This is a genomic window from Halomonas sp. AOP43-D1-4 (genome assembly GCF_052446175.1).
Taxonomy (GTDB): Bacteria; Pseudomonadota; Gammaproteobacteria; order Pseudomonadales; family Halomonadaceae; genus Vreelandella; species Vreelandella citrativorans.
The window spans coordinates 1-57671 of record NZ_JBQSVY010000015.1; the positions used below are offsets into that span (position 1 = coordinate 1).

The 57671-nt window shown below is 51.6% G+C and carries 43 protein-coding genes and 8 pseudogenes (1 of these 51 running past the window's edge); 39 read left to right on the forward strand and 12 right to left on the reverse strand.

Features of this window, described 5'->3' with window-relative positions:
• Positions 1 to 23: 23 nt before the first annotated feature.
• Positions 24 to 613, forward strand: a pseudogene (locus ACT3RQ_RS14980) (fructosamine kinase family protein); the annotation flags it as partial.
• A 467-nt stretch (positions 614 to 1080) separates the two neighbouring features.
• Entirely contained in the window at positions 1081 to 1326 is a 246-nt protein-coding gene (locus tag ACT3RQ_RS14985) for an AAA family ATPase (RefSeq protein ID WP_226912223.1), read from the forward strand.
• Positions 1327 to 1333: 7 nt separating this feature from the next.
• Here ACT3RQ_RS14985 and ACT3RQ_RS14990 read toward each other — a convergent pair.
• A pseudogene (locus ACT3RQ_RS14990) lies at positions 1334 to 1483 on the reverse strand (transposase); the annotation flags it as partial.
• A gap of 1364 nt (positions 1484 to 2847) precedes the next feature.
• On the opposite strand from ACT3RQ_RS14990, the gene mobI (ACT3RQ_RS14995) reads away from it, so the two are divergent.
• Positions 2848 to 3282 carry a conjugative transfer protein MobI(A/C) gene (mobI, locus tag ACT3RQ_RS14995; protein WP_226912224.1) on the forward strand — a complete coding sequence of 145 codons (435 nt, stop codon included), beginning with the start codon at positions 2848 to 2850 and terminating at the stop codon, positions 3280 to 3282.
• Here mobI (ACT3RQ_RS14995) and ACT3RQ_RS15000 read toward each other — a convergent pair.
• Positions 3268 to 3474: a hypothetical protein gene (locus tag ACT3RQ_RS15000; protein ID WP_193057314.1), complete on the reverse strand. Its 207-nt coding sequence runs from the start codon at positions 3472 to 3474 to the stop codon at positions 3268 to 3270. The two genes, mobI (ACT3RQ_RS14995) and ACT3RQ_RS15000, sit on opposite strands and share 15 nt — an antisense overlap.
• A gap of 171 nt (positions 3475 to 3645) precedes the next feature.
• Here ACT3RQ_RS15000 and ACT3RQ_RS15005 point away from each other — a divergent pair.
• From ACT3RQ_RS15005 to ACT3RQ_RS15025, 5 genes are all read left to right on the forward strand, one after another.
• Positions 3646 to 4733 (forward strand): IS3 family transposase gene (locus ACT3RQ_RS15005; RefSeq protein ID WP_192536156.1). Its coding sequence is split into 2 segments (ribosomal slippage): positions 3646 to 3901 and positions 3901 to 4733, totalling 1089 coding nucleotides; the frame shifts between segments, so codons are not numbered across the junction.
• Positions 4734 to 5346: 613 nt separating this feature from the next.
• Positions 5347 to 5652 (forward strand): hypothetical protein, encoded by a 306-nt coding sequence (locus ACT3RQ_RS15010; protein WP_192536157.1) that lies wholly within the window; start codon positions 5347 to 5349, stop codon positions 5650 to 5652.
• Positions 5653 to 5716: 64 nt separating this feature from the next.
• Positions 5717 to 5908, forward strand: a complete 192-nt coding sequence (locus ACT3RQ_RS15015) for a zinc ribbon domain-containing protein (RefSeq protein WP_225734488.1) — start codon at positions 5717 to 5719, stop codon at positions 5906 to 5908.
• Between the two features lie 303 nt (positions 5909 to 6211).
• Positions 6212 to 6772, forward strand: a complete 561-nt coding sequence (locus tag ACT3RQ_RS15020; RefSeq protein WP_192536158.1) for a hypothetical protein — start codon at positions 6212 to 6214, stop codon at positions 6770 to 6772.
• A gap of 22 nt (positions 6773 to 6794) precedes the next feature.
• On the forward strand, positions 6795 to 7916 hold the full coding sequence (locus ACT3RQ_RS15025) for an IS5 family transposase (protein WP_192536159.1): 1122 nt from the start codon (positions 6795 to 6797) through the stop codon (positions 7914 to 7916).
• A gap of 121 nt (positions 7917 to 8037) precedes the next feature.
• On the opposite strand, the pseudogene ACT3RQ_RS15030 reads toward ACT3RQ_RS15025, so the two are convergent.
• From ACT3RQ_RS15030 to ACT3RQ_RS15050, 5 genes and pseudogenes are all read right to left on the reverse strand, one after another.
• Positions 8038 to 8318 (reverse strand): annotated as a pseudogene (locus ACT3RQ_RS15030) (integrase core domain-containing protein); the annotation flags it as partial.
• A 16-nt stretch (positions 8319 to 8334) separates the two neighbouring features.
• A pseudogene (locus ACT3RQ_RS15035) lies at positions 8335 to 9396 on the reverse strand (IS110 family transposase).
• 293 nt (positions 9397 to 9689) lie between these two features.
• Positions 9690 to 10550: pseudogene (locus tag ACT3RQ_RS15040) on the reverse strand (IS3 family transposase); the annotation flags it as partial.
• Positions 10551 to 10626: 76 nt separating this feature from the next.
• Positions 10627 to 11352, reverse strand: coding sequence for a hypothetical protein (locus ACT3RQ_RS15045; protein ID WP_193057315.1), 726 nt, complete (start codon positions 11350 to 11352; stop codon positions 10627 to 10629).
• Positions 11353 to 11358: 6 nt separating this feature from the next.
• Positions 11359 to 12369 (reverse strand): ParM/StbA family protein, encoded by a 1011-nt coding sequence (locus ACT3RQ_RS15050; RefSeq protein ID WP_192536164.1) that lies wholly within the window; start codon positions 12367 to 12369, stop codon positions 11359 to 11361.
• 346 nt (positions 12370 to 12715) lie between these two features.
• On the opposite strand from ACT3RQ_RS15050, the gene mobI (ACT3RQ_RS15055) reads away from it, so the two are divergent.
• The 13 genes from mobI (ACT3RQ_RS15055) to ACT3RQ_RS15115 all read left to right on the forward strand — a co-directional run bounded on the left by mobI (ACT3RQ_RS15055) (position 12716) and on the right by ACT3RQ_RS15115 (position 20050).
• Positions 12716 to 13279: a conjugative transfer protein MobI(A/C) gene (mobI, locus tag ACT3RQ_RS15055; RefSeq protein ID WP_192536165.1), complete on the forward strand. Its 564-nt coding sequence runs from the start codon at positions 12716 to 12718 to the stop codon at positions 13277 to 13279.
• Between the two features lie 378 nt (positions 13280 to 13657).
• A complete protein-coding gene (locus ACT3RQ_RS15060) occupies positions 13658 to 14179 on the forward strand; it encodes a hypothetical protein (RefSeq protein WP_192536166.1) in 522 nt (173 codons plus the stop codon).
• 10 nt (positions 14180 to 14189) lie between these two features.
• Positions 14190 to 14636, forward strand: coding sequence for a hypothetical protein (locus tag ACT3RQ_RS15065; protein WP_193057316.1), 447 nt, complete (start codon positions 14190 to 14192; stop codon positions 14634 to 14636).
• 72 nt (positions 14637 to 14708) lie between these two features.
• Positions 14709 to 15104, forward strand: a complete 396-nt coding sequence (locus ACT3RQ_RS15070) for a hypothetical protein (RefSeq protein WP_192536168.1) — start codon at positions 14709 to 14711, stop codon at positions 15102 to 15104.
• Between the two features lie 140 nt (positions 15105 to 15244).
• Positions 15245 to 16144 carry a DsbA family protein gene (locus tag ACT3RQ_RS15075; RefSeq protein WP_192536169.1) on the forward strand — a complete coding sequence of 300 codons (900 nt, stop codon included), beginning with the start codon at positions 15245 to 15247 and terminating at the stop codon, positions 16142 to 16144.
• A gap of 2 nt (positions 16145 to 16146) precedes the next feature.
• On the forward strand, positions 16147 to 16392 hold the full coding sequence (locus ACT3RQ_RS15080; RefSeq protein ID WP_192536170.1) for a hypothetical protein: 246 nt from the start codon (positions 16147 to 16149) through the stop codon (positions 16390 to 16392).
• 749 nt (positions 16393 to 17141) lie between these two features.
• Positions 17142 to 17726, forward strand: coding sequence for a M48 family metalloprotease (locus ACT3RQ_RS15085; protein WP_301398651.1), 585 nt, complete (start codon positions 17142 to 17144; stop codon positions 17724 to 17726).
• A gap of 60 nt (positions 17727 to 17786) precedes the next feature.
• Positions 17787 to 18104 (forward strand): M48 family metalloprotease, encoded by a 318-nt coding sequence (locus ACT3RQ_RS15090; RefSeq protein ID WP_193057317.1) that lies wholly within the window; start codon positions 17787 to 17789, stop codon positions 18102 to 18104.
• A 227-nt stretch (positions 18105 to 18331) separates the two neighbouring features.
• On the forward strand, positions 18332 to 18517 hold the full coding sequence (locus ACT3RQ_RS15095; RefSeq protein ID WP_319643865.1) for a helix-turn-helix domain-containing protein: 186 nt from the start codon (positions 18332 to 18334) through the stop codon (positions 18515 to 18517).
• A 35-nt stretch (positions 18518 to 18552) separates the two neighbouring features.
• Positions 18553 to 18747 (forward strand): hypothetical protein, encoded by a 195-nt coding sequence (locus ACT3RQ_RS15100; RefSeq protein ID WP_318781683.1) that lies wholly within the window; start codon positions 18553 to 18555, stop codon positions 18745 to 18747.
• Entirely contained in the window at positions 18744 to 19202 is a 459-nt protein-coding gene (locus ACT3RQ_RS15105) for an RNA-guided endonuclease InsQ/TnpB family protein (RefSeq protein ID WP_318781684.1), read from the forward strand. Before ACT3RQ_RS15100 ends, ACT3RQ_RS15105 begins: the two co-directional genes overlap by 4 nt.
• Before the next feature lie 2 nt (positions 19203 to 19204).
• Positions 19205 to 19318 carry a hypothetical protein gene (locus tag ACT3RQ_RS15110; RefSeq protein ID WP_318781689.1) on the forward strand — a complete coding sequence of 38 codons (114 nt, stop codon included), beginning with the start codon at positions 19205 to 19207 and terminating at the stop codon, positions 19316 to 19318.
• 459 nt (positions 19319 to 19777) lie between these two features.
• Positions 19778 to 20050: a hypothetical protein gene (locus ACT3RQ_RS15115; protein ID WP_192536174.1), complete on the forward strand. Its 273-nt coding sequence runs from the start codon at positions 19778 to 19780 to the stop codon at positions 20048 to 20050.
• 213 nt (positions 20051 to 20263) lie between these two features.
• On the opposite strand, the gene ACT3RQ_RS15120 is transcribed toward ACT3RQ_RS15115, so the two are convergent.
• Positions 20264 to 20470, reverse strand: a complete 207-nt coding sequence (locus ACT3RQ_RS15120) for an antirestriction protein ArdR (RefSeq protein WP_192536175.1) — start codon at positions 20468 to 20470, stop codon at positions 20264 to 20266.
• Between the two features lie 256 nt (positions 20471 to 20726).
• Between ACT3RQ_RS15120 and parA the strand changes: the two genes are divergently transcribed.
• The 9 genes and pseudogenes from parA to ACT3RQ_RS15165 form a co-directional block, all read left to right on the forward strand.
• The gene (parA, locus tag ACT3RQ_RS15125; protein WP_192536176.1) at positions 20727 to 21356 is read left to right on the forward strand and encodes a ParA family partition ATPase; all 630 of its coding nucleotides are present in this window, start codon (positions 20727 to 20729) and stop codon (positions 21354 to 21356) included.
• 82 nt (positions 21357 to 21438) lie between these two features.
• A complete protein-coding gene (locus tag ACT3RQ_RS15130) occupies positions 21439 to 21666 on the forward strand; it encodes a plasmid partition protein ParG (protein WP_192536177.1) in 228 nt (75 codons plus the stop codon).
• Positions 21667 to 21750: 84 nt separating this feature from the next.
• A complete protein-coding gene (locus ACT3RQ_RS15135) occupies positions 21751 to 22254 on the forward strand; it encodes a Fic family protein (RefSeq protein ID WP_263974037.1) in 504 nt (167 codons plus the stop codon).
• Positions 22244 to 22513, forward strand: coding sequence for a Fic family protein (locus ACT3RQ_RS15140; RefSeq protein ID WP_318781686.1), 270 nt, complete (start codon positions 22244 to 22246; stop codon positions 22511 to 22513). Before ACT3RQ_RS15135 ends, ACT3RQ_RS15140 begins: the two co-directional genes overlap by 11 nt.
• A gap of 196 nt (positions 22514 to 22709) precedes the next feature.
• Entirely contained in the window at positions 22710 to 22916 is a 207-nt protein-coding gene (locus ACT3RQ_RS15145) for a hypothetical protein (protein ID WP_193057318.1), read from the forward strand.
• Positions 22917 to 23304: 388 nt separating this feature from the next.
• A complete protein-coding gene (locus ACT3RQ_RS15150) occupies positions 23305 to 23661 on the forward strand; it encodes a ComEA family DNA-binding protein (RefSeq protein WP_192536179.1) in 357 nt (118 codons plus the stop codon).
• 660 nt (positions 23662 to 24321) lie between these two features.
• Positions 24322 to 25599 (forward strand): hypothetical protein, encoded by a 1278-nt coding sequence (locus ACT3RQ_RS15155; RefSeq protein ID WP_192536180.1) that lies wholly within the window; start codon positions 24322 to 24324, stop codon positions 25597 to 25599.
• 12 nt (positions 25600 to 25611) lie between these two features.
• Positions 25612 to 25740 carry a hypothetical protein gene (locus ACT3RQ_RS15160; protein WP_263974040.1) on the forward strand — a complete coding sequence of 43 codons (129 nt, stop codon included), beginning with the start codon at positions 25612 to 25614 and terminating at the stop codon, positions 25738 to 25740.
• 5 nt (positions 25741 to 25745) lie between these two features.
• Positions 25746 to 26441 (forward strand): annotated as a pseudogene (locus ACT3RQ_RS15165) (IS3 family transposase); the annotation flags it as partial.
• A 294-nt stretch (positions 26442 to 26735) separates the two neighbouring features.
• On the opposite strand, the gene ACT3RQ_RS15170 reads toward ACT3RQ_RS15165, so the two are convergent.
• Together ACT3RQ_RS15170 and ACT3RQ_RS15175 are read right to left on the reverse strand one after the other, a co-directional pair.
• On the reverse strand, positions 26736 to 27017 hold the full coding sequence (locus tag ACT3RQ_RS15170) for a hypothetical protein (RefSeq protein WP_192536182.1): 282 nt from the start codon (positions 27015 to 27017) through the stop codon (positions 26736 to 26738).
• 402 nt (positions 27018 to 27419) lie between these two features.
• Positions 27420 to 28439 (reverse strand): annotated as a pseudogene (locus tag ACT3RQ_RS15175) (IS110 family transposase).
• 346 nt (positions 28440 to 28785) lie between these two features.
• On the opposite strand from ACT3RQ_RS15175, the gene ACT3RQ_RS15180 reads away from it, so the two are divergent.
• The 7 genes and pseudogenes from ACT3RQ_RS15180 to ACT3RQ_RS15210 all read left to right on the forward strand — a co-directional run bounded on the left by ACT3RQ_RS15180 (position 28786) and on the right by ACT3RQ_RS15210 (position 49981).
• Positions 28786 to 31803: a type I polyketide synthase gene (locus tag ACT3RQ_RS15180; protein ID WP_193057319.1), complete on the forward strand. Its 3018-nt coding sequence runs from the start codon at positions 28786 to 28788 to the stop codon at positions 31801 to 31803.
• Between the two features lie 94 nt (positions 31804 to 31897).
• Positions 31898 to 42778: a non-ribosomal peptide synthetase gene (locus ACT3RQ_RS15185; RefSeq protein ID WP_192536188.1), complete on the forward strand. Its 10881-nt coding sequence runs from the start codon at positions 31898 to 31900 to the stop codon at positions 42776 to 42778.
• Positions 42779 to 42827: 49 nt separating this feature from the next.
• Positions 42828 to 44411, forward strand: a complete 1584-nt coding sequence (locus ACT3RQ_RS15190; RefSeq protein ID WP_192536189.1) for an aminotransferase class V-fold PLP-dependent enzyme — start codon at positions 42828 to 42830, stop codon at positions 44409 to 44411.
• A complete protein-coding gene (locus ACT3RQ_RS15195) occupies positions 44398 to 47430 on the forward strand; it encodes a type I polyketide synthase (protein WP_192536190.1) in 3033 nt (1010 codons plus the stop codon). The genes ACT3RQ_RS15190 and ACT3RQ_RS15195 overlap by 14 nt, the downstream gene beginning before the upstream one ends.
• Positions 47431 to 47450: 20 nt before the next feature.
• Positions 47451 to 48692, forward strand: a complete 1242-nt coding sequence (locus ACT3RQ_RS15200) for an MFS transporter (protein WP_192536191.1) — start codon at positions 47451 to 47453, stop codon at positions 48690 to 48692.
• Positions 48693 to 48791: 99 nt separating this feature from the next.
• Positions 48792 to 48930: pseudogene (locus ACT3RQ_RS15205) on the forward strand (helix-turn-helix domain-containing protein); the annotation flags it as partial.
• Positions 48931 to 49462: 532 nt separating this feature from the next.
• Positions 49463 to 49981, forward strand: coding sequence for a 4'-phosphopantetheinyl transferase family protein (locus ACT3RQ_RS15210; RefSeq protein WP_192536193.1), 519 nt, complete (start codon positions 49463 to 49465; stop codon positions 49979 to 49981).
• Here the strand turns inward: ACT3RQ_RS15210 and ACT3RQ_RS15215 are convergent.
• A complete protein-coding gene (locus ACT3RQ_RS15215) occupies positions 49936 to 51654 on the reverse strand; it encodes an alpha/beta fold hydrolase (RefSeq protein ID WP_193057363.1) in 1719 nt (572 codons plus the stop codon). The genes ACT3RQ_RS15210 and ACT3RQ_RS15215 overlap by 46 nt on opposite strands.
• Entirely contained in the window at positions 51635 to 54784 is a 3150-nt protein-coding gene (locus ACT3RQ_RS15220) for an AMP-binding protein (RefSeq protein ID WP_192536195.1), read from the reverse strand. The genes ACT3RQ_RS15215 and ACT3RQ_RS15220 overlap by 20 nt, the downstream gene beginning before the upstream one ends.
• A gap of 279 nt (positions 54785 to 55063) precedes the next feature.
• On the opposite strand from ACT3RQ_RS15220, the gene ACT3RQ_RS15225 reads away from it, so the two are divergent.
• On the forward strand, positions 55064 to 56500 hold the full coding sequence (locus ACT3RQ_RS15225; protein ID WP_192536196.1) for an MATE family efflux transporter: 1437 nt from the start codon (positions 55064 to 55066) through the stop codon (positions 56498 to 56500).
• Positions 56501 to 56528: 28 nt separating this feature from the next.
• A protein-coding gene (locus ACT3RQ_RS15230; RefSeq protein ID WP_192536197.1) for a TonB-dependent receptor crosses the window boundary here: on the forward strand, positions 56529 to 57671 show its 5' portion. It continues 1044 nt past the right edge of the window; only the first 1143 of its 2187 coding nucleotides appear in the window; the start codon lies at positions 56529 to 56531; the stop codon falls past the right edge of the window.

A 57671-nucleotide genomic window follows, 5' to 3' on the forward strand; every position in this document is an offset into this window, starting at 1 on the left:
CGGTGATTGCCTAGCAGGGAGAATGGCTGGTGATGGAGGCGTTGGAAACAATACCGCACCGCCATAGTGATAAGTCAGCACTGGGTGAGGGACTGCGTAAGCTGCATGAGATGACAGGGGACGAGCACGGCTGGTTCCGAGATAACGCCTGTGGGAAAACACCCTAGCCAAGGATGGCCGCGCTTTTCAGCGAGAGCGGCGTTTGTTACCGCTCATCAACGCCTGTTGTTCTAAAGGGCTGTTAAACAACGGTTTACGTCACCGCCTTGAAGCGTTAGCCCATGGGGTAGAACGCTGGCTGCCGGATGTTTCGCCGACTTTGGTGCATGGTGATTTGTGGTCGGGCAATGTGCTGTTCACGCCCCAAGGCCCCGCGATCATTGCCCCTGTGGTTTACTGCCACTTCCCTGAGGTGGATCTGGCGATGTTGACCCTATTCGGCTCGCCCAGTACTGCTTTCTTTGAGGCGTACTAGAATGGCAATGCACCTGATGAGTGGCCAAGCCGAGAGGCGCTTTTTCAGCTTTACCCGCTACGGAATCATTTGCTTTTGTTTGGAGGCAGCTACCGACCTGCCATAGAGCGTGTGTTAGCAAGACTGAAAGCTTATTGAGCGGAGTGCTGGCAACTGGTTCGTCGCTATTCACGCCCTTTATTCATTGGTACTGAAAAGTCAGTGGCGGTGATTTTTCAGCTTACGAAACACTGCATACGCACCTGCGCAGATAGTCCCAATCATGATGAACAGGATTGGAGAGATACCCAAAAAGAACTGCATGTTATTGCTCATAGTGAATTGCCTCTGACGTGGAGTAGGAATGCGGTTTAGTTTTGGGTAATCAGCGTAGCACTTGACTCCCCTCCCTTCAGTGCTGTCGCGCTTCAGAATCAGAGCCCTCAGGCTGTTACTTTAGCACTAATGGTTTAAGCAGCAACATCAACGCCGCAATCAATATCCGTAAGCTAATAGCAGAAAGCCGCATAAGCAGTCACCTGCCTATGCGGTGGCACAAGCGGCAAGCCAAAGTGACTTAAACGCGGTGTGAGCTGAGAAGATATCTTTCTACTCGAGAGGTCAGCATGGCAACCGATCCACACCTCAGGCTTCCGATAGGTATCCAAACCTTCTCGACAATCCGCGAGGGAGGTTACTACTATGTCGACAAGACACCGGTGATCGAGCGCTTGGTCTCCCAGAACAAGTTCTACTTCCTGTCTCGCCCGCGGCGCTTCGGCAAGAGCCTGCTGCTCGACACCCTGCGCTGCTTGTTCGAAGGCCGTCAATCGTTGTTCGAGAGATTATACCTCCATGATCGCTGGGGCTGACAGAGGGGGGTACGCTCATGCCACCAAACTTGCTACGCCATAGATAGTAACTGGCTTCTGAGAAACCGTGCCGACGGCAGAGCTCCTTGATGGGCAGCCCCGCTTCGGCTTCGCCAAGGAACCCAATGATCTGTTCTTCGCTGAAACGCTTCTTCATGTCCAATCTCCTTACGCATAGGATCGGACTCTAAAGTGTAGCGCTACTCAATCTGGGGGTGACGTCGTCTATACCAAGCTTTAAAGCGGAAAAAAGCAAACGAATGATTATTCCTTTAAGCGCCCCTAATTAAAGCATTACTACGGAATTTAAAATTATAAATCACATGTTTTTTAGAGAATATATACATCTAAAACAAATCTCCTTTTAATTATATGACCTAAAAAAGCGTCTCCTTTTAAAAACTCTATGGAAAGTAACGATAAAACATTTAGCACTTACTAGGACTAGGCTTAACCCCTTATATCAACAAGGCCAAAAAACTCTCAATGCATAAAATTATAAAAATATAAAACGTATCTTTTTCAAGTTAGCATTAGCCCCGATCAGCATCACTTTCTATACAGAGTCCTATCAAGGATAAAAACTGATGAAGATCGCCTAAAATAACTTCTTAGGATAAATGACATGTTGGTAATTTTTATTTATTCTACTATCTACGAAGACAACCCATTTGATAATATTTTAAGAACGTCTAACCATTACTTTAAATTTTACATCTTTTCTACTCAGCGCTTCTCTAATGATAGTCCGGCAACTTCATCTACTGTTCTTAAAGATGCACCCCGACCAAGATATAAAATATAACTATAAAAACAAGAAAATTACTAACATAGAACTAAATAGGCTAAAAAAAGATTCAATCCTTCTTTACCGTTAGTTATAAAAACAAGATTTATCATTCTAGTAAAATTACAAAAAATCGTACGCATGATAAAATAATATTTTGGATGGAATTACAAATTATTAGCATTCGATTTATATTAAAAAAACACAGAAATACTTAAAAAAATATTAATCTGAACAAATCTTACTACACGAATTTAAAACTGTCATAAATCAACATTTTATTACGAATAATAAGTCGCTTGTCGTAGCCCCGTAGTGAGAACTGGTTTTAAACCGCTCTACCTTTTATACTGGTCTACAAACCTAAACTTACTACCTGTAAATCAATTGGTTTTAAAATATAAACTTGTTTGGTGTAAACCAAAATTGGTCTACAAAAGTGAATTTGTCATTCGTAAACCAATAGAAAAATAACTATTGATCTACGACTACTAACTTTCCGCTTTTTGAGAAAACCTACAGACATCAACTTCATTTTTGTAAACCAATATCTAGAAGTCTCAAAAAAATTGCTATCTTCCTTATTGACCTATGATCATCAACTTCTATATTGTAGACCAAATTTTGGTTTACAAAATTGTAGACCAATATATAATTATTGGTTTACTAGGGTACGTAGGTTATCTATGGATATTATAAAATCTGCTGAGAAAACACATTCGGAATTGTACAGCATGCGCGATTCACTAGCGGCTGAGCTAGATCGCATACGCAATCATGCTCAAATAATTTGTGATTTGCATTGGGAGAATGTCCGAGAAGAAGCAGGTCGACGTGCGCCACGCTTTATAACTCGCATACGTGTCACAACAGGATCGCTTCAATGCCAGTGGCTGCGAGCCGGTGGCAAGCCACCTTCTGAGCCAGGGGGTAGAATTATGGCGACACTGGTGCCAAAGGGTACTAGCCGCTTCAATCCACGATACAAACAATCCGCATTTAATTCGGCCGAACCGTGGGAACGTGAAATAATAGATGAAACAGAAATCAACTATGCAATGTTGCGGGAGCGCTACATGGCCATATCTAAAATTAAAAATGATTTAGATAAAACTATAGGTTTAACTAAAAAGAGTTTTGAGCGTATAGGTTTTCTATGGGATCAATAGCGAGAAATAATTCCATTGCGTATGGAATTGCCGTGCATTCGCGATTTCATCAATTCTGTGCAATGCACCAAACCATGCCACTTTTTTCCGGACCCAGCTCGCTGCCACTGCTGTTTGTTGTGCTTTCTTGAGGTGTCCGGGATATTCAACCAGAACAGTATTAAACAAATCGACGATGTTTTGCTGTTCCATATTATTTAAAAACTTCCGTAGGAATATCAATTCATTATGAGTAATCTCTAAATGAAGAATCTAGACACACAGGAATACAGTACTGGTTATTAGAGTGCTACGGTAATCCCCCCGAAAACTAATCGCGTTGATAAGTGGAATTTTGTAACCTGAAAAAACAGGAGATTTCACATGCGCAAATCACGTTTTACTGACAGCCAGATCATGGCGATTTTGAAGCAGGCTGAGTCTGGTTTGCCTGTCCCTGAACTGTGTCGCGAGCACGGCATGAGCAGCGCCTCATTTTATAAATGGCGCTCCAAGTACGGTGGTATGGACACGTCCATGATGAAGCGCCTCAAGGAGTTGGAAGACGAGAACCAGCGCCTCAAGAAGATGTATGCCGAAGAGCGGTTGAAGGCAGAGTTGCGCCAGGAAGCCCTCGAGGGAAAGTGGTAAAGCCATCTCAACGCCGCGAGATGGCAAAGAATGTCGTTGAGGCCGGTTGCTGCAGTATTCGGCTGGCCTGTCAGGTTTTCGGGATCAGTGAAACCTGTTACCGCTATCAGGCGAAGCTGAGCCATGAGAACGCTGTTATCGCTGACTGGCTGGTGCACCTGACCCACAATCAGCGTAACTGGGGCTTTGGACTGTGTTACTTGTATCTGCGCAACGTGAAAGGCTTTCGCTGGAACCATAAGCGCATCTACCGAATTTACCGGGCATTGGAGCTGAACTTACGCATCAAGCCAAAAAAACGATTGGTGCGTGACAAGCCAGCGCCATTGGTCGTATCCGCTGCTCTAAACGACTGTTGGTCGATGGACTTCATGCATGATCAGTTGGCCGATGGCCGAACGTATCGGTTGTTCAACGTGATCGATGATTACAACCGGGAAGGCCTGATCATCGATGCTGACTTCTCTCTGCCAGCAGAGCGCGTGATACGCTCCTTAAACCAGTTGATCGAATGGCGTGGTCGGCCCAAGGCCATTCGATGCGACAACGGCCCGGAATACATCAGTGGCAAACTAACCCGTTGGGCGAAGCAAAACGGCATTGAGCTGCTGTACATTCAACCTGGCAAGCCACAGCAGAATGCCTACATCGAACGCTACAACCGAACAGTCCGTTATGATTGGCTGAGCCATTATCTGTTCGACTCAATCGCTGAAGTACAGGATTTTGCCACACGCTGGCTCTGGACGTACAACCACGAGCGACCGAACATGGCATTGGGTGGGATAACACCGAAACAGAAGGTGGCCATGGCTGCCTAACCAACTCTACTTATCGCCCCGGTTATAAATGGGGGGATTACCCTACAATATCAATAACCGGTGTATTTTACAAACGTTCTTTTTTCATTAGTTGGATTTAACGGCATCAGTGATAATCAGCATATTGAAATCAAATTTCTATGCACTGCAATTAGGCAAAGAATCTCTTTTAGTAGCGTAGCGTGGCTTTTATTAATTTCTTTTTTTCCGCAGTAATGCACTTTTTTACTTATATTTTATTTGCTAACCACTTATTGTCGATTTTAAATTTCAAAAATAAACCGTAACGGTATTAATTATTGCAGTAAGTGTAGGGGCAGTTTCTATCATCGGTTTAGAGGCGTTTACATATTCTTCGATCATCCAGAAAAATCAGGCACTCGACAATGTGAACCAAACCCTCCTGGCGCGGGCAGAACAGCAAGGAATTCCCAACGCCAACGCTGATCTGAACAAGCTCGGTAGAACGTGCGCTATAAGCTGGCGATGCAGGTGCGTGAGGCCGAAGAGTGCAGAACGCGGGGTCCCTCCCTAAATTCTCGCCCGTGTATCCCTCGGTGGCTGGCAGCATTTCGAACGGCAAGGGCTGTATTAGCAAGATAGGAGAACAACGATGCAATGTTCATGCGGCGCAAGCGCTGATCTAAGCACACAAGTTAACCAGAAATGCGATGCAGAGCTTCGCTACTGCGCCTGCGAAAAGTGCGGGACCATCAGCGAAGCGGTACTGGTGTTACACGGGCACGATGTGTGCTGGGACGTGACAGGGGATGCCGTGGCAAGGCGTTGGTTCAGTACGCTCACGCCAGAGAGTGCCGAAGAGCTATTTCAGTCGGTGACAGCGCTACAAAACGTCCTGCTGGGTGATAGCGACGACGACTCAGGCGATCTGCACACCCAATTCAGCTTTACTTTTTGAAAGTAAAAGCCGCATGCTGGCCAACCACATTGTCGATGCCAGCTGAAGCAGGCGAATCGAAAATCTGGCATACAAGGCAAGGGCGGAGGGTAAGCAGCTGGTCAACATTGATCAGGAGTTTTCCATCTCGAAAACCTACGTGAGCTGTGGGCATAAGGTTGAGAAAATGCCTATCGACACTAGTCGCAGGGATTGCCCTTGCTATGGTAACCGAGGTGTTGATCGAAACCTCGATGCCGCCCGCAATATCTTATAAGCAAGCACCGCGATGTTAGCTTGTGCCAAGAGTTTAAATATCATACCGAGGAGCACTCGAAAATATCCGCCTGTGGAGTTTGAATAAAATCGGCAATGCCAAGGCATTGAAGGCAACTGACAACGAAGCAGGAACCAGGAAGGTAACAACCAGGGAATCCCCCACTATCATCTCTAATTTCGTGGTCGGGGCATGCCAAATCCGCCACTGTACCACTTAAGCCGTACTAATTAAATTTTGGTAATCGCATTGCTGAGTTAACATATTGGTATGACTTGGGCTCATTACCTCAGTACTAGAGAAATGAAGAAAACGTTCACCCTCGCATCTTCATTAACAGCCCTCACCTTCTTAGCGGGCTGTGCTGGCATACCCAGCGTACCTATGGGGGATCCTAATTACAGCGAAAGCAACAGCCGAGCCTACAACCTCGCTATGGTGGGTGGTCTACATGAAGCACGGGATACAAAGCAAGGTGAAGACGAATACAGCTCGATGATGAGCGACCTATCGAGTGATGCTGGCACGGCGCGATCGCTCTCAAGCTCTGCTGGTTTTGGTTTATCAGGTGGAGCGTCACTGGGGCTTGGCCTAGCGTCGGCGCTGCTATCTGGCCCTGGCATGATGCAACTTGATAGGGCGTTTGCATTTGTCCCAACTAGTGAAGCCAATAGCCCTGAACATGCAACTGAAGTTATTCGCAATCGCTTCTATGAGGCTGTACAAAGCTTGACCGACAATAGCAACTTCCTCATGTACTATAAAGAAAGTGACAAAAATATCCATTACTCTCGCCAGCACAATCTTTTCGCCATTGCCTTAGAGGGTGTTTACATAAAGTACTATAATGATCGTTGTTACTAACTCTGAATCTGGAGCAGCTATCATGGTACGCCGCAAGAAGGTTCAGCCTGAGCACTATCCGATCCTATGTGAGATTGTCACCGACAAACCGATGGCAACGCTCGTTGAAATTCGCGATTCGTTTACTGCCAAGACCGGTATCTCATTGTATATCGAAACCTTAAGGATGGCGCTTAAGGAGGCGGGCATCACCCGGCATAAGGGAGTTCCCGAGAAATCTGGTGATCAACGTGATCAGCCACCCGAGGTAGAATCACCTCCTCGTTACGGCTATCAGGATCGTCACCGACAGCAGGCACCAGAACAGCGCTACCCAAGCTGCCTGACCGATGCAGAATGGGCATTGATTGCGGATATCTTCGATACCGATGGTCATCGTGGCAAGCCGCCTAGTTACCCCCGACGCTTACTGGTCGATGCTTGCTGTTATGTGGTTCGTAGTGGTTGTTCGTGGCGGATGTTGCCTCAAGACTTTCCACCTTGGCAAAACGTGTACCGCACCTTTCGGCGCTGGAGCGAGCAGGGCAAATTTGAGCAAATGAACGACCGATTGCGCGCTCAATGGCGAGAGCGTGAAGGGCGTGACAAGATGCCAAGCGCTGCTGTACTTGACGCCCAATCAACACGTCATTCTCCCCAAGGCGGGGCCAGCGGCTATGATGCTGGCAAGAAGGTCAAAGGCCGGAAACGACACGTTCTTGTTGATACGCTAGGCCTTGTGTTGGCGGTGAGTGTGACGGCAGCAAGTGTGCAAGACCGCGATGGGGCGCACCCTGTTATGGCCAATGGAATCGAAAAGTATTCTGGGATATCAACAGTTTTTGTTGATAGTGGTTATGCAGGACGCTGTGCGCAGACGATCAACCAGCAGCATGGTGTTGAGGTAGAGGTCGTGCGTCATCCTGGCAATACTAATGTTGGCTGGTGGAAGACGCCCAACCAGCAAGACCTTTTCACAAAGCAACCGGATGCCAAGGGATTTACTATCCTGCCGAAAAGATGGGTCGTAGAACGTACCCATGCATGGATCGAAAAGGCACGCCGACTGGTAATGCACCATGATCGAAGTATTCAGGTATCCGAAGCTTGGGTGTGGCTGGCGGCAAGCCGACAATTACTCAACCGATTAACTCACCCGTCCTGATATTTAGTAAACACCCTCTTAGTGAATAAAGAGTTAGCCCGATTCCAGCAGAACAGCCCCCTGGCAAAGATCTTTGTGTGTAGTGGTCAACTAATACCGGACATTAATTAAATTTTTGAATTCAGGATTTAAGGTTTTTCTCAGCCACCACGGGAGGCAGGCCATCGTTAAACGAGTGAGGGCGCTGCTGGTTGTAGTAACCCATCAGATAGCTACTAACGTCTTTCTTGGCCTCAGGTAGATTTCGATATCCCCACGCCGGTATCCACTCTGATTTCAGGCTCCGGAACAGCCTTTCCGTCGGCGAGTGTCCCAGCAGTTGCCACGTCGGCTCATGCTTTGTTTCATTCTATAGCGCCAAAGTCGTTGGCGGAACTTGCGGCTTGCATATTGACTGCCCTGGACGCCCTTCTAAGTGTCAAGTGGCGATTTGCGTCTGATTGATATCCCGATGACGGCTACGCAGCACATAATAGAGCTCATAGCGTTTCAGGCATCGGATGGCTTCCAGCTTGGAGTGGCCCTCTCCCACCCGCCATGCCTGCGTATCGGCATCCAGACGTAGCCGCCTGATGGCGATGATATACAGCGCACTATTGGCAGCGCGATCGCCACCCCGGTTGAGCCGGTGCCGCTGCGTCTTACCTGACGAGGCAGGAATAGGACTAATGCCACAAAGCGCCGCAAAGCTGGCTTCTGAGCCAAGGCGGTCCGGATTATCGCCTGCCATGATCAGTAGCTGTGGGGCCGTCTCGTAGCCTACTGCTGTTCGAGACACCAACTTTGGTGCCAGCTCATCGACGATAGCTTTGATCATGACCTACAAATCGGCAAGCTCGTCGTGCAGTTCCAGGTAGCGGCGTGCGAGGGATTTTAGGGCGATGCGGTAAGCCATCGTGACATCCCGGTACCCGTTCAAATCGGGACGCCATGCCGCCAGCGTCCGAAGCAACTGTATTCGCGCCATGTTCCTCGACAGATCGCGCAGCTCCCCTGGTGCCGAGACCACTTGAGTCTGGATCATCTGGAGGGCCACACGGCGAGCCGCGACCGCAGTTTTTCGGCAAACCTTCTGGACACGTAAGGACTCGATCATTCCGACACGTGTCTTCGGGGTGACAGTGCGAATACCCACATAGGCCGCATGAGCGGCATTCTCTGCATCGATTGCGTCATCCTTGCCGCGCTTGCGCCGTACGGTCTTATCGAGTGTCGTGACTTCCAAGATAGTGATGCCTGTGCGCTGTCAGTAGCGCAGCAGGCCGGCTCCATAGGTACCGGTGCATTCGATTCCCACCCGGCTGAGATCGCCGAAGGAGCACATCCAGGTCAGCATAGTCTTGTAGCCATGCCGGGTGGTAGGAAAGCTGGTGGTGCCAAGCACACGGTCATGGACATCCACGACGGCGGCTACATGCAGCTCTTTGTGGGTATCAACACCGCCGATAATGAAGGAGCGATCACTGGGTTGCTGACTCATAGTGGATCTCCAAGCTATTGATTCAGGATGGCTTCACCGAGTTCGATAGCCTGGACACGACAGTAATAAGGCAGGCGGTCAGGCCCTTCTTGAGTCACATGCTTCGACGAGGCGAAACCTCGCCGCCAGTGCTCCTGGATCACCGACAGGTCCAAGGAAAGACACACTAGCCGGGTCGATCAGAATGTGGGTCAGGAGACCCAAGAGCCCTCACGGCACCAGGTCCTCAGAATAGATCGATTACTATAAGTGCCGGATCAACCCAGAAACACCTGGCACCTTGTAGTCTTACTATCGGAATGGAACATGACGCTCTTAGGCTGACCACGTTGTTCCCAAGCATGATCCAGCGCTTTCACAACAAAATCTGCATCCGGGCTGCACGACATGGCCCAGCCAACAACACGACAAGCATAAAGATCCAACACAACGGCCAGATAGCTCCAACGCTGGCCACTCCAGATATAAGGGATGTCACCAGACCTGATTGGGCTGGTCTGGTGTAAATTTGCGGCCAAGATGATTCGCAATATCAGGTCGCCCAACAGTCGCCTGCTTGTCAGCAGGAGGGTCTGACTGCTTGCAGATCAACCCCATTTCGCTCATCAAACACCGAACCTTGAAACGGCCGATGGTGACGCCCTCTTCGCCGAGCAACCCGTTGATTGAGCTGCTGCCAGCTGAGCGGCGACTCTTTTTGAAAAGGCGGCTTACCTGAGCTTTTAAGGCCAGACGCTCAACATCCACGCGGTGCCACTGCTGGCGGTATTCGTAGTAACTGGAGCGGCTAATATCAAACGCATTACAGACCATTTCAACAGGCATTTGCTCACTCAACTGGTCTATCAGCGCGTACGATTCATATCGTCCGACATCAAGAGAGCGATGGTCTTTTTTCGGATGGTTTTTTCCATCTCAAGACGTTTGCAGCGAGCCTCAAGCTACTGAATACGCTGCTGTTCTGGGGTTAACGCTTTGCCCTTAGGCGTTATTCCTTGACGCTCGTCCGCAAGCTGGTGAACCCAGCGTCGGAGGGCGCTTTCACCGACACCCAACGAGCTACAAGCTTGGTGATAGCTGTAGCCTTGATCCAGTACCAGCCTGGCAGCTTCTTGCTTAAATTCAGGCGAAAAAGTACGTCGTTTCTTGGTCATCAGACACCTCGCTTTTGGTGGCCATATTACCACCTACGTTGGTGTCCGGTTTTATTGAACCACTACAGGTTGGTGACTACATTCTGATTTTGCCGATGGCACTGGACTTTTTAGGCGTGTTATCCCGCTTATCGTCTGCTACTGACGGCTCTGTTGAGGCATCCGCCTCCACACTTGTATCTGCTTCTCCTTTTTGGGTTCCCATCTCAACCTCACCTTCCTCTTTTATGCTTGCCATACCAGGATCAACGGGCTCTTTGACGATAGCGTGTGCCTGCGGGTTTTGTGATGGGCGGGTCGACAGCCCTTGATTATCAGCATGGCGAGCCAAGCGTGAAATATCGTTGAGTAATGCCCCCGCCGACGCAAGGGCTTTTACCCGACTGGAAACATTACCGTTTGGAATGGCTGCCAGGTCGCGGTACAACTCGGGATAATTGTAGAAATTGACGGTCAATTTTAGCGGCATGGAAGATTCTGTCTCGTCTCCGTCGCTATCCTCCACGTCATCACTGACGATACTGCTATAGTGCCTTTCGGCGAGTGAATGCAATCGCTCACTGTCAACGGCAATGCCCCCCATTTCCCGCATCAAGCAGCATAGGTTAGCGAGATTGCGCAGACGCTCCGCACGGTATTTATTAGGGACGGACATGAGTTCTCTGTACAGATCACCATCGCGGCGGCGGTACAGCATGATGTTGATGACAAGCGGCTGTGATTGCTGAAAGTCGTGCATCACGGATTCTCCAATGATTATAAAGCTGGCGGTAATCAGTGCTACCACCAGCTGTAATGCCAATAAACGCTATCGTGCGGCCCAGCCGTGATAGCCCCGAGCGATGGACAGCACCGGATCAGAGGGCTGGATAATCTCGCAATGTGAGAAAATTCGCCGTGCTTCAGGTTCAAAAAATGCCCCACCGCCCCCTGCAACCACAACAGTATCAAGTACCGTATTTCGCATACTACCCGCAATTTCGCTTATAGCAGCCTGAGAGATTTCCAATGCGCTTTTTTGGATGTAAGGTTGGATGTCTATTTTCTGTCCTGCATAGCGTACTATATGCGAATTTGCGCGTATTAAACTTTCAATTTTTTCAGACTTGAGGCTCTTACCTGGTGCCGCTCCGTAGTCTGCGCTGACCAATTCAGCCACTCTATCAATAATCCGAGACGTTGCTAAAAGGGTTGTACCGGACAACTCAGCATTTAACTCCCCTTCTTCAAAAACTACAAAGTCAGTGCTATAAAAGCCAGGGTCAATGATGATAACACTACCTTCTGTTAATGCTTCTACGGTATCTTGATCGTCGTTACTTTCAGCGTAGTGAATAGCATCTAAAAATGCACCGCCTGGTTGTGGAATGACCTCAACTTCATCCACGGTTACGGTTCTCTTTTTAGCAACTTGATGCTCCCCTGCCATCATCTTTTTAATATCGTTTTTTAATTCTTCGTTCTGCCAATGCGTGACCGGCAACCCCGTCACTAAGCGATCTACCTGGCGATCATTTGTATATAATAACGCAGCATGGAAAAGTGCCTTATACTGCGTCGTTTTAATGTAGTTTTCCGTTATATCGCGTGAGCTACCCAACACTTTACCTGGTGCAATACCAGCGGCATATTCAACGCCATCTACCATAACAATGGTGGTATCAACATCACCGCCGGTAATGCCTTTAATCTGCCGATTGAATTGATCGAGGCGCGACACCCCTACAGGAAAGACGGACTCCTGATGCCCTTCATCGCCGCCTGAGTAAACCAGCTTGGTGTTGCTATAGCCGATATCCAGCCCTACGTTCGTACCCATTCAGACCTCCACGTTTCACTGTTAAACAGCTAAACCGAAGCGCAAGTCACTTCGCCTTAGAGAGTTTATTTCAAACTTTAAGGTTTGTAAAAATCAGTATTGCATCCATTGAGAAATGCTTCAACCCTCTCATTACCTTTTCAATTCCCACCAGTACTGGGGGAAGGTGGCAAATTTTTATCACTTCCCCCCAGTTGGGGGGAGAATTAAAAAAATTTGGCTATTTTTCCTATTTTCTGTTTCACCTCCCACCAGTAAGTAATACCCTGTGGGGAGCGAGGGTTTCCCCCAGGGTAATTTCATGGGGAGCGTCTGTTAGATATTGAGGCTTTGGAGGGCTATCTGGATGTCAGAATATGGTGGTAGCAACAGTTCAGGTAATTATTCGCTTGACCATTTGCATACGCTGCTTGCTGTGAACGACGAGGCAGAAGCCGAGCGTTCGGGTATTGATTTGGCTGAAGTATCTGCCGCGCTGTCGGATGCAGCCGATGGAATGCTTGAAGAAATTGAGCGGTCGATTTATCTGGCAGCCTTGGACTCACGCACGATGGCTGACTTATTTTGGGAAGAAAAAATGGAGCGCTTTGCAGCAGGTGATCCAGGTAAGCTCGGTATCCGTGTTCGCGTTAATCGAGGAACCTTGGAAGTCGTCTATTTCCGTGATGCGTTTGTTCGGAACTCTGACTCGATGCGCAAAGGTAAAACTTACTACGCTAAACATATTAAACGGTCTGGTAAGCATCATTATAACGCCCGAGACTTTAATGGGGCTGAAAGTTGGGAGCGAGAATTAGTTGCGGCGCACGAAAAAGACCATGCCAAAAATCGAAAAATTTTTTATGAGTTATCAAAAGCGCGAACAGCGCTGAAGGAGATCAAGAAGGTAGTTGAATCGCATAGAAAGTAGATAGCCTAATAAGTTATTTATTCATGACTCAAACACCTCTGCTTGTGAAATTTCTCTTTTTAAACCATGCCGCCGAATAATTTGATAATATTTGTTAGGCTTATCCTCTTTCATATTAAAGTGGTCTTAATTTCGTGTGCAGGCATACACAGAATACCGTCACAATGCTTTCCTTTTAAAAGAAAAATTGCAAAAGGCATTTATAAGCCATTATTCCACATAACAAACCAAAAGGTTTATAGAGCACGTTATGGTTCATGTAATCCTTGAAGGCGGAAGGAAGCTAATTCACTAGAAATCCGCCCCTCAGCGTCTTGGTCGGTTTTTCGGGGTGCGTAGAATCCAACGGACACCCGACATCGAGACAAGGAGGGCATTGTGCTCACATTAGTAACCAGCGATAAATCTGAAAACGCATTGTCACGGCTTGAGGATGAGCAGCAGATATTGGCTGACGATATCGCTATGGCATTTTTCAACCTGACGCCCGACATCACTGAAGATGCCGACTGTGGCGACGTTGCGCACGAAGCAGCAGCATTCTTTGCTGACGCCGGTATGCCCAAGGAGCTGTTCTTTGGTGAGCTACATACCAACGAAACGGGCGAAAACGTGATCATCGTGCCGCATTACTGGCTGGAGGTGCCGCTGCAAACGACGCGGATTATTGTCGATCTGACACTGCCTTTCTGGCTGACTGATCCTGTTGCCGACACGACGGATTTCGACATTCCAACCGTTCTCATCAAGCGCCTGAGCGAGGAGCGAGGACGAAAATACATTGGTGAGCGAATCGAGTTTCCCGATCTTGTTGGTGAAGCCGATAGCTCAGCTATTGCGTTGTATCCGCAGTGCCGATTTTGCGATGGCCTTGTTCGTCATTACCATCGCCTAAAGTAAGGGTTTCGAGATGGAGACACAGGTTCGAAAGAGACACCTGCTTGCGTTTCTGGATCGGTACGGCGTTGATTCTCCTGCATTGCAGTACGCGATCTCGCTTCTTTTGGACGCCCAGAAGCATATCCCTGCGGTGTCCGATTCTCCGTCCATAGAAAGTGTTGCGCTATTTGGCTTGGACGACGACGAATGGGAAGACGCGGTGCGAGCTGCCCGTCTTCAGCGCAAACTGGATGAGCTGTCTTCGCAGTTTCCGCTTATGCTGCTCTCGGATTCGGTTGTCGATGCCGATAGTGGTCGGATACAGCTTTGGGGCCGCCAGGTGATACGCCCATCGGTGCTAGAAGATCAGCTGGGTATGTCTATCGCCACATCCGATTGGCAGATCGTGATGGATGCCTTGCAACTGCTCCCGTCTTCCTGGTCGATGGTTCTGGAAATTTCTCGGGGGACGGCTTAATTTCGCACCGGCTTGGTCAAGCGCAAAAGTTGGTTAAGCTACTAGGTAAATCAACGTAACGAGGAAAATCTCATGAGCCGTCAAAACCGTTCTTTGCGCTGTTCACTGAAAGCTGTGTCACTTTTGCCTCACCGTCTAGTGCGTGCATACCTTGTTGACGACACGCCACATGGGAAGTATCGCCAGGCTTTTTCGGTGCAGGGTATTGTGTCTCTTTCCCCGATTATCGGCCTTTTTGTTTTCTTTTTCTGGCGGGCATTTGCGGGTGTCGGTATCGAATGGATCATGCCGTCGATTCTTGCTCTGGCAGTTGGCGGGGTCTTGATGGCCATCTCTACGGCTGGAAGATATATCAAGGAGGGAAGGATGCGGCGTTTCATCGGCTTGCAGCTATACGCCCTTTTCTGCTGGCTCCTGACGGCCTCTGTCGTGTTTTCTACCCCCTACCTGCTACCTTGGACTGCCTGATCCCACGCAGGCTCTCATAAAGGCTTACCCCCTTCTTGGGGGGTTTTTGTTTTTGCCTAGAAATCCGGTGTTCCGCTGGCCTGCCTGATCGTTTCCTGCGCGTACTCTGCCAGGGTACTTTTCATTCCAGAGGGATATTCATGTCAAAATCTACATCTTCGGCCACAGACGATCGTCGCGCGATGCACCTTGCGTTTGGCGGTATTATCGGCAGCGGATTTCTGGCAACACTTGCATTCGGTTTGCTGCTGAACGCCCAGACTGAAACGGCTAATCAACTCCAACAGACCAATGCAAAACTGTCTGACCTTGCCGATGCCATCAACACTTCCTCTGGACAGCAAACGCGCAATACTGATCTGGTGGCCGCTGTTGATCAGGTGATGCAGCAGCGAGCGCAGGCCGAGCAAGAGGCACAGCGCCAGGCATTGCTAGAGGGGTATGACAATGCCCCTACCGATTTGGAAGACGATACGCCCTGGACATACGGGGATGTTGACGCTCGCTTCACGCTGTACACCTATTCCGATCCCAACTGCCCGTACTGCCGTCAGTTTCACAGTACCCCTAAGCAACTTGTTGATAGCAGTCAGGGCGTGATGAAGGCTCAGTACCATCACATGACGATCATGGATGCCAACTCGACCACCCAAGCATTGGCGAGTGAATGCGCAGGCCGTCTTGGTGATAATCAGCATTTCTGGGCGCTTAGCGACTATATCTACGAGAATCATCAGGTGCGCGAAGCGGGTTTGCTCGATGTGGCTGAAACGATGGGTTTTGATCGTTCAGCGTTTCGTCAGTGTATGCAAAGCAGCGATGTACAACGCCATGTGGCTGATCTTGGGCGTGAAGCACAATCAAAAGGTGTTACGGGTACGCCGACATCGTTTTTGATCGACAACGAAACGGGTAAGGAAGTCCGTTTGTCTGGGGCGCAGCCGCCAGGAGCCATCATTTCTGCATTAAGGGGCATAATCGAACAGGAAAGCGCGGAGGCAGGAGCAGTCAATGGCCAACCCGCTGAACAGGAAGGTTAATAATGCTTCCCATTTCCCCGATTGCGATTGCCATTGGTGCCGCCCTCTTTCTGGCCAGAACAAACCTGGCAGGCTTGATAGGCGGTGCATTGCTGGGGATGGCATTGATGCACCTTTGGCCGGAATACTTTATGCCCGTTTATACCTGGGTCGGCGGCTTGTTGGATTCGCTGGGCATTGGCGACTGGCTGGGCGCGGCCAATCAGTCTGCTCCCGTGACATCCGATGCGACGCCTACTGCCGAGTAAAACGCCCCATTCATTTGTGACTGACGCCCTTTCAAGGGCGTTTTTTTGGAGCGGAACATGCTTCCATATCGAGTATTGCCAGCGATGGCACTTGGGCTTGGGCTTGGGCTCGCAATACCGCCTGCTCTGGGAGCGGCGAAAACAGTTATGTCTTCCGGCGATACTGTGTCGGATTCGACACACCACCACAACGTCCAGATCGTCGTGAGCCACGACTGTCAGCGTGCCTGGTATCCCGATATTGGGGATCGTTTGCAGATAGAGGTACAGGCAGCTCATTATCGGCCAGACCGACACCTTGCAACGATCACAGCTGAGCCGCTAGAACGACATGGGCGTTTTGCCGAGCCCCGACGACGACTCGATGTTTTGACAGCGGACGGTCAAGGGAATATGCCTCCAGGCGCGTCAGCACCTTGGGTCAATGCCGAGCTTTTGTCGGGTGCGTCATCAGTGAAGCCTACAGGATCGAAGCATCGTACCCCTTGGCGGACGCTACCAGACTGGACGCCCCCTTCATCACTTTCACAATTGAAGTCGGCTGGCGCGCAAACCTTGACAGACTCAGCGGATGAAAAAGCACAAAGCTGGCTTCCCCGATTAAACAACTCTGCTAAGTACTACATACACCCTTTAGTTGAAAAAGTGCGTTCCGTCATTAGTAAAGAAGGCGATGGCTCATAACATCGTTCTGTAAATGTTCTTACCTTCGGTATTTACAAGGCATGGCGAATTTTTTATGTGCTTTTTTGCATAATTTAGCTTTTTTAGTTGGTTTTATTCTATTAGGTGTTTTTAGTGCTTTTTTCCCTTTAACCATTCTTTGGGCTGTTTATAGCGTTTTTGCTCATATTGCTTCTTGGTTGTTCGCCGCCGGTGTTCGTCCTGTATGGCTAGAGATTGGCTGGGTGCCGCTATCCCAAAATACGTTGATTCATCTCGCTCTGGTGGTCGCCTGGGGGCTGCTGTGTCTTTTGGTTTGGAGTGGGGCGAAGCAAGCAATGAGACGCCGCAAACGGCAGTTGCGGCGTTTGGCCAAGGGGAGATTGGTGAAGGTATCGGCAGACCATCCTATCGCGCTCTATACACAACGTCTGTGCAAGCAACATCGTATCCGATGCCCACACCTCTGGGCCGCCGAGAATGCCTATGTGGTTGCTTTCGTCGTTGCGCCGCCAATAAGAAAACCTCACTTGGTACTGTCAGCGGGTGTTTTGCAGTTGCCGTCGGACATATTGCGCTGGGTGATCGCTCACGAAGTCGGCCATCTGGTGCATAGGGATGCCCGCCATGTGCTTGCTTGGCAGCGTTTCCTGGACAGCGTGCTTGCTTAGCAGCGCCTACGCTTGAAGGTCGTGAAGTGGATTGTTCGGCTATGTCGCTGGATACCGCTAGTGGGCCATCCTCTTTGCCGCTTGCTGGTTGGTTTTGAGCATCTATTCCAAACATTGGATAAAGCTGGCAGACAGCTTGGAGGTGCAGCTTACGAGATATTGGCACTGTGGGCGTCGCGGCGCAGTGAGTTTCGCGCTGACGCTTTTGCTGCGTCGCAGGAAGGTACAGAGCCAGGTATCGCGCTGTTCAGATCGTTGGCAGCGGCTACGATGTTTGAGCCCTCGCAGCGCCCCATCAGTCTTCACACACATCCGACGCACCGCGAGCGTGTGAAGGCGCTTAAACGCTTTAACTCAAAACCTCATAATATCAATTGAGCATTCATGCTTATGAGGAAAAGCAACTATATTTATAATTTCATAGCCTTATAATCTCAATTCATCATAATTCCAGCACCAATGATCGTGTTCTTCTCGTGCGCAAGACGAGGAAAATTCTTACCAAACAGCGCGTAAAGCATCGCCCAATCGGGCAGTGATACAACCGGGCACCGCAACGCGGTGCCCGGTTGATTTTGTTTCATACCCCTGATATTTTTTCCAGTATGACAAAGCGCGCCTATAAAAAACGGTTCTATCCTACTCCCGAGCAAGCTGAGTTGTTGGCGCAGTCGTTCGGGTGTGCCCGTTTTGTCTGGAATAATACCCTGGCCTATCGCACCGAAGCTTATCAGCAACGCGGCGAGTCGGTATCTCACGCCCACGCTGAAAAGCGTCTGCTAGAGGCTTGAAGGCGGAGTTTCCGTGGCTCAAGGATGTATCGAGTGTGATTCTGCAGCAAACCCTGCGCGATCAGAAAGCCGCCTTTAACAACTTCTTCAACTCCAAGCTCAAAGCGCGGTATCCACGTTTCAAGAAAAAGGATGGCCGCCAGTCGATCCGGCTGACCAAGGCGGCGTTTCGCAATCGTAATGGCTACATCACGATTGCCAAGATGAAGACACCGTTATCCATTCGGTGAAGTCAGCCACTGCCTTTACCATCACGCTTTCACGCGATCGTGCCGGGCGCTACTTCATCAGCTGCCTGTGTGACTTTGCGCCAGAAGCGCATCCGGTCACGCCCAAAACAGTGGGTATTGATCTCGGGTTGACTAACCTGTTCATCACCAGCGATGGCGTAAAATCCGGCAATCCGTGTCACCTGAAACGCTACGAAACGAAGCTGGCCTACTTGAAGTGCCGGTTGGCGAAGAAGCAGAAAGGTTCCAACAACCGCAACAAATACCGTCAGAAAGTGGCGCGGCTACATGCCAAGATCGCCGACTGCCGCCATGACGCCCTCAATAAAGCGACCCGCGCACTAATTAACGAAAACCAAGTCCTGTGCGTCGAGTCACTCAATATCGCTGGCATGATCAAGAATAATCGGCTCTCTAAAGCCATTAGCGATGCTGGGTGGGGCGCCAACTGGTGAAAGTGAGCCAGTGGTTTCCCAGCGGTAAGCTGTGTCATGGCTGCGGCCACAAGGTTGAGAAACTACCGCTGTCGCAACGTCACTGGCACTGCCTGGGGGGGTGGCCACCCCATTGACCGCGACATCAACGCAGCCAGGAATATACGAACCACCGTGGTGGCGGGGTTAGCCTGTGGAGCGGGGGCAGCGGCTTAGCAGCTGTCTAGTGAAGGCGTGTGGAAGCAGGAAGGTTCTGAGGGTGACCTTGGAGCCCCGCCCAAAGCGCGAAGCGCGGCGGGCGGGCGGGGAGTGTCGGATGCCAGGCTCATGCTTTTATGCTATAAAGATCATGTGACACGGCAGCTTGGCCAAGAGCTACCACTTTTGTCATGGCAGGAAATGCCGACTCGCAAGAGTCACGTCGCTTGTTCAGTGGCACTGCCCCGTCACCTGGACACCCGACATCAAAGCCCCGCTTCGGCGGGGCTTTGACTCTAAAGATCTGTTTGGGAGGCCGTCAGGTATGGTAAACAATCCTACAGCTCTGCTCGTTGGTCATGATGCAGTCAACCTTTCTATGATTGAGCTTGCCTGCAGTGACCAAACCTTCCCGCCCTCGGTGCCAGAACGCTTACGATGCGACGGAAGCACTTAATTTTGTTCAAAATATCAGAAACCCACTGACAAACCTTATTATCATCGACTTGGACACGGTGGGTGATTCAGGGATGATGCTATTAGAAGCGCTGAAGAACGGTGCTGATTATGGCCAAAGAAAGCACAGAACTAACGGTGAAGGAGGCTTATCACTTGGGCTGTGGTGGTTTTTTTCGCCAAACCAGAAAACAATGATGGGTGGCGCCGTGTAATAAAAATAACCACGGAATACTGGTTCACGCATTGCCAAGGGCCGAAAGATCGTGATTAGGGTGCTGATTTTGAGCTATCTGCATAAAAGCCCACCAGCGCGTATTTTTCAAGGCTGATTATGTGTGCTCAACTTCATTGGCTTCACGGAAATCACCGGATGGAATTGCGCATTATCTCATTTAAGCGCTGGCTTCATGCTCGCATGTCCCATGTCAAAGCCCCTGGTATCCATCATAATCGACGGCTTCCCACACTCGGCCACACTCATCAACGGCAAGGGAGCCTAGCTTGACATCAAGAGGGTTACGAAGTGTCTCCCTCCAGCCGACGACTTGGTTGTCGCACACCAGCACAATGCCTCTTGTAATGTTCGGATAGCCTGCCCGATATACTGCTGCGGCATAAATCACCTGGTTCATAAACCTCCCTGTCAGCATGTTATTCTTGCTACTCCCTATAGCATTGGCATATATACTAGCGATAGCAAGCTGATCGGTCACCTCCCATGCGTGTTGAGCTAGTGTATATACACTAACTCCCCATACCTCCAAAGCCCCCTTCCTTAAAACGTAATGACTCATAACCTCATTTTTTTATTTGAGTTTATAACCATTTGATAAAATACCCATTTCTTCATAAGCTCAGATAAGGTTCTTATACGATGGTGGAGATACAATGCACGTTATTGCGGTTCTAAATCAGAAAGGCGGTTCGGGTAAGACGACGATTGCAACACACCTGGCCACGGCGCTGATGCTGGCAGGACATGATGTACTGTTGGTCGATTCAGACCCCCAAGGCAGTGCTCGTGATTGGGCAGCGGTTCGTGAGGATCAGCCGGTGCCGGTGGTCGGCATTGACCGTCCAACGATAGGGCGTGATCTGAAAAACCTGGCCCGCAAAGAATTTGTGGTGATTGATGGTGCACCACAGGCAGCCGATCTGGCAGCGTCCGCCATTAAGGCAGCGGATTTTGTGCTGATTCCGGCACAACCAAGCCCGTACGATATTTGGGCGACGGCTGATCTTGTCGAGTTGGTGAAGCAGCGTATTGAGATCACTGACGGCAAGATGCAAGCGGCGTTTGTTGTCTCCAGGGCGATCAAGGGGACGCGGATAGGCTCGGAAGTCACCAATGCACTTAACGAATATGAGTTGCCGGTACTTGAGAGTCGGGTTACTCAGCGGGTTATCTATCCCACGACTGCCGCAACAGGTACAACGGTCTTTGACCAAGACCCTGACGGCCCTGCATCTACTGAAATCAACGCATTGATGAACGAGCTGAAGGAAAAGCTCATTTGAGGTTTTCTATTTTTAATCTATTGAGCTTTTACGTTAATGCGGAAATAATGATTTGAAGTTATGATTTTTTGAGGTTTTTGAGATGACCAAAAGTGTACTTAGTGCTGGACGCCCAAGCGCGAAAGCAGACAAGCGAAAAGAAGCGACGTTAGCGAGCCTGGCAGACAGACCGGCCAAAAAGCGGGTCAACATTGATTTGACGTATGAAGAACACCAGCGGTTGAAGATATACGCGGCTCAGAATGGTATGACCATCAAGGATATTCTGCGTGAACAAATTGATAAGTTGATCGACGGCGATCAGGCGTGAAAGTGCTTTTACTCATTGCATCAAAACCTCATTTAAAGAAAAGCCCATCGAGTATTTTGAGGTTGACTGTCCAGGAGAGGGCGGATGTCTGACAGGTTCTTACGTCTTGATCGGCTTAAAGAGCAGCTAGATCAGCATCAACCACTGCCTCATGCTGTTGTCCACAACCTACATGAATCGCTGGTTTTGCAATGGACTTACCATAGCAACGCCATCGAAGGGAATACGCTCACGCTCAAGGAAACCAAGGTTGCCCTTGAAGGCATCACAGTAGGTGGAAAAACCTTGCGTGAGCATTTTGAGGTCATTAACCACCGAGAAGCGATTTGGATGGTTGAAGACTGGGTTAAGCAGCGTGAGCCTCTATCCGAATGGTTGATCAAGTCGCTGCACCAGCTGGTACTCAAAAACGTCGACGATCAGAACGCCGGCGTGTATCGCCAGGTTAATGTCATGGTAACAGGTGCTGAGCACCGGCCGCCTGAAGCCTACAAGGTTCCCCAGGCGATGAGCGATTTTCTTCATTGGTATCATCAAGAGGCTGGCGCTTTGCACCCCATTGAACGAGCCGTTCCGTGTGCATGGTGAGTTCGTCAAGGTTCACCCTTTTATTGATGGGAATGGGCGGACATCGCGGCTTTTGATGAATTTCGAGCTGATGAAAGCCGGGTTCCCTGCCGCCCTGATCGAGGTAGAGCAGCGGTTGGCTTACTACGAAGCGTTGGACACTGCGCATTGCGCCGGCAACTACGATCTTTTCGTTGACTTGCTTTGTAACAGCGTGGAAAACAGCTTCGAGCCTTACTGTTGGGCACTGGGCATTGATAGGCTACCGGAGAGTAAATGAGGCTTTGATGATAGTATCAAACAAGGTTTTGAGTTTGTCCGCTCTTGGTGCTTTGATTATTTCATCATTGCCTGTCCAGACTGACGTTGCCATCGCAATCTGGAACATTAAGCACTTGGGCTGAAATAACGACAGGGACTTCGCGATTTTGGGTGAGGTAGGCAGCAGTTTTAATTTACTTGCTGTGCAAGAGGTCATGAGCGAAGAAGGCGCTGAAAATTTGCATCTATCGTTGAAGCAGGCATCAGGTGAATCTTGGGTACATGTGATGAGTCATCTGATCGGGCGGAGTAGCTATAAAGAAGCGTATACGTTCTTTTGGCGAGAATCAGAGGTGTCTGTATCGGGTGGGGATGCTGTTTTTTTCGACGGTGCGGATGTTTTTGCACGAGAGCTGTATTAAGCGCTGTTTACCGACCGAGATACTAGCGAAACATTCGCCATTGCCAACGTGCATATTCTGTACGTGGATAGTGTGCGTGACCGATTGCCTGAGATTAAGGGGTTGGCTGATTACTGGCAGTGGTTAGGTGAAGAAGCCTATCCTGGTGTGCCTCGCATACTGACAGGAGACTTCAATCTCGACAGCGAGCACTTTGTTTTTGACACGCTTGAACTTTTGGGTGTTGAAGCGGCATACGAGGATGGCAGAGGTACAGAGGTACAGAGGTACAGAGGTACAGAGGTACAGAGGTACAGAGGTACAGAGGTACAGAGGTACAACGATTAGCACGACAGAGGGCCGGTATCCCAATCATTACGATTACATATTCTTGTAGGAAGGCACGTCTTTGTCAGTAATCGGCCAAGGCATTCTGCGATTTCCTGAGCGCTGGGGGATCAATCACGGATTTGCCCGCGATGTGATTTCTGATCATGTGCCTGTATGGATTGCTTTGAAAGGCGCGTCTTTGCGCTTACTTGATAACGCTACAGTGGTGGCATCTTCCGAAACAAATGCCTGTATTGATATCAATTCAGCGCCAGCGGATGAATTAAACGATTTGCCCCATGTCGGCGAGAGCAGGGCAGCAGCGATTGTCGAAGGTTGGCCTTGGGCATCGCTTGACGCGCTTGCTGCTGTTAGTGGTTTGAGTGATAGCCGCGTAGAGGACATTGCTTCTTCAGGGTTGGGCTGCAATCACTAAAAGATATATGGAAAGGGAAAAAGGATAAAAGGAAAGAAGGAGGCTCAAAAATATCTATTTCTGACAGTTGGTTAGTGATCAAAGCTGTCCACTCTGTACATAGAAACCTGTTCACTCCATACATAGAAACCTGTTCGAGTTGTACATAGAAACCTGTCCACTCCGTACATAGAAAGCGGTGTCTGGTCTTACTGCCCTGAGTAACCTGTACAGAACGTACATAGAAACCTGTTCACTGCGTACATAGAAACGTGTACAGAGCGTACATACAAAGCCCTGAAATACCTCAAACCCGTCCAGAACGTACATAGGACGGCAGCTTTTTTCACTGAGTTACCCCCAAAATCTGTGGATAACTCAGAAGATTTACAGGTCGTACATAGAAACATGTACAGATCGTACATAGAACCCGATGGTTTGCTCTGGAGACTCCAATCAGAAAGAAGCTATGTCCCCGCGAGACGCTTCACGCTGTAGAATGTGTACAGAGCGTACATAGAATATACAGGTGTTCTCACGTTAAAAACTTGTACAGAGCGTACTTAGAAGCAGGGTGCGACAAAAAAGTGCTGAATGTGTACAGAGCGTACATAGAAGGAGCAGCTTCGCTTCGCTACACTCAGTTCCATAAAGCCGTACTCACCGAATCAGAGAATGGACATGGCACAGCATCCTCGCACGGACTGGGAGAAGGTCACTAGCGACCTGCGCAAATCAAAAACAAGTAAAGCCGATCAATCGGACGCACCGCCGACGAACCTGTCGCTCGATCTTGATTCGATCATGCCGGAAAGTGGGCAGGCTGAAGACGTTGCCAATGTACCGACACTCAAACTGGCCGAGCCGGATGTTCTGCCTGACGCAGCACTGACGCCTGAAGGGCAGTCCCTTCGTGATTTCCAGTCGACGCTGACAAACACGCCGGAAGAACGCGCCAATGTGTCCAACCTGATGCAGTTTTGGGAGCGAATACCCCGTTACAACTGCAGCGATATCCAGGGGATCAATAACAGCCCTGACGCGAAGGAAATGGGGATCGTCAACTATTCGTTTGAAGACAGCGGCGAGCATTACACCCTTGAGATGACACCGGCACAAATCCGGACAGAAGCCAACGGCGTTCAGCAGACCATCTTTTGCTACCCCGATAATACCGATGAGCTTGTGGAGCTGGCGCTGGTCAAGCTAGCAATGGATAACGGCGATATCCTTCAACCGGCGGACATATCCCATAAACCGGCGAAAGGCCATGCCGCATTGCCGAGTTATGGGGTGTATTTCACGATTAACCAACTAATCCAACAGCTCAAGCATTGGGGGAGGGGGCGTAGCTACCCAGCCCTGATGCGCTCTTTGGAAGTATTGAACAAGTGCAATCTGTCTGTTCGGTCGACCTCAAAAGGGGGGATCAATGCGCGAGGGGCGATTCTTCCTGAGCTTGTGTCATTTGAGCAGAATGGGTTTGATGCCCATGATCGAAACGGTTTCTGGACGGCAAGGTTTCACCCAATTATCAGCCTGGGCATTCATGCGGGCCTGTATCAGCAGTACAACGTGTTTCGTGTTGCTCAAGTTAAAACGCACGTCGGTCATGCCATCATCAAGTTGTTGTTGCTCAATGGCCGTAATATTTCTGAGCAGACACCTTACTCGCTCAAATTGTCGTCTTTACAGGAGACGACAGGGCTTCTGAATTACAAGAGCCCGTATCATGCGCGCCGTAAGTTCCGTGAGCATATACAAAGGATCGAGGCAGAAGGGCTGCTTTCACACGTTGAGTTTGTCGAGAAGAAGCGAGGCAAGCGCGTCATTGATGTGGAAGCGCGTATGTTTGCGTCAGCGTCTCTAGTCCGAGAGATGAAGGCGTCACACAAGCGCTCGAACATTATCGGCGAGCGTCGTTACGTTCGAGCCGCCATCCAGAAAACGAAGGTCTAAGGAGTAGCCGTGATGCAAGATGAGCCGAACCTGGTCGATAGCCCGCTCAACGAAAGATTGGAAGTGGAAGGCCATACATTCACGGTGGGCATCTATCGTTTGGAAACAGAGATAGCCAGCCTGGACGCTGGAAATAGTTAATGAGGCACCGCTCTCTTGATGTCGGACTCCTTGAACACTTCTCGCTGATCGAGAAACTCAAGACGAGCTACCCAGTGAAAAAAACTGTGTGACGTGTCTGGCGTGCATCGCAGTAGCTTTAAATACTGGGTACAACGTTCAAAAAGGCCTGCGTGTGCCACGAAGGCCAAGGAAATAGCCAAGGTCAGAGAGCTCTTTCGCGAGAGTGAAGGCTCTGCAGGTGCTCGCAGCATTGCAGAGATGGCGACAAGGCAGGATGTGCCGTTAAGTCGCTATCGCGCTGGCCGCTTGATGGAAAAGCTTGGCCTGGTTAGCTGCCAAGTGCCTGGGCACACCTACAAGCAAACAGGTGATGAACATGTTGACGTACCGAACCACTTAGAGCGTCAGTTTAACGTTGTGGCGCCCAATCGCGTTTGGTGTGGCGATGTCATGTATCTCTGGGTCGGCAATCGCTGGGCTTATCTAGCCGTTGTCATTGACTTATTTACTAGAAAACCGATTGGCTGGGCGATGTCGTTGTCGCCGGATAGCGAGCTCACTAGCAGTGCATTAAAAATGGCCTATGAAAGTCGAGGGCGACCCAAAGGCATTATGTTCCAAGCGACCAGGGCAGCCATTATACGAGCCGCAGGTTCCGTCAGGCGCTCTGGAAATGCCAGATAAAACAGAGCCTGAGTCGGCGTGGAAATTGCTGGGACACTCAGTCTACTATACTTGTGAACATCGTATCGGTGATTTTCAACCCAGTTGTCCAAATGGCTGCCTCTAAGCAGTCTGTTTATTACGCTCAACTTCCTGCAGCTTGCTAGGGTTGAGCGATACTGAACCAGGTGCCTCCCAGTTTCGGGTGTTGCCCGACCAGCGCTCTGGATGCCGGCACTTAGCGCTTTCATAAACTGCTTTGCGGTACTCAAGGCATTTTCGTTTGGCACCTCGCCGCCGTTCGGGTCTTCTTGTTGGCCAGCGCCTTCGAGACAAGCCGCTTTCCACTGCTAGATTTGCTCGGGATAAAGGCCTTTTTCGCGGCAGTAAGCACCAAACTCTGTTTCTGACAGGGTGGCGGTTTCGATGACCACGGCTAGCTTGGCGTCGGGCGACCATTCGCTGTCGCCTTGGGTGTAACCCGGCACAGGCACTCCTTTTACTCGACACTGTTTATACAGCGTCGCGTCAGAGATGCCTTCCTCTGTCGCTACCGATGCCGCCCTGTGATTATGGGGTGGTAACAACTTCTTCAGGACGGCTGATTTACGCTCTGCAGAATAACGTGGCACAAGGACTCCATGCCGCTCCTTCTGGATTAGATTTAGGCGATATCGCCAACCGGACAACTGGTATGGATTGACCTATCAAGTGTTCGGTTCTCTCTAATTCATTCAGTTGTCATCAATGCCTATGGGTCAGGAAGCAAAGGGCTATCAGCGACGGTGGATCTTTCTGGTATTCGTGGGTTGGGTACCGACCTGTCATCACTTCGTCGCGGAGCCACCCTGGTCTAGGCGTGAGGGTCACCCCACTCCGGAAGGTAGGGGTCTCATAGTTGCTCTGAGTTCTCCCACCGGCCCGACGCTCCCTGATACATAGGCACTGGAGCACACTTGTCATACAGTTGCCCGGCTTCCATGTGGCTTGCTCATCGCTTCGCAAACAATCGCCCACAAGAAGCCAACCAGCTCTCATGCTACTGCCGTGACGACCTGTTGCTTCACCTTGCCTGTAGTCGGCGGTAACGACCGCACAGGCGTTTCTGGGCCTCCCAAGCGATGGCTTGAACCGCTGGCGAGGTTATCTCCGCCCGCCGCTGAATCGTTCGCGTCTTACGTGCTGGGAAGCGATAGCTCTAAGCAGCCTCTACCAGCACGCGTCTTACATGCCCGTTGCCGGTCTTGGTGATGGTCGACTGCCTGCTCGCTGGGCATGAGACCAAAATAGGCCATCAACTGACGAGGCGAGTCGAAACGACTGATATCACCGAGTTCGGCGAGGACTGTCATTGCCGTGATCAGGCTTACGCCGCGCATCGCCATCAGCGCCTTCACCACAAGAGCCAGAGACCAGTTTGTTAGCTTCCTCCATTTGCTTCTCAAGACTGGCTACACGGCGCTGAGCGTCCTTCACGGTATCGATGTACTCGGCAAACACGATTTGCTGAATGTGCGTATTAAAACGGATCGTCTCTAACCAACGAAAATGAGCAGGCCCCATTTGCCCTTGCCGCCGTAGATCTTGCCATGCCGTAGCAAAAAAGCGCCTAAGCGTTGTCGAGCCTTGAGTTCGATGGCCTTTATGTCTTCACGAGCCCGCGTTAGGTCTCGAATCACCTCTTGCTCATGGGGGGACCCATACTGGGGTAAGTTCGCCAGAGCGAGACAGGCGTGCCAACATTTTCGCATCGCGCCGGTCTGTCTTGACGCGATCTCCTGCTCGCTGGGGGATCAAAGATGGGGGACGACCTCAGCGTCATGGCCACTGTCTCGTATTTGGCGATAGATACCATAGCCACAAGGGTCGGCCTCGTAACTGAACAGTAATGGCTGCTCCTCGAAGCGTTGGCTCAACTGACAGAGCAACTTATCTATGGACTTGGGCTTGTTGGAAATCTCACCGCGGAACTCTGGATCCTGACGGCCTGGTTCGGCGATGGCTACAGATATACTCTCCTGGTATACATCTAGACCAGTGTAGGCGGCATGGATGTTGCTGGCGGTGTTGAGCCGGTCAGCAGTGGCGGACTGAACAATGGAAGGCTGAGTTAGACTAGACTGTTTCATGACCTGCCTCTCTCAATAGTTAGTGGCTCTATGGTGTTGCCTCATAATCAACGCAACCCACGACGTTGATGAGGGTAGGTTAATTCATAATGTCTAGGCTGACAGAGGGAGTATTATTTTTATAAACATATTTGAGAATGAGTCGTATTTGATCTATTGTTAGTATTAACATTTAGGTGATAAGCGCTCTCAGCAAGAATCGCTCGCAAGATGAGGAGCAAGATCGGGGCCCGAATCTCAGTCAAATAGTTGCAATGAACCAGGGGATAAGATGGAACATTTGAACCGCGAGGACGCTCTTGCCATTGTAGGAATAGATGGGCGGTTTCCTGGATGTGAGAATCTGGACCAACTGTGGGAGCTGATCATTTCCGGAAAATCGGCAACAGTGGATTATTCACGGGACGCCTTGCTTGAGGCTGGAGAAAACCCGCAACTGATAGATGATAAGAACTACGTTGCCAAAGGCATGCCGTTCGCAGATATTGACGCCTTCGATTATAAATTTTTCGGCTTCAATGAAAGGCAGGCCCGGTATATGGACCCCCAGAACCGATTGATGCTGGAGTCATCCTGGCGTGCATTTGAACATGCCGGTTATGCGCCGCGGCAGATTGCCGATCGGTGCTCGGTGGGTGTGTTTGCAGGGAAAAATCCGCCTCACTATTATCATGAGAACGTGATCCCACATATTATGCAAGATACGCAGTCCACCACGCTGTCACAACAGTTGGAGGTAGAAACTGCCAACGGATGCGACTTCGTAGGTAATTGGCTGGCATACAAAATCGGCTTTACCGGGCCTGCGCTTAATATACAAACAGCATGTTCTACGGGCTTGTCTGCCGTTGCCGTCGCATGCCAGAACCTGCTGACGCATTATTGTGATATGGCGCTGGTCAGCGTAAGTGGCCTGATCCTGAACCAGGGGCGCGGATATCTATATCAGGAAAATAATATTCTGTCCTCTGACGGATACTGCAGGCCGCTGGATGCAGACGCCAGTGGAACCCTTGATGGCAGCGGTGTCGTTTCGCTGGTTTTGAAGCGTTATGAAGATGCTATTGAAGCCGGCGATCAGATTCATGCTGTGATTGCTGGAGTGGGTATCAACAACGATGGTCTGAGCAAACAGGATTTCATGGCGCCCGGAGTCGAAGGGCAAGCTAGGGCAATTCGTATGGCGCTGGCTCAGGCGGAGCTCAAGCCTGACGATATCGACTATCTGGAATTGCATGGCACGGGCACCCGGTTGGGTGATCCCGTCGAATTATCTGCCCTTAAACTGGCCTGGGGAGAGGTGCGTGATCGAAAACATCCTTGCCGGCTTGGATCAGTTAAAGCAAATATCGGTCATTTGAATGCGTGCGCAGGGCTGGCTGGTTTGGTCAAGGTTATATTGGCAATTCGCCATCATACCATTCCTCCCATGGCCAATTTCCGTTCGCTCAATCCATACATAGAGCTGGACAATCGCGCATTCGAAATCAATACAGCACAACTGCCCTGGCCTCGGGAAGGGAACTCCCCTCATCGTGCAGGTATCAGTTCATTCGGGTTCGGCGGTACGAATGTACATTTAGTGGTCGAGGAACATCTTTCAGCCGCTGCATCAATGCCGCAGCAAAAGCAGGGCATAGACCCAGAGATTTTGTTCGCGTCGGCTGCTTCACCGGAACAGATAAAACCATTGATAGAGAGTTGGTTGCCTTATCGGCAGGCGCATGGCGATGCAAACATATCGTTGACTTCTCTAATCACCCGGGAGCATTTGCGATATCGAACGGCCTTGGTCCTCAGAGCTGGTGAGACGCCAGATTTGAATGCACTGACAGTAAGCAGATCAGCGGATGAAACCCGAGTAGGCTGGGTTTTTGGTGGGCAGGGCGAGATGCTGTCTCCGGAGATGGGTCGGCAATTGTATCGGCGTTATGCACCGTTTCGTGACGCTGTCGACGAATGCCGGATGTTGCTTGGTGATGAACAGGCCTGTTTGATATGGCCGTTGCATGACAACGATTGGTCTTTGCATCGTCCGGCCGTTTTGCAGCCAGCCTTGTTTATTTATCAATATGCATTGGCACAACTTTGGCGTGCCGTGGGGCTGATGCCAGAGTGTGTGCTCGGTCACAGTATTGGTGAGATCGCGGCCGTGTGTGTGGCTGGTGGTTTGACGCTGGATAGCGCACTGCAACTGGTTCGCTTGCGGGGTCTAGCATTCGAGTCAATAGACGGTGAACAGGGAAGTATGCTTGTTGTGTTCAGCGAACTCGACAGTATGCCTTCGCTGGAGCAAGGGCTAGTAGTTGCTGCCCACAATGCGACGGATGTGCAGGTTGTGGCGGGTGCACAGGCTGCGCTGGACGCGTTCATGCAGCGTTGCCAGGAGGCGGGTGTAGGCACGTATCCGTTGAATGTGACACATGCCTTTCATTCACCCATGGTTCGGAAGGCAGCTGATTACCTTGTACAGCGTGCGCCCCGTTTACGTGGCGAGAAATTGACCATACCTGTATATAGCACATTAAGCGGCCAGCGTCTGGAGGATGCGACCGATATTGCATACTGGGCCAGGCATTTGCTTTCGCCAACCTTGTTCTCAGAGGCTCTTGCCGCGGCGACAGCAGCTCACCATCTGACAATGGCAATTGAAATTTCCCCGCACTCGCTGGTGAGTGGGTTGGTTCGTAAGTCGCAGTTGCTGGCGATTCCATCGTGCAGCCAGGCTCGCTCCGAACACTTGGACTTCCTGGAGGCGCTCGCAAGTGCATATGGTAATGGATTGGTGCCCGAGGCTACAGCGTTGTTTCCCGAGTCTGTCAGCAAGGTGGTATTGCCGGGCTATCCGTTTCGCAAACATTCTTTATGGATCAATCGTCCCAGCAATGCCAAACAGACGCAGGGCGAGAACAGGGCGCCTGGAGCAATTGGACCAACGCCCGAACGCGCTGGAGGGGCCGTCACTGCGGCAACAGGACTGTCGCAGGCAGCACCGAATGGTCTTGACGAGCAAGAAGAGGTGCTAGAGTTGAACGAAGATGATTCGGCTCAACTGCTGGCATTGTTCGTTTCGTATTGGGAAACGTATCTTGGGTTGCCCAGCGCAGTTCCGGATGATGATTTTTTTTCTTACGGCGGCACATCACTGACCGCGATCCAGATCCAGGAAGCAGTTAAACGCGATCTGGGTGTTTCAATCAGCATGTCTGAATTCATGGGGTCCAGAACTCCTCGCAAATTAAATGAAATTGTATGTGAACGGCTGATGGGCGAGACGACTGATGAGTAAGCGAGGCATTGCAGGTAACAAAGATCTTCTGTCACGGATACAGAAATCCCAAAAGAAAAGCCACGAAAGCCGGCAAGTTGCACCTGATGCGCTTATGACGCCCGTGTCTTCCGCTCGCTACGAGCCCTTCCCGATGACGGATATGCAGCAGGCATACTGGATAGGGCGACAGGAAGCGCTTGCTGATGCAGCCATGCATATCTACTTGGAGTACCGTGTCGAGCAGTTGGATCCCGTTCGATTCCGCCAAGCCTGGGACACGTTGCTCCAACGCCATGACATGCTTCGTGTGATTGCCTTGCCTGACGGGATGCAGCAAGTTCTCGAGTCGGTGCCTGCCTACGACATTGCCTGCGTCAATGTCTCAGATATGCCGACACATCGGCGGGAATCCGAGCTGGAGTCCATGCGTCACGAGCTGTCTCACCGGCGCGCCGACATTGCAACATGGCCGCAATTTGAAATTCGTATGGTGCTGGATCAGGGGGGAGGGCATGTTGCGTTCAGCCTGGATAGCTGGTGCATAGATGGCCGCAGTCTGGATATATTGTTGACTGAGCTCGATCAGCTTTACCACGTTCCTGAGACTGAACTGGCGCCGCTGGAGCTGACGTTTCGCGATTATGTATTGTGGTCGCGACAGCAGGAACAGGGAGATGCCTATGAGTCGGAGCTGGCGTACTGGCGTGAACGTGTGGCGGACCTGGCGGGTCCGCCGGCGTTGCCGGTCAGAAGTGAGCTTGCACTGGAGTTGGGCCATTTTGAGCGTCAGGCGCATCAATTTAATGCGCAGCAGACGCAGCAGTTGCGCGAGCTAGCGCAGTCGCTGGGGATGACGGTCAATGGCTTATTACTAGGCACGTATGCTGAAGTGCTGGGGCGCTGGAGCAGTACGCCACGATTTACTCTGAACATACCACGCTTTAACCGTCCGCAGGTGCATGAGCAGATCAATTCAGTGATGGGCGAGTTTGCGACGTTCTCGTTGCTGAGTGTGGATCGGCAGCAAGGCGCTACGCTGGGTGATCGGCTCAAGCGGATCCAGGAAGATTTGTGGCAGGCGCTTGATCACAGTCGTGTGTCTGGCGTGCGACTTCTAAGAGAAATATCACGATTGAATGGTCGTGTGGAGACGATGGCGATGCCGATCGTGTTCACCTCGGCTGCTGACGGATTCACCCTGGAACGTTTCGGGAGTTTGACGCGGGAGATCACGCAGACGCCACAAGTATGGTTGGACTGTCAGTATTATTTTGTGAGCGATGGTCTGTATGTGAACTGGGATTACGTAGCCTCGCGTTTCCATCCGGGTGTGATAGAGCAGATGTTTACGGCCTGGTGCGTATTGCTGCAAGGTCTGTGTGTACCGCAGCGTTGTGAAGCGTTGCTGCAGTCGCAACAGGCGGTGGATTTGCCTGACGAACAGAAGGCGGTGCGCGCGAAGCTCAATGATCAGAGGCAGGCGTACGACAGCCGGCCGGTGTATCGTCAGTTCGTGGAAAATATGGACAAGCGTGCCGATGATGATCAGCTGGTGGCGGTGTGTGGTAGCGAGCGCCTAACTTATGGGCAACTGCATGCACAGAGCGCACAACTGGGTAGTTATCTGCAGCTATTGAATGATTCGTCATTGAAAAATGACGGGAAAGTGCAGCCGCTAATAGGAGTATTGCTGCCCAAAGGAGTGCAGCAATTGGTGGCAGTATATGGGGTGCTGGCCTCAGGGGCAGCCTACCTACCGCTTGATCTGGCGCAGCCGCAGGCGCGACTGGACTCGATTCTACGTGATGCGGGGGTCAATCAAGTGCTGGTGGATGCACAGACGCAATCGCAGGTCTCGCCAGAGTTCGAGACACTGCGTATTGATGAGTGGCAGGCTGGCTATTGCCACTCTACGGTGCTGGCCGATGAGCAGCTGGCGGGCTGGCAGACGACAGGTCAGGATCTAGTATATGTAATGTACACATCGGGCTCGACGGGTCAGCCAAAGGGGGTGCAGATCGAGCAAGCAGGAGTGCTCAATGCGCTGGATCAGAGTGCGAAGCGCTTTGTATTTTCGTATCCAGTGCGAGCGCTAGGTTTGACGGCATTGCACCATGACATGTCAGTGTATGACGTGTTGGGCGTGCCGCTGTCGGGTGGATTGCTGGTGTTGCCAGAGCAAGCCAAACGCACGGATCCGCAATGCTGGAGTGAGTTGGTGCATGAGTATGCGCTGAACTGCTGGGTGAGTGTGCCGGCGGCGGTAGAGATGTTGCTGTCATGGGGCCAGGTGAGCAATTGGCGGTATGAGAGTCTGCGAACAGTACTGGTAGGTGGAGATTGGGTAGCGGGCCGTTTATATGAGAGGTTGATGTTGGCGGCGCCGCAGGCGCGGTTGTACAGCGTGGGCGGTCCCACGGAGACGACGATGTGGAATATATCGGCGCCGGTCGGTCCGCTGTCAGATGAGTGGCGCAGTGTGCCCTATGGGGTTCCGCTGCCTAATTGCGGTTATCGGATCCTGGATGAGCGGATGCAGGCGTGTCCTGACTGGGTGACGGGAGAAATGTATTGTAGCGGGATCTCGTTAGCACGGGGGTATGTAAACGATGTGGCTCTGACGGCCGAGCGGTTTGTATTTGATGTGCAGACGGGTGAGCGTTTGTATCTGACACAGGACCTAGGGTATTACCATCCGGACGGCCAGATCGAGTTTGTGGGTAGGGCGGACGGTCAGCTCAAGGTGCGGGGTAACCGAATCGAGAGTGGGGAGGTGCAGTCGGTACTGGAGGGTTGGCCGCAGGTACGTCGTGCGCTGGTGTATGTGTATGAGTTAAGGCTGGCGGCGGCGCTGGTGTTGCAGCCAGGAGAGCAGCCGCAGTCGCGCGAGCGTCTGCATGAGCAGGCGGCGGCGCAGTTGCCATCTGCGATGGTACCGGGGGTGTGGTTACAACTGGATCAGTTGCCGCTGACGGGCCATGGCAAGGTGGATATGGAGGAATTGCGAGACCTGACGGCGAAGCAGCTGCGAACTCAGCATCCGCAGTCGCGCGAGCTCAGAGAGGGCGAGCGTGAGCTGGGCCAGTTATGGGAGCAGTTGCTAGGCGTACAGGTGAATAGTGCGCAGGATAACTTCTTCATGCTAGGAGGGGACTCATTGCTGGCGGTCAGATTGGTTGTGCTGATCCGTGAGCGTTTGGGTGTGGATGTGCGCATAGGTCAGGTGCTGACACATCCGGTACTGGCATTGATGGCTCAGTGTATATCGCAGCAAGATGGTGGGGTTCTCCTAGGATACTGGGAGCAGGTATATGAGAGGTCAGACCCTATCCCGCTATCGTTTGCACAGCGCCGTCTGTGGATGTTATCTCAGCTGGACCCACATGGAACGCAGTATCTGATCCCGCTGCGCTTTACCTTGCATGGCCCACTTCAGCGTTCGCGCTTTGAGGCTAGTTTTGTTGAGTTGATCGAGCGCCACACGATCCTGCGCTCGTATATTGTGCAGGACAAATCGGGTCAGGCGTGCGTGGAGCTTGTCGATGAGGCGGTGCAATTGGCGTATGAGGATCTGCAAGGCTTCAATGATCCCGAGCGGCAGCAGCGTTTGGATCAGAGACTGCGCGATCAGGCGAGCACGACTCTGGATCTAGGCTGTCATGTACCATACCGGGCGGGGCTGATCCGACTGTCCTCGCAGGAACATGTGTTTTATCTGACGGTGCACCATGCGGTGCTTGATGGTGTGGCTACAGAGGTTTTGGTGCAGGAGCTGATGGCGCTGTACGCGGGGCAGTCACTGGCGCCAGTGGAGCATGATTACGTGCGCTACAGCCGCTGGGAGCAGAGCGAGGCGTTTGCGCAGCAAATAGAGCCGGGACTGTCGTACTGGAGCCGCCGTCTGAGCGATCTACAGCCGCTGGCGTTACCGTATATGGATATACATGCGAGCGATGAGACCAGCGGGCTGTATGCGCAACAGCTGAGTGAAGGGGAGCGGCAGGAGCTGCAAAAGCTGGCGCGAGATCATGGTGTGACCGCATTTACGGTATACGCGCTGGGGCTGCAACTGGTGCTGGGGCGGTTGCGCCAAGGTGGCGACGTGGCATTCGGGACGTACGCGGCCAATCGGGTGTATGCGCCGTTCTCACACACGGTGGGCACGTTCGTGAACCCGTTGGTGCTGCGTTTTAAATATGATGAGGGTGAGTCACTGAGTCAGGCGCTGGAGCGCACGCAATTGCAGGTGATGCAGGACTTTGAATGGCAGCATGTGCCGTTTGAACGGGTTGTGGAACAGCTGAATCCGCCGCGCGAGCCGGGGCGGCACCCACTGTTCGAAGTGGGCCTTGTGTGCAATGAGCAATTGTATCAGGCGCAATATGAAGTGCAAGGTCTGCGGTTGCAGCCGCAGGGCCTGGATGGTCGGGAAGGCGTGACGCATCGTACAGCGCTGGAGGTGTGGATCTCGCCGCAGTCTGAAGGTCTGGAGGTAGTGGCCACGTACGCGCAGGCGCGGGTGGGCGATCGCCTGGCGCAAGCGGTGATACAGGGGTTGTGCGAGGTATTACGTCAAATGTTGTGTGTGGAGCCGGCTCGGCAGTTGGGTCAGATAGGGTGGCAAACGGCGCAAGTGGCAAAGCAGGCTGATGTGTCGGTCTGGCAAGGAGATCGGCAGGAGTGGCCGGCCGGAACGCTGTGGTCACTGTGGCAGCAACAAGTCAAGCGTCAGGGCCCGGCGGTAGCGGTGTATGGCGATGAGGATCAGGCAGATGTCAGCTGGCAGCAGTTAAGTGATGGGGCCGAGGCGCTGGCGGTACACTTAGTACAGCAGGGGGTATGCGCGGGCGAAGTGGTGGCGGTGTTGCTGGAACACTCGCCGCAATTGGTGCAGGCGGTGCTGGGTGTGGTGCGCAGTGGTGCAGTGCTGTTGTTGTTAGAGCCGGGTGATCCGTCGCAACGGCACGTGGAATTGGTGGCCGATGCGGGTGTGCGTTGGATTATCAGCAATGAAGTGGACGAGGCGCAGGCGGCGGGTCTAGAGCAGCAGAACTGGGTGGCATTGCCCGAGGAGGAGCCACAGTTGCAAGCCTTGTTGGCCGAGCGCGAAGTGTTGTCTGGGCGTGTCGAGAGTGAAGTGCTGTATTGGGTGTATACCTCGGGTTCGACGGGTCAGCCCAAGGCAGTGCAGGGTAGTGTCCGAGGGTTTATAAACCGGCTGTACTGGATGGGTCGACAGTACGGGGTGCAGGCGGGTGAGCGAGCACTGCTCAAGACCTCGGTCAGTTTCGTGGATATTTATGGTGAGCTGCTGGGCAACCTGCTCGAAGGGGTGGCGCTGGTGGTGGCGAGTGATGCGCGCCGGCGCGATCCAGCGGGGCTGTTATGGCGCTTGCGCGAGGGCCAAGTGGATCGTTTGACTGTGACGCCCAGCCTACTGCAGGCGTTGTGCGAGCAGCTGGATCAGGATGGAGTGGCAGGCCAGGCAGTGGCACCGTTGTCGCTGCGGCTAGTGTTCAGCAGCGGCGAGGCACTGAGTTGGTCACTAGTGCGCCAGGCGCGGGCAAGCCTGGGCAGCGGATTGCGGCTAGTCAACGTGTATGGTTCCTCAGAAGTGAGCGCTGATGTGGCAGCCTATGAAGTAGGCCATGAAGAACAGGAGGACGCGAGTGTGGTCAGCGGGCTGGTACCTGTGGGCCAGCTGATGAGTAATGTTAAGGCACGGATCGTGGGCCAGGAAGGCCTGGTGCAGTGGCCGGGGTTGGTTGGCCGGCTGCAGCTTGGGGGGGTGGCACTCTCGCCAGGGTATGCGGGTAAGGCTCGGCGGGCCGAGTCGATGTTTTATGAAAATGAAGGTGAGCGCTGGTTCGACACAGGCGATGAGGTGATACGCAACGCACGGGGAGAGCTGATAGTACTGGGCCGTCGCGATGCGCAGGTCAAGTTGCGGGGCATCCGGATAGATTTGCAGGGACTGGATGTACAGGTTGCTGGAGTGGCCGGCGTGCGCCAGTCGTTGTCTGCGGTAATAGACACAGGCGGCGGGCCGGTGTTGGGTGTACTGGTGGTAGTGCAGGGCGGAGCGACGCAGCAGGCGGTGCGCGTTGCGTTGCAACAGCAACTGCCGGCCCCAATGGTGCCGGGAATTATTGAGGTGGTGCAACAGTTACCGCGGCTAAGTACGGGTAAGCCGGATCGCGGTCAGGCGGCGGCGCTGTTACAGCAGGCGTTGCAGTGCGAACAGGATGAGCAGCAGGCATTGACGCCATTGCAGCAGCGTATCGAACAAATCTGGCGCACGCTGTTGCAACGCGAGCAGCCGATCGGTGCACATCAGAACTTTTTTACACTGGGTGGCCACTCCCTCATGCTCGCTCGACTGGCTAGCCGCTTGCGCATCGAGTTCAAGGCGGATGTGAGCATGGGTGAACTGATGAATGCAACAACTATCGCCAGCCAGTCAGCACAGGTAGAAAAAAATATCAGCAATACGGCGGATATTCTTCCCCTGGTAGAGCGCCCCACTGTATTCCCGTTAAGCGAGAACCAGCTGGGGTTGTGGACATACCAACAAAGCCGCCCCGATGCAGCCAGCTACAACATGACATTCGTACTGCGAATGCACGGTTGCTTGAATCTGCAGCAGTTTTCTGTCGCACTGAATCTGCTGGTTAAACGACATGAAGCCTTACGCTATCGCTTTGTTGAGCAGCGTAACGAAGCTGGCCTGGTCGAACCCGCGCTCAAAATAGAGCCGGATGTTTGGCTGATGCCAGAATATCGGCGCATCAGTGGCGATCTGCAAGAGGAAAGCGAGATCGAAGCGGCGCGGCTATCGGCACAGCCATTTGATTTAGAGCAGGGGCCCCTGCTGCGCGTCTCACTTTTACAGGCAGAGCAGGACAGCTATGCCTGCGTGCTGAGTATGCATCATATAATTGCCGACGGCTGGAGTGTGGGTGTTTTATTGCAGGATCTTGCCATTTTATATGAAGGTCGTGCACCCGATGAAATGGCTTTCCAATTGGTTGATTATGAGGCATGGCGCCGCAGCTGGCTGGGTGACGTCGAACGACAGCAACGGCTGGCTTCATTCTGGCATGACTATCTGGCCCAATTGCCGGGCAGGCTCGAATTTTCTATCTTACCGGACTTGCCTGACGGCGTGTCGGTTTACGAATCAGCTACGCTCGTTCAGACACTGGACAAGCAATGGGCTACGGTGCTTCCTGAAATATGTAGACAGCGTTCGAACGAAATTTATGACGTCGTCCTGGCCGCCTTTTCGCTGGCTTTGCATGAGCTCACCAAGCGACAGGATTTGGTGATCGGCACAGTACTGGCTGCACGCCATCTGCACCCGGAACTGGAGAAAATGGTTGGCTTTCTGGCGAACACCGTGCCGGTCAGGACTGCCGTGGATGACACAATGCCCTTGCAGGTGTTTTTCGATGGCGTGGTCGAACGGCGGCGACAGGCACTGCAGCATCAGGATATTCCCTTCGGTGCACTGCAAAATCTGCAGCGCGGCAGCGATCCGCTAATTGAAGTTTTGTGCATTCATCAGAATGTGCCTTATGCAGGGTTCAGTCTGCCAGGGGTCCAATGCGAGGTCGAATCCGTTCAGGTTGGAGAGACCAAATTCCCCCTGAATCTGCAGACGCTGCACGATGGGGAAAAACTGGTTGTTCACTTTGAGTATGCCCGCGCGTACTTCGCCGAAAGTACGATCATGCGCATGCTGGCAACGATGCAGCGGTTTTTGAGAATTTATTGCGACACATTGCTGGAGCATAAAACGGTTGGCGATCTACTGTTGGCGCCCTATGCGTTGACGCGTGGTGGGGCGATTAGGTTGCCGGAGTCGCGTCCGCGCAATCTGCCACAGGCATTGGCACGAACAGTCGAAAAGTACCCGGATCACGGTATTACGATTATTGATGAGCAGGGCACGGAGGTGCTCACTTATGCCCGTTTAGATCGGCTTGCACGCGACTATGCTGGCCGACTGAATCGTGCTGGGGTCAATGAAGGCGATCCTGTCATTCTAGTGGCAGGGGGCATACGCCATTATCTGATAACGCTGTGGGGAGCTATTCTGCTAGGGGCCATTCCCGTGACGGTAGCTGCGCCGATCGGCATGGATGCTCAAGCGTGTCTGGACAAACTCGAGGCTACATGGGAAACGCTGGCGCATCCACTCGTGATCGCCCCGGCTTGCGACCCCAAGGTATGGCGTGTCTTACTGAGAGAATGTCCAGGCTTTCGGATTGTTGATCCCAGGCAACTGGGCGAAGCGCCTCCTGTGACGCTGGCTGACCCTCAGCCTGAAACAACAGCGTTTTTCCAATTGACAGCTGGAAGTACGGGACGCTCCAAATGTATTGAAGAAAGACACGAGGCAGTACTGGCGTATATGGAAATGACTAGCCAGGCACGGAATTACGATGCTGATCAGCGCACGTTGAATTGGCTTCCGTTCGATCATATCGTGCCTATCCTGACTTTTCATTTGCGCGACATTTATCTGGGGCGTGATCAGGTTCACGTCGACACCGGCTATATCTTGCAGCAGCCCTTGCGCTGGATGCAGCTCATGTCTGACTTGAAGGTGACGCATGGATGGGCGCCGAATTTCGCATTTCATTTGGCTGTCCAAGCGCTGGATGCCGTTGATTCTGACTCATCCGTTGATCTTGGACATGTACGCGAGTTGCTGAATGCGGGTGAGATGGTAACGCAAGCGACTCAGGATGCGTTTCGCCGGAGCGCGGGTCGTTTTGGTCTTGCGCCAGAGGGCTTGGTGGCCAGCTTCGGAATGGCCGAATGTTGTACTTGTATTACTTACGCTACGCCCCAGGAACACGAAGTCCGTTCTGATAGCCTGTCCCTGGCTGGAAACGGTATGCAGGTAGGCGCCAGCAGTTTTGCCTCTCTGGGCAAGGTCATACCTGGTATGGATATTCGGATCATAGACGACAACTGTCAGTTGCTGCGTGAATACCAGGTTGGAAAATTTCAGCTAAAAGGCTTGTCGCTCATGCGAGGCTATCACAACGCACGAGAAATCAATGACAGTGCGTACACCCATGACGGCTGGTTTGATACGGGGGACAATGGCTTTATAGCCAACGGCTGTCTGTATTTGACCGGACGGGAAAAGGAAGTGCTCATCGTCAATGGTATCAATTACTTTTGCTTCGATCTGGAAGAGAAGGTGCAAAGCGTAACAGGCATCATGCCTACATATGTTGCTGCATTAAGCTGGCGTGATGTCGACCAGGAAGCGGTGGCGATCTGCTATGTTCCGGTGGAGGGTACAACCAGTACGCGGGCAATTGATGATCGTATTCGAGATATACTGGTGCGCGAGACTGGTCTGGTGCCGAAAAAAATCGTGGCTCTTGCGCGACACGGTTTCCAGAAAACGACCAGTGGGAAAATCCAGCGGGTCCAGATGGCACAAAAATTACTTCAGAATGCGTTGCCGCGTTATCAGGATTCCGGTCAAGCAGTGCCCTTACGGCAAGCGTACTGGCAGACATGGACGCCGCCTAAGCAGCCCGACGAAATGCAGTATGCAGACATTGTGGTTTGGGAGGCGGACGCATCGTTTGATATGCAGCAACTCCCTGGATGTCTGCGCGACCTATCCCGTCAATTTGCCGCGACATCTGGGGTGCATTCTCCTACCCCGACCCGACTGCTCAGGGTGATGTTGTCCGAAAAGCCGCAAGGCCACTACTGGGGACTGTTCGGACTGCTGAACTCCTACTGCGCGGAGAATCCCGGTTGGAAAGTGCAAATGATACAACGTTCATCCGCTGCGGATGCGGCTTCTGAATGGCCAGTACAAGCGGGTTGGTTTCGACAGACTACCGAAGGCTGGGCGTGCCTGACACTGGGTGAGGCGGCTGCCGTCCAGATAACAGCAACACAACCGCAAAACGTTCTCATTACCGGTGGTGGTGGCGCGCTAGCGTGGCTATTAGCGCAAGACTACGTTGAGCGCGGCGCCACGGTATGGCTGTTGGGCCGTTCGGATGCCCCGCCATGGCTGGACGACGGGCAGCCTCAAGCGCAAATGCACTGGATCCGAGATGACCTGAGCATGGTCAGGCAAACCTCGCAGCGACTTGAGGAGGCGCTGCCTGAAGGTACGACATTCGATGTTATTTGTCATTTGGCGGGAACTATGGAAACGGGGCTGTCTTCGCAACTGGAAGACAATGCGTTGATTCGCACCATGCGCGCCAAGGTAGAGGGACTGGAGGTTTTGAGGAAGGCACTGAAAATGAGCCAGAAATCGGCGCCAGCTCAGTGGGTGCTTTACGGGTCTGTGGTTGCCGCTTGCGGTTTCCCTCTCTCGGGTGCCTATGCCTATGCGAATGGCGCATTGCTTGATATGGCGCATTCGATGCGAGCGGAGGGGGAGCAGGTTTGCTGGCTGGGATGGAGTGCATGGCGAGGTGTGGGCATGTCACGCAACGGTCTGGACGCGGGCCAGCTTGCCTCTCACGGATTGCATTTGCTTGAACCTGAACAGGCACGGTTGCACCATTGGCGTCTTGCGGGAACGAACGACGATTTCTTCATCGGTATCGAGGGTCTGGCCGCCCTTCCAGGCGTGACGGTATCGCCATCGTTAGGTGACAAGTCTCCGATACTGTCGATTAGCGAATGCAGGGAAAGAATCGAAAACGCCCTTAAAGCTGTACTTAGTTTGGAAAAAGTTCAGGCGGATGACCATTTTTTCGATTTGGGTGCGACGTCGATTTCTTTGGTGCAAATACAACGTCATTTGAGGGAACGAGGGCAAATAACATTGGATGTGGCAGTGCTGCTCCAATACCCCACAGTGACGCGACTTACCCAATATATGGCGCAGGGCGAGTCAGACATGCAAACCGTGACGTTGTCTGCCAGAAAATCAGATGTGCGCCGGCGTCGGACAGCACGTTCGAGCGTAAAGACGCCAAAGCGAGGACAATGATTTTGTCGAGGCCAGAGCCCCTTATCGTTTATGAATAGAGGAATTCACCATGGACATGACTTTCGATTTGAATGCACAAGCCAACAAAAATCGCAATACTGATGGGACAACGGAATTCCTTCGCGCCTTGTATCGTTCTGATGATAATGCGGCAATTAGAATGCGCGTAGATGACAGTTGTGATCGGTTTTTGAATGCATCAGATGCATCAGATGGTAACTCGATTTTCGACATATGTGCCAAATTTAAACATTTCGATATGCCCAGAGAGGGTATTTCTCTTGAAGCCTATCTGACCTCCCTTGAGCGCGATGTTCTGCCGCACTGTTCGCACCTTGCATCGCCACGTTATCTGGGCCATATGACCGCACCCATTCCGCAGTTTCTACCTGAAATCGGACGATTGATCCAGACTCTGAACCAGAACGTGGTCAAGATGGAGACAAGTCGCGGGCTCACGTTTCTGGAGCGACAGGTTATCGGCATGTTTCACCGCGAAATCTACCGTGGAAGCGATGTTTTCTATCAACGTTACTTACAGACACTCTCCTCTACGCTGGGCATTTTCACCAGCGGCGGCACACTGGCTAATATATGCGCGGTATGGACGGCGTTGCAGCGCGCTCAAATGAATACGCCGATTGTAGAATCAGACCGGTCGGCAGCAAAGATCCGGCCAGTTATCATTGGTTCCGAATTGATGCATTATTCGTTTGACAAGGCCGCTGAACTTCTAGGTGCCGAATTGTACAAAGTCCCAGTTGATAACCAGTACCAGATCAATCTAGGCGCGGTTGCACAAGCCATTTCCAGCTGTGAATCAGAAGGGCGCCGCGTCATATGTCTGGTGGCTGTCGCTGGATCGACGGACTATGGAAGTGTTGATCCGTTGCGTAAGCTGAGTGAATTAGCCAAGCGGGCAAATGTGCACTTCCATGTGGATGCGGCCTGGGGCGGGGGGCTAGTGTTGAGTGAAAGTAACCGTTATCTGCTTGAAGGCATTGAATTTGCGGACACGGTAACAATTGATGGGCATAAGCAGTTGATGCTGCCCATCGGTTGCGGCATTCTTTTTTTTCGCGACCCTGAATTATCCGAAATCACCATGCATCACGCGCCCTATGCGGTGCGGCCAACCTCTTTTGACCAGGGCAGGTTTACGCTGGAAGGCACGCGCCCCGCAACGGCGCTGTACTTGCATGCAGCCATGCATGTGATCGGTAAAACCGGTTATGACGTGTTATTCAGTGACTCGATGGCCCGTGCGCGCTACATGGCGCAGGCCATCGAGTCGCGCCCTGAGTTTGAATTAATTGTGGCGCCAACAATGAATCTACTGGCTTACCGCTACCTGCCTGAAGAGTACCGCAATTGTACGCTCTCCGCAGAAGACAATGAGGAGATTAGCGCCTTCAATGTCTCGTTGCAAAAGTTGCAACGTCAGAAAGGGGACAGTTTCGTGTCAAGAACTTTCCGGCCTGTACCACAGTACCAAGGTCAGTCTTTGACGCTGTTGCGAGCTGTGCTGCTCAATCCCCTGAGTACTGCTGCGGACATCGATTTCCTGCTGAATGACCAGGTTGCCATCGCAACACAGATAGACGAGAAGGAACACGGGCATGCACAGCAATGATATCGCCATTATCGGGTTGTCTGGTCGCTTTCCGGGCGGTCTGGACGTGCGAGGCCTATGGAATCGCCTCAGAAATTCTGAGTCCTGCATCAAGGGTATTGCACCGGATGCCCTGCGTGGGACGACGCACGAGAAGCATCTTGACGACCCGAACTACATCTTTCGTTGTGCAGTGTTGCCGCAGCCAGAATTGTTTGACGCCGATTATTTCCGCATGAATCATGCCGAAGCCATGATCACGGATCCGCAGCAAAGGGTATTTCTGGAGGTGTGCCACGAAGTCTTAAATCACTGTGGTCTGCCTGATCCGGAAAGCCAGGATATTCGTACTGGCGTGTTTGCCGGAACCAGTGTGAGTATTTACCTGTTGCATAATATCATGGGTTCCACCCAGTTTGCCAACCGGGACATTATGCAGATCCTGATGGGAACCGATAAGGATTTCATTGCGACCAGGGTTGCCTACAAGCTGAATTTGCGCGGCATCTCAATGACCATACAGTCGGGGTGCTCGACATCTCTTGTTGCGGTTCATCAGGCATGCCAGGCTCTACTGAATGGCGAACTCGATCTGGCGCTGGCAGGTGGTGCAACCATTACCGGGCTGGGAGAGGTTGGGTATCTGTACACGCCGGGTGGAGTCAGGTCCTCAGACGGCAGGTGTCGACCCTACGATGCGGATGCCGATGGCACGATATTTGGTGATGGCGTGGGAGCTGTTGCTCTGTGCCGACTGGAAGATGCACTGGCCAATGGCAGTAAGATTTATGCGGTGATCAAGGGCAGTGCAGTGAATAACAATGGCGCCGATTGTGCCGGGTTTGCTGCACCCAGTGTGAGCGGCCAGGCTCAAGTCATACGTGATGCCTTGCATAACGCCGATGTACGCGCCGAAGACGTGGCATTCGTTGAAGGGCATGGAACTGCAACTGCTCTGGGCGATCCGATTGAAGTACAGGCCCTGACGCTGGCGTATGGAACCTCACAGCGACAATATTGTGCACTGGGTTCAGTCAAATCCAATGTAGGCCACCTGGATGTGGCCAGTGGCGTTACAGGCCTCATCAAGGCCACACTGGCTTTGCATGATTGCTGGCTACCCGGGACGCTCAATTTCACACAGCCGAATCCGGCGCTGGAACTGGAGCGTACGCCATTTTTCATTTGTAATACGGGCGCGGCGCTTCCCCGGCACAGGCCGTTACATGCCGGCGTCAGTTCGTTCGGCTTCGGTGGTACTAATGCACATGTAGTTCTTGCGACGCCACCTCGCCGGACTTCTCGGCCATCCCGTCAGGACGCGCTTCTTTATTTGTGGTCAGCCCGTTCGAATACAGCACTGGATCGATACATTGAGACAACCCAGCAAAAGGTCGCGCAGGATCCTTCGATAGACCGTGGGGACGTAGCTTACACACTCGCTCACGGCCGGACACGATTGAAGTGTCGTGCTGCCTTGGCCGGGAACGATCTGCTCTCTCCACAAGCTGGCACAAACCTTGTTCGTGGCCAGTGTTCTGATAAACCGGTTCGGTTAGTTATGCTATTTCCCGGACAAGGCAGTCCATGGAGCAACGTTGCTAAGGACCTGTACCATCGGCACCAGGGGTTCCGCGATGAAGTAGACCGTCTTAGCGCTGAGTTCTCGCCTTTTCTCGGCACGGATTTGCGTCGCTGGCTGTTTCCGCAAGAAGGTGATCGTGTGCAGGCGGACGAATATGCTCAAATGACGCGTTGGAGTCAGCCTGCCCTGTTCGTACTGTGCCTGGGTTTGCGTAGGGTGTTTCAGGAAGCGGGTCTACACGAACAGGTTGTGGCAGGTCACAGTCTTGGCGAATTGATTGGTGCATACGCTGCCAATGCCTTGCCGAAAGCGGAGGCTGCCCGCGTTCTCGATGCACGAGCACGGCTGATGGAAGCGACCGGCTCCGGCGCCATGCTGGCACTTTCCCTGCCGCGCGAGCGGGTCGAAGTATTACTGCATGAGGAAGCAATTCATGCAGATCTGGCTGCGGTAAACGGCCCAATGCAAACAGTTATCTCAGGTTCAAAATCTGGAATAGACGCAGCGATGTCCTACTGTAAAACACATATGATCCGCTGTCGAAAACTGCCGGTAAGCCGGGGCTTTCACAGTTATCTGATGCAGAAAACTCTACCTGAGTGGCGTGAAACGCTCGATTTTGAGCCCGGACCGCTTACTGTCGCGTTGGCCTCGAACGTAAACGGAAGGGTTTTGCCAGTAGGACACGTATTAGATGCAGACTATTGGGTGCAGCATTTGCGTGGGACAGTGGATTTTGCAGGTGGCATTACTGACATAATGCATCAGGCGCAACAGCAGGGCGAAGAGCCGGTATTTCTGGAGGTTGGTCCTGGAAACGCAATGGGCACTCTAGTTCGCATGCACTATCCCTCGGCGTGCGTGATTTCCTGTACCGATCAGAACGATCAGATCACCCATGATTCCGTCATGAAAGCTATCGGTGCAGCCTGGGTAAAAGGCGTGACGTTTGATTTGAATTCAGTCATACCAAAGGGCAATGTGGTTGATCTGCCGGTACCTGCGCTGGATCGCCATGCCTTCTGGATTACTCCCGACGAGGATTCGCAGAACAGACCCGAAAACAGCGCAGCGGCTCCCGACCCGGCCCGCAGTCGACCACCTCAAACCGAATCTGGAATAGACGTGAAAGAAACCATGTTGCAAACATGGAAAAAAATCATCCTGAATCAGGACATCACGGTAGATGACAATTTCTTTGCGCTTGGGGGCGATTCGCTGCAAGCACTTGAGATCAGTCGTGAGCTGGCAAATAGCGGGATATCAATCAAGCCCACAGACATTCTGAAGACGCCGGTGATGAAAGACCTGCTTGTGCAATTGATGAGAGAGGCGAAACAAAGGTGCGTTTCTGAGACTCCGGTCGAATGTTCCACAGTGCAGCCAGCCCAGATGAGTGACGACGAAATGCAGTCCATGCTCCGGCAATTGGGTATGCATGTGGACGTAAATTGAGCCAACAATTGGAAGAATGAATGAGCAACGAAGCTTCTCACACTCAAGCTAGCAAATCCACGGCAACCATTTTGCTCTGCCTGTTTTTGACAGTGATGATGGATCAGGCTGGTGTCGTATTGATTGCGCCTTTGATTCCGGCCCTGCTTGAATCCATCACTGGTGACACCCTTGCACACAACACCGAAATTGCTGGTTGGCTTGTAGGAACTTACGGACTTATGCAGTTTCTCTTCGCACCAATCATGGGGTCCTTGTCAGACAGATTTGGTCGACGTCGTGTATTACTGGTCTGCTTTGCCATCTTTGTCCTTGACTACCTGATTTTTGCTATTGCCGACAGTATCTGGGTATTGTTTCTTGGCCGCGTTATTGCCGGCATCACTGGCTCATCGCTAGTCGTTTCTATGGCAAGTATTGCCGATATCAGTGAGAAGCACAACAAAACTCGCAATTTTGCCTATATGTATGGCGCCATTGGTTTGGGTATGATTGTGGGGCCGGCGATCAGCAGCGTAACCGTTGGCTACGGACTCAGGGTACCGTTTCTGGTGGCGGCACTCATGTGTGCATTTTGCTTTTTCTTTATCCTGTTTGGATTCCGAGAGCCGCTGAGCGACGCAAGCCGGCGTCCTTTCAAAATAGCCAACCCAATGAATTCCATCAATAAGTTTAGAAAATATCCAGGTATGTCCTGGCTGTTTTTGACCCACTTCTGCATATTGCTAGCGTTTCAGGCACCGCTGGTCTTGTGGGCGTTCTTTACTAAATACCGTTTCTCCTGGAATGAGCAGCAAATTGCTAACTCTCTGGTTTTGATTGGTGTACTCATGGTTCTGGTGCAGACAGTGGTCGTGGACTTTGCCTATAAAAAATTGGGTAATCGAAAGTCATGTTTTGTCGGATATGCAATGTTTGGAACGGGCATGTTATTGATTGCTGTGTCAGTTCATCCGTGGTTCTTCTATCTGGCGCTCATTCCATATACGCTTGGGTCTGTCAGCAATGCGGCGATCAACAGCATTTATTCAAATGCGGTGCTGCCCTCCGAGCAGGGCGAAATACAGGGTGCTCTGGTATCTATTGCAAGTGTGGCAAATGCAATCGGTCCGATAGTCGTCAGTTATCTGTATAGCGTTGGCGTGCAAAGCACTTGGACCTATGGAGATGCGCTTCCATTCATCGGGGCCAGCCTGTTGACTGCGTTGAGTGGATGTTTTTTTTATCGAGGCAGTTCTACACTTGTGCGATCAAAGTCTTAATTGATTGCATTTAATAAAAATGCGGAAGACTCGCAGAACAATGAGTTTGGTCGCAGAAGCTGGGTGCAATACCAGACTCTTCAGCTATGGTCTTGCTCCATGTCCTACGTCGAACTCAGTATTGAAGAACGTGTCACTCTCCTGGTGGGCCGTGGCCAAGGCATGAACCCGAGGCAAATTTCCCGGATCTTGGAGCGAGCTCCATCTACCCGTTTCCCGTGAAATACGCCGTAACCAGGCTGAGTTTTCAGGTATCGTTTTGGAAGCTGTTGCTGGTTTTTTTTGGTGTAAGCCCCTGAAACCTTAATACTTTAAGCTACTTTCATTTATACCACGTGAGACATTTAGGTTAGAATATAGCAGCCCAGGCTATTAATATAAATTGCAACAAGTCTTCATTAAAATTAGGTTGTCATTGTGATAAATTCAATAAAAAAAGCCGCCATATTCAAGATGCCTATTTTTACTCTATGGGACCGCAAGACGACTAGTATGTATTTATGCAATTTTTGAAGGAGATGGATGCTTATTTTGTATTGACGCATCCACTTGGGTATGCTTCCGAATCTTTGATGCCTGAGCGTATTGTTGCACCTTGGTACGATTTACTGTGTGCATCGGAAAAGCAGCGAGCTCACGCATTTCGTTCCGATACATTGCGACGTGACTTCATTATAGCGCATGGCCTATTGCGCATGTTTCTAGCCTGGACAATGCTAGAGCCCGATCCGAGTAAGCTGCAGTTTGTTGTGTCAGCGAGGGGCAAACCTATGTTAGATCCTTCGGTGCATCACCAGGCGCCTGAATTTTCTCTTTCGCACAGTCGTGCGCATTTGGCGATTGCTGTTGGCGCTGCCAAGTCAAGTGTAGGCGTTGACGTCGAGAGTTTGCCATTGGAGACGTATGTTGAATTGGCAGATACGGTGTTGGCCGGTCCGGAATACCTTATATGGGAAGCCGCGCCAGCAGATGAAAAGGCTACTGTTTTCCTGCGCTATTGGACTCGCAAGGAAGCCTATTTGAAGTTTACGGGGCAGGGCCTGGTCGATGATTTGCACGAAATAGACACTTCGCAAAAGATAGTCCGGGTAAACGGGCTAGGATCGGGGTGTCGGGTGTGTACGTTGGACCTTGCCCCTGCTAGCCTGGAGTGGGCCAGTAGAGGCGTGTCTGGAAGGTTGCCATCGTCGGTAATCGCTCTGGCGGGCGCTGTACCGCCGAAAGCACTGTTTCATTTTTACTTTCAGGCAGGATCCTTTGTCAGAGCACCAGCATTGGTGGTCTGCTGAATTGAATCGAACAGTTGCAGCATGGTTTGATCGGAAGGATAGTGCGAGTCCTGTTCCTGTACGATGAGTGTTGCATTGGGCAGCAGGTCTACCATGGCCTTTACACTTGAGAATGGAACTTCGGAATCGTCTTTGGCATGCCAGAAGGTCATGGGTAGATTTAGCTGCGTTTGGTCAAGTCCCCAGGGCTGGTAGATTAATTTACACTCGCGGGCCATAGGCAGGCAGTTTTGCTGCAACTGCCATTGCAGCATGTCCAGATAGTCAGCCAGCAGAATCCCGCTTGCATGATATCGGGCATCCCAGGCAGGTGGTGCACTAGGGTCTAAGGAAGTTTGGTCTACGGTCTGTTGGAATTCACGAATGCCTTGTGTGATCAGGGTTCCCAACTCGGCCTCTGGTGTGTTTTGAGAGATATCTCGGTTTTGCTTCAAGGGCTCTTCAATCTCCAGGCCATGTTGTTCGAGAAGATTAATATCGGGAATGCCACTTAATATCCAGACTCCTGCAATGCGGTCTTGGTACCGATTTGCCAATGCATGGGCAAAAGGCGCGCCTGCACACAGTCCGATCACGCCAAATTTAACTATCTTTTCCTGCAGTAGCAGCGGCTGCACTATATCTGCGAATGTCTCCAGTCGTTTGATCTCAGGATCAAGATCTGAGCCATTGAAACCGGGCCTATTGATAGTAATTAGCGCAATACTAAAGCTGGCTGCAATTTCCTTTAGTGGTTTGGACAACGGGTAGGCACCTACTCCACCGTGTAGCATTAGCACCGGGAATCCATGGGCCAGCCCTTCAATACGGTAGCTGACGCGTAGCCCTTTCGCCGTGTGGTAGTGTTTTTGAGCGATGGTGCTTGCGGTATCACTACCCGTTATTTCACTACGTTCTCGCAGATCTATATGTTCGCAAATACGGCTCAACATGTCCTTCATGACATCCGTTTCGCGCAGGAAGAAGTGACCTCCGGGATAGCGGGTGTGACCTGCCCATCGGGTGCTGTACTTTTCCCAATTTTGCATCGCCATAGGCATATTGGTGTCGTCGTCGTCCGCGCCGCTAAAGACCAGCAGCGGAATATCGATTGGGTCAGGAGTTTCTTGCGACAACACATCGTTCATATGGAAGTCGTTGCGTATGATAGGCAAAAAGAAATCCATGATTTCCGTATTTTGCCGAATGTCGTCTGGCAGACCACTGTATTTCGTGACTTCATCAATGAATTGCTCGCGAGGAAGTTCATGGCGCTTACTATCCCGTTCTACATGCTCTGGCGGGGGACGTCCGCTTATGACAAGCAATATAAGTCGATCCAGCTGACCAAGTGCTTTCAGGCGAGCAACGATGCACCATGCGATAGCTGCGCCTAAGCTATGTCCAAACAGGATGAACGGCCTGGTGTCTGCGACGATGGCGGTAGTGATATCATCAACAATCTGATTAGGGCTGTGGGTGAGTGGTTCGTTTATTCGGGTGCCGCGGCCTGGGTATTCGACCGCCTTGACCGTCAGCCAATTAGGCACTGCCTGGCTCCACGCTGCATACATGGATGCGCTGGAACCCGCAGAAGGAAGGCAATATATGCAGCATTCTGCGGTTTGATCGTAATTAGCCAGGGGAAATAGATTGACAACGGATTGAGGGGAATCAAGCATGATTGTGTCCAACAGTTTTCTTTGACAATGTATCGTTTTGAGCGCCATCCAGATAATAGGCCAATTCTCCGAGACGTGGAAATTGGTAAATGATATCGAGCGGAATCTCAGGGCAAGCCAGTGTTTTTCGAAGCTTGAGCGCCGCTGCAGCGGCAAGTAGCGACTGTCCGCGATTGGCGAAAAAGTCGAAATGGCGACCAATATCCGCAACCGATATTTTGAACTGCTCTGAATACAGTTTTGCCAATACCTGTTCTGTTGCGGTTGTGCATGGTTCGAAGGCAACTTTTTGAGCCGTGTTGGTGATCTTCTTCTGCAGCGTCGCACGATCAATCTTCAGATTCCGGTTCAAGGGCCATTCTGTAATAAACTGAATGCTCGAAGGCAACATATGTTCAGGTAGATGTTTCTTTAGCATAGACCGTAGTTGGGTGTTGCTTTGTTGCGAAGCAGTGAGTCCACGGATAAAGGCATGTAGTGAAATGCCAAAAACTTGGTCATTGCTGGTGAGCACTATGGCTTCTCGTGCCTTTAATACTTGGCAAAGAGTGTGTTCGATTTCGCCCAGCTCGACGCGGTAACCGCGGACCTGTATCTGCTGGTCGTAGCGTCCGATGAAATGAACTAATTGGTTGGTGTCGATGTAGCAGTTGTCTCCTGTCATATAACCGCCATATCGGTAAGCACGGTCATTTGTATCGGGCCGATTCAGGTAACCGCCTCCCACACTGGCGCCGTGCAGCCACAGCTCACCAGACACACCACGAGGCACCACCAGCCCATCATGGTCACGCAGGGCAATGTCGACGTTGTCTACAGGCATGCCGATAGCCGTGTTGTGACCAGTTTCATGAACGGCATTGAACAGCGTGATAATAGCCGCTTCAGTCGGTCCGTACAGGTTGAAAAAACGTCGTGTTTCCCCCCACATTCTGGCGACCAGAGGGGGGCAGGGTTCACCGACAGTCATAAGTGTGCGCAGTGTTGGGACTACGTCGAGGGTTAGCGTTGCGGCCATAACCGGGGGTAGGCAGGCGCAACTGATCGCATGCTCTTTGATAAAGTGTTGTACCAAGTCAACGGATGTCTTCATCGTGTCCGGCAATATCTCTAGTGTACTACCGGCAGCGATAGCCAGGGCGGATTCAAGTAGCGATACATCGAAGTTAAGCGGCGCAAACTGCAATACTCGCTGCCCAGGGACATCCATGAGCCGGTCACAAAGATTCATGATGGCATGTACGCTGCGATAGGTGTTGATTGATCCTTTGGGCTGGCCCGTGGAGCCGGACGTATAGATAATGTAAGCTGGTTCGTCTTCGGGAATCTGTTGCGCTGGATCAGTGTTTGGTAGCTGGATGTCCGCAGATTGTGCGTGTAGCGCGTCGTAAGTAACTGTCCTGACAGGTGACGTCAACTGCAAAGCATGCAGTGTTTGAGTGTCGTTGACGATAATTGTTGAAGGGGCCGCATCCTCAATGATAAAACGCAATCGTTCCGGAGGATAGGACGTATCCAGAGGTAAATAGCATGCGCCGCATTCCAAGATGGCGAGCATGCTGCTTAACCCCCTCGCGTCGCGCGGTAAGGCAACGCCTATAATATGGCTGGGCTGCGCACGCAGATTTTTTGCCATGGTCCGAATATGTTGCGACAATTCGGCATAGGTAATCTCGCTGTGCGTGTCGCGGATAGCAACTATGTTGGGTGAATGGAGCGCATTATGATGTATTCGCTGACATAGAGTATCCCGACCCTGGTTGGTGGGGCCGGCCGGTGTGGGGTGAAGCCTGCTGAGGTGGTCGATTGCCTGCATAATCGTTGTTTCTGGTTTGTCAGCCATATATAGAAGCAGATTCTTCAGGTAATGCACCATGTCCTGTGCAATGCCAGGCTGCAGTCGATCGACATGATAGGAGAGCCGGATGTGTTGCAGATCACACTTGGCGACGGCTGGATAGGCGACCCGTTCGGGCGTTTCGTGATTGGTGACGTGCATGACGCTTTCGTCCGAGGTGTCGTTTCCACTGGTGTGGACGAAGCTGTCTGAAATAAGTAATGATTCAAATAGCGGGTTGTCGCTGCCGCTGGTGACATGATCTGGTAAGTGCTCCAGGATGCTTGTCAGCGGTAAAGCCGAATGCACCTGGTAGTCAACCATGTCGCTGCTTAGCGACAGCAAAAATGCCTGTAATGGTGTGTCTCTGTTTATGGTTGCGTTGATCGGGATTGTATTGATCAGCGGCCCCACAATACTCTGGCTGCCGGGCAGATCTAATGGACGTATGGAGTAAGCGCTGCCGAAAGTCACGTTTGAACGAGCGCAATAGACATGTAGAAGGATCAGCCATGCAGCACTGACAAGAATATTGCCTGTGATATGCGCCGATTTGCAGAAGGATTGCAAGCGCACACTTTCTGCCTGACTGAAAGTGTCAGTGAGGAAACGGTAGCGCTCGTCCTGACGCTTGCCTGCCGCGAGCGAACGGGGGAAGATTGTGCCGCTGTCGATCTTACTCAGGGCCTGTGTCCAAAACTGCTTTGCACTTGTGAAGTCCTGTTGCCGGATCCAGTCAATGTATACCTCAAAACCTGCCGGAACTGGAAGCTCAGGTTCCTTGCCCTCAATATATGCCAAGTATCCAAAGGCCATTTCTTCAGTCAGCAAGGTAAAAGACCAGCCATCCATGATCGCATGATGCATGGTGATGACAATATGGCGCCGTTGCGGATTTTCTTCAAGCACTGTTACGCGGGCCAGTGGCGCTGCGTCTAGTTTAAAACCCTTTTGCCCATCTTCTTCGATGAACTGTTGCAGTTGTTTGTCAGCGTGTGCCTTTGTGCCGGGAGCCAACGGTATACGTTCAATGCGCAAGTTTGCTTGATTAAGAACTACTTGCCAGATATCCGACTGGTTTTCCCAAACAAAGGCTGAGCGCAGGGCGGAATGCCTTTGGATCAACCACTGCCAAGTTTGCTCGAATGCATCCAGATCGAATTTTCCGTCGACGGATAAATGGAGTTGTTCGACGTAGAGCTGGTTATCTGTCTGCAATAACGAGCTGTTTAGCAATGCTTTTTGTAAGTCTGATGGTATAAACGTTTTCTTTACGGAAGTTTTTGCCGGTTCGATTGAAGGCATATACGACTCTCCGGAAGATAGCATGATTGACTGATCACAGACATGCCGTAGTCAGGATAAATGAAATTCTTTGCAAGCAAAAAATGCAGCTCGCAATTTGTTCGGGGCGGGCGATAACAACAAGAATTATATCATTTACACTTTTAATAGTATACTATATGATAATAGTTCGCATGTAGATTATCATTATCATCAAGCAGGTCTTATAGTTTGTAGAGGTTTTATACAATCTACTTATGATATGGGCGCAATGCTTTAGGTCTTACGGGTTGAAGCCTCATGACAAGTCAAACACAGATGTTAGGCGAGGAAGCGCCACTTAGCAGCAGTGTTCGGTATTCGGAAAAAGTGTTTGTGCCTCTGATGCTTTTGGCGGGGCCGATAGTGTTATCGATGCTGTTGCAGATGGCCAATAGTTTCGTTGAAACCATGATGGCAAGCCGTAGCGGTATGCAAATGCTTGGCATTATTTCAGTCGGGACACTGATCGAGGCTTTGCCTACGGCATTTGTTAGCGGTTTAGTATACGCGGTCGTGCCGGCGGTGAGCAGAATGAAAGGAGTGGGGGCCACTGCCAGCATCATGCCGTTTCTGTGCCAGGCGATCGTCGTGTCTGTGGGAATTTCGCTGGTTTTCGGCGCGCTCATTGTCGTGTTTAGCGAAAGCGCCATGATCATATCTGGCGTGACACCTGATCTTGCGGATGGGGTCAGGACTTATCTCTATTTCGTACCCTTGTTCATTTTGGGAAATGTGCTCTTCCTGCTGGGTCGCAACTTTGCTGAGGCTTTCAGTTACCCCTTGCTAGTAACCGCGTCGGTGCTGGCTGGGCTTGGGGTAAAAACACTGGTGATCTACGCCATCGTACTGGGACATTTTGGGTTCCCGCAAATGGGAGTCGTCGGGTTTGCACTGTCGAGTGTCGCTTACTATTCAACAATCAATGTGATTCTATTGGTGTTCAGCCTATGGCAGCACGAGATACGTTTGATCTGGAAAACCCCAGTGGGGCTAGAAGACTGCTCTGCTCGCAAGCTGCTGTTTTTTACAAAATCAGGCCTTCCCGTTGCATTCAATTTCGTTTCCGATTTATTTATTCTGAGTATCATGGGCGTTTCCATTTCTTCATTGGGTGTGCAAAGCATCGGGGCACATTCTTTGGCGTTCAATATCTTGGGAATAGCGCTGGTGGGAACCGGCGGTATGGCTATGGCCGCATCTATTCTGATCGCGCGGTCCAGTGGCAGTATGGATTCACGCGGGTTAATTGCCATGGCGGCCAAATGTTTGATTGTCAGCCTGTTATTAATGTTGATGCCGGCATTGCTTCTCGGCTTCTACCCGGAACCTATCCTGCAACTGTATGACCCCGACGCGGCGTTATTGCCGCTGGCGCGGCAACTGGCGCAGTTGCTTCCCTGGCTCCTGATGATCCTGACGACGACCACTGTTGCCGCATTTTTGTTGCGCGGTTTGGACGATGGCGTTGCGGTCATGCTGATTTACTTGGTCGTCTCTTGGTTGGTGTGGCTTCCTTTTGGTTATGTCCTGGCATTTACGGACATCCTGGTCCCGCGTATGGGCGCGGCAGGATGGTGGTACGCCTATCTGTTGAGCCAGTGTTTTCTGGCGATTGTTTTGTGCGCGCGCTTATCATGGGTACTGCGCAGGATTGACAATCGCGTGCCTGAAACTGTGGTGGTCAATGTGGTTTAAACCTTCATTTAGCGCATGGAATGAAACGATGGAATCAAAAATAAACAAAGGGGTGCTTCCTATCCGGGTGGCGATTTTAACCGCGTTAGGAGCAGGAGTAGGGATGGTGTTGCCCAATTCTGCGTCGGCACAGTTGCAGCAGGAATCAGCCGAATTACTGACCTCTTCGGTGCGAGCGTCTTTACCTCAACAGACTGCAACGCCCGTTGGCACGACGTCTGCCGGAACTGAGCCAGGGGTCGAAGCACTGGAGCCGATTATTGTTCAGGGATTCGGTTTTCATCAGGAGATTGCAAAGACCGCTGGATCGATTGCCGTTTTGCGTAGTGATGATATTGAAGCGATGAATCTGACGGAGCTATCCGAATTGAATGCGCGCGTTCCGGGCGTCACCTTGGTCAGCTCATTGACCGGCGGGCCCAAGTATCCCTATATACGCGGTATTGGTAAGTTCTCGGAAATTTTTGGTCGCAGCGTTGCGGTCAATATCGATGGCATTCCCCAAAGTCTGGTGGAATTGCAAAATCCGGCCATTTCAGGTGATGTCGAACGGATTGAAGTGCTGAAGGGGCCGCAACAAATTTTGAACGGGCACAATGGTCTGTCAGGTGCCATCAATATTTTTACCAGGCAGCCGCAAGAGTCCGAGGGCACCCTGGGTTTCGGGTTGGGATCGGACGGTTACGTCAATACAAATGCTCGTTATCATCATGTGTTTAACGAGGAATTTTCATTGAGCGGCGCATTTTCGATGAATACGGACGATGGCTGGCTGACCAATGTGCGTACCGGCAATACTACAGCGGACCGGGATCGTAAGAATTTTTCATTGACAGGTATCTTTACGCCTACAGATCAAACCAGGATTGTGGCCAATGCGTACGGCTACAATTACCGGGAGAGCGGACCGCTGCTGGTTACTGTCAATCCCCAAACCATGCGTCCTTACCAACATTACAATTCCTATGTGGGCGTGATTGGCGAGGAGCTGGACTTTGGAGAGTTGAGCCACGACACAGATGATTTCACTTACTCGCAAGTACGGGGGGCGAGCGTTGATATTCGTCATGATCTGAACGGAGTTGAATTCCAGTCTACTACCGGGTGGACGTCTTACCGTGATAATGGTTTGCTAGATGTGGACGGCGGTGATCACCCCTTACTGCAATCT

Coding starts and splice junctions, on each gene's coding strand:
- ACT3RQ_RS14985 (WP_226912223.1), top strand. CDS start 1,081: ATGGCAACCGATCCACACCTCAGGCTTCCGATAGGTATCCAAACCTTC.
- mobI (WP_226912224.1), top strand. CDS start 2,848: ATGCGCGATTCACTAGCGGCTGAGCTAGATCGCATACGCAATCATGCT.
- ACT3RQ_RS15000 (WP_193057314.1), bottom strand. CDS start 3,474: ATGGAACAGCAAAACATCGTCGATTTGTTTAATACTGTTCTGGTTGAA.
- ACT3RQ_RS15010 (WP_192536157.1), top strand. CDS start 5,347: ATGCAATGTTCATGCGGCGCAAGCGCTGATCTAAGCACACAAGTTAAC.
- ACT3RQ_RS15020 (WP_192536158.1), top strand. CDS start 6,212: ATGAAGAAAACGTTCACCCTCGCATCTTCATTAACAGCCCTCACCTTC.
- ACT3RQ_RS15025 (WP_192536159.1), top strand. CDS start 6,795: ATGGTACGCCGCAAGAAGGTTCAGCCTGAGCACTATCCGATCCTATGT.
- ACT3RQ_RS15050 (WP_192536164.1), bottom strand. CDS start 12,369: ATGGGTACGAACGTAGGGCTGGATATCGGCTATAGCAACACCAAGCTG.
- mobI (WP_192536165.1), top strand. CDS start 12,716: ATGTCAGAATATGGTGGTAGCAACAGTTCAGGTAATTATTCGCTTGAC.
- ACT3RQ_RS15065 (WP_193057316.1), top strand. CDS start 14,190: ATGGAGACACAGGTTCGAAAGAGACACCTGCTTGCGTTTCTGGATCGG.
- ACT3RQ_RS15070 (WP_192536168.1), top strand. CDS start 14,709: ATGAGCCGTCAAAACCGTTCTTTGCGCTGTTCACTGAAAGCTGTGTCA.
- ACT3RQ_RS15075 (WP_192536169.1), top strand. CDS start 15,245: ATGTCAAAATCTACATCTTCGGCCACAGACGATCGTCGCGCGATGCAC.
- ACT3RQ_RS15080 (WP_192536170.1), top strand. CDS start 16,147: ATGCTTCCCATTTCCCCGATTGCGATTGCCATTGGTGCCGCCCTCTTT.
- ACT3RQ_RS15095 (WP_319643865.1), top strand. CDS start 18,332: ATGACAAAGCGCGCCTATAAAAAACGGTTCTATCCTACTCCCGAGCAA.
- ACT3RQ_RS15120 (WP_192536175.1), bottom strand. CDS start 20,470: ATGAACCAGGTGATTTATGCCGCAGCAGTATATCGGGCAGGCTATCCG.
- parA (WP_192536176.1), top strand. CDS start 20,727: ATGCACGTTATTGCGGTTCTAAATCAGAAAGGCGGTTCGGGTAAGACG.
- ACT3RQ_RS15130 (WP_192536177.1), top strand. CDS start 21,439: ATGACCAAAAGTGTACTTAGTGCTGGACGCCCAAGCGCGAAAGCAGAC.
- ACT3RQ_RS15135 (WP_263974037.1), top strand. CDS start 21,751: ATGTCTGACAGGTTCTTACGTCTTGATCGGCTTAAAGAGCAGCTAGAT.
- ACT3RQ_RS15145 (WP_193057318.1), top strand. CDS start 22,710: ATGAGCGAAGAAGGCGCTGAAAATTTGCATCTATCGTTGAAGCAGGCA.
- ACT3RQ_RS15155 (WP_192536180.1), top strand. CDS start 24,322: ATGGCACAGCATCCTCGCACGGACTGGGAGAAGGTCACTAGCGACCTG.
- ACT3RQ_RS15160 (WP_263974040.1), top strand. CDS start 25,612: ATGCAAGATGAGCCGAACCTGGTCGATAGCCCGCTCAACGAAAGATTG.
- ACT3RQ_RS15180 (WP_193057319.1), top strand. CDS start 28,786: ATGGAACATTTGAACCGCGAGGACGCTCTTGCCATTGTAGGAATAGAT.
- ACT3RQ_RS15185 (WP_192536188.1), top strand. CDS start 31,898: ATGACGCCCGTGTCTTCCGCTCGCTACGAGCCCTTCCCGATGACGGAT.
- ACT3RQ_RS15190 (WP_192536189.1), top strand. CDS start 42,828: ATGGACATGACTTTCGATTTGAATGCACAAGCCAACAAAAATCGCAAT.
- ACT3RQ_RS15195 (WP_192536190.1), top strand. CDS start 44,398: ATGCACAGCAATGATATCGCCATTATCGGGTTGTCTGGTCGCTTTCCG.
- ACT3RQ_RS15200 (WP_192536191.1), top strand. CDS start 47,451: ATGAGCAACGAAGCTTCTCACACTCAAGCTAGCAAATCCACGGCAACC.
- ACT3RQ_RS15210 (WP_192536193.1), top strand. CDS start 49,463: ATGTTAGATCCTTCGGTGCATCACCAGGCGCCTGAATTTTCTCTTTCG.
- ACT3RQ_RS15220 (WP_192536195.1), bottom strand. CDS start 54,784: ATGCCTTCAATCGAACCGGCAAAAACTTCCGTAAAGAAAACGTTTATA.
- ACT3RQ_RS15225 (WP_192536196.1), top strand. CDS start 55,064: ATGACAAGTCAAACACAGATGTTAGGCGAGGAAGCGCCACTTAGCAGC.